General features: G+C 63.7%; 54 protein-coding genes and 1 riboswitch (2 of these 55 running past the window's edge). Of the genes, 19 read left to right on the top strand and 35 right to left on the bottom strand.

What is annotated here, in order from left to right; genetic code table 11:
- The 11 genes from murC to mraZ form a co-directional block, all read right to left on the bottom strand.
- A protein-coding gene (murC, locus tag P3G66_RS14250) for a UDP-N-acetylmuramate--L-alanine ligase (RefSeq protein ID WP_030537033.1) crosses the window boundary here: on the bottom strand, positions 1–964 show its 5' portion. 545 nt of this gene lie to the left of the window's left edge; the window shows 964 of its 1,509 coding nt (coding positions 1–964); its start codon is at positions 962–964; the stop codon falls past the left edge of the window.
- Positions 961–2,130, bottom strand: a complete 1,170-nt coding sequence (gene murG / locus P3G66_RS14245) for an undecaprenyldiphospho-muramoylpentapeptide beta-N-acetylglucosaminyltransferase (RefSeq protein WP_003941767.1) — start codon at positions 2,128–2,130, stop codon at positions 961–963. Before murG ends, murC begins: the two co-directional genes overlap by 4 nt.
- On the bottom strand, positions 2,127–3,605 hold the full coding sequence (gene ftsW / locus P3G66_RS14240; protein ID WP_007730088.1) for a putative lipid II flippase FtsW: 1,479 nt from the start codon (positions 3,603–3,605) through the stop codon (positions 2,127–2,129). Before ftsW ends, murG begins: the two co-directional genes overlap by 4 nt.
- Complete coding sequence (murD, locus tag P3G66_RS14235; RefSeq protein ID WP_276116741.1) at positions 3,602–5,125, bottom strand: UDP-N-acetylmuramoyl-L-alanine--D-glutamate ligase; 1,524 nt, start codon at positions 5,123–5,125, stop codon at positions 3,602–3,604. The genes ftsW and murD overlap by 4 nt, the downstream gene beginning before the upstream one ends.
- A 5-nt stretch (positions 5,126–5,130) precedes the next feature.
- Positions 5,131–6,213, bottom strand: a complete 1,083-nt coding sequence (gene mraY / locus P3G66_RS14230; protein ID WP_003941699.1) for a phospho-N-acetylmuramoyl-pentapeptide-transferase — start codon at positions 6,211–6,213, stop codon at positions 5,131–5,133.
- A complete protein-coding gene (gene murF / locus P3G66_RS14225) occupies positions 6,210–7,763 on the bottom strand; it encodes a UDP-N-acetylmuramoyl-tripeptide--D-alanyl-D-alanine ligase (protein WP_276116740.1) in 1,554 nt (517 codons plus the stop codon). Before murF ends, mraY begins: the two co-directional genes overlap by 4 nt.
- Positions 7,760–9,394 (bottom strand): UDP-N-acetylmuramoyl-L-alanyl-D-glutamate--2,6-diaminopimelate ligase, encoded by a 1,635-nt coding sequence (locus P3G66_RS14220; protein ID WP_042921840.1) that lies wholly within the window; start codon positions 9,392–9,394, stop codon positions 7,760–7,762. The genes murF and P3G66_RS14220 overlap by 4 nt, the downstream gene beginning before the upstream one ends.
- 183 nt (positions 9,395–9,577) lie before the next feature.
- A complete protein-coding gene (locus P3G66_RS14215) occupies positions 9,578–11,452 on the bottom strand; it encodes a penicillin-binding protein 2 (RefSeq protein WP_003941764.1) in 1,875 nt (624 codons plus the stop codon).
- The gene (locus tag P3G66_RS14210) at positions 11,449–12,093 is read right to left on the bottom strand and encodes a hypothetical protein (RefSeq protein WP_003941715.1); all 645 of its coding nucleotides are present in this window, start codon (positions 12,091–12,093) and stop codon (positions 11,449–11,451) included. Before P3G66_RS14210 ends, P3G66_RS14215 begins: the two co-directional genes overlap by 4 nt.
- Positions 12,090–13,103 carry a 16S rRNA (cytosine(1402)-N(4))-methyltransferase RsmH gene (gene rsmH / locus P3G66_RS14205; RefSeq protein ID WP_007730079.1) on the bottom strand — a complete coding sequence of 338 codons (1,014 nt, stop codon included), beginning with the start codon at positions 13,101–13,103 and terminating at the stop codon, positions 12,090–12,092. Before rsmH ends, P3G66_RS14210 begins: the two co-directional genes overlap by 4 nt.
- Before the next feature lie 190 nt (positions 13,104–13,293).
- A complete protein-coding gene (gene mraZ / locus P3G66_RS14200) occupies positions 13,294–13,725 on the bottom strand; it encodes a division/cell wall cluster transcriptional repressor MraZ (protein ID WP_003941779.1) in 432 nt (143 codons plus the stop codon).
- 403 nt (positions 13,726–14,128) lie between these two features.
- Here mraZ and P3G66_RS14195 point away from each other — a divergent pair, with 403 nt between their 5' ends.
- The gene (locus tag P3G66_RS14195; RefSeq protein WP_003941749.1) at positions 14,129–14,323 is read left to right on the top strand and encodes a hypothetical protein; all 195 of its coding nucleotides are present in this window, start codon (positions 14,129–14,131) and stop codon (positions 14,321–14,323) included.
- On the opposite strand, the gene P3G66_RS14190 is transcribed toward P3G66_RS14195, so the two are convergent.
- Positions 14,320–14,766 (bottom strand): DUF3040 domain-containing protein, encoded by a 447-nt coding sequence (locus P3G66_RS14190; protein ID WP_003941660.1) that lies wholly within the window; start codon positions 14,764–14,766, stop codon positions 14,320–14,322. The genes P3G66_RS14195 and P3G66_RS14190 overlap by 4 nt on opposite strands.
- Before the next feature lie 237 nt (positions 14,767–15,003).
- Complete coding sequence (locus P3G66_RS14185; RefSeq protein ID WP_225320059.1) at positions 15,004–15,555, bottom strand: SAV_6107 family HEPN domain-containing protein; 552 nt, start codon at positions 15,553–15,555, stop codon at positions 15,004–15,006.
- Between the two features lie 147 nt (positions 15,556–15,702).
- On the opposite strand from P3G66_RS14185, the gene P3G66_RS14180 reads away from it, so the two are divergent.
- The 3 genes from P3G66_RS14180 (at position 15,703) to P3G66_RS14170 (ending at position 18,768) form a co-directional block, all read left to right on the top strand.
- Complete coding sequence (locus P3G66_RS14180; protein WP_003941672.1) at positions 15,703–16,308, top strand: N-acetyltransferase; 606 nt, start codon at positions 15,703–15,705, stop codon at positions 16,306–16,308.
- Entirely contained in the window at positions 16,305–17,903 is a 1,599-nt protein-coding gene (locus P3G66_RS14175; RefSeq protein WP_193595222.1) for an NAD(P)/FAD-dependent oxidoreductase, read from the top strand. Before P3G66_RS14180 ends, P3G66_RS14175 begins: the two co-directional genes overlap by 4 nt.
- Before the next feature lie 70 nt (positions 17,904–17,973).
- On the top strand, positions 17,974–18,768 hold the full coding sequence (locus P3G66_RS14170) for a DUF3153 domain-containing protein (protein ID WP_075833434.1): 795 nt from the start codon (positions 17,974–17,976) through the stop codon (positions 18,766–18,768).
- A 47-nt stretch (positions 18,769–18,815) separates the two neighbouring features.
- Here P3G66_RS14170 and P3G66_RS14165 read toward each other — a convergent pair whose 3' ends face one another.
- Positions 18,816–19,805 (bottom strand): methylenetetrahydrofolate reductase, encoded by a 990-nt coding sequence (locus tag P3G66_RS14165; RefSeq protein ID WP_003941803.1) that lies wholly within the window; start codon positions 19,803–19,805, stop codon positions 18,816–18,818.
- A gap of 170 nt (positions 19,806–19,975) precedes the next feature.
- Between P3G66_RS14165 and P3G66_RS14160 the strand changes: the two genes are divergently transcribed.
- From P3G66_RS14160 to P3G66_RS14145, 4 genes are all read left to right on the top strand, one after another.
- Positions 19,976–21,115 carry a polyprenyl synthetase family protein gene (locus P3G66_RS14160; RefSeq protein ID WP_080726734.1) on the top strand — a complete coding sequence of 380 codons (1,140 nt, stop codon included), beginning with the start codon at positions 19,976–19,978 and terminating at the stop codon, positions 21,113–21,115.
- A 2-nt stretch (positions 21,116–21,117) separates the two neighbouring features.
- Complete coding sequence (gene crtI / locus P3G66_RS14155) at positions 21,118–22,710, top strand: phytoene desaturase family protein (protein WP_193595221.1); 1,593 nt, start codon at positions 21,118–21,120, stop codon at positions 22,708–22,710.
- Positions 22,711–22,808: 98 nt separating this feature from the next.
- Positions 22,809–24,386, top strand: a complete 1,578-nt coding sequence (locus P3G66_RS14150) for an alpha-(1->6)-mannopyranosyltransferase A (protein WP_003941737.1) — start codon at positions 22,809–22,811, stop codon at positions 24,384–24,386.
- A gap of 10 nt (positions 24,387–24,396) precedes the next feature.
- A complete protein-coding gene (locus tag P3G66_RS14145) occupies positions 24,397–25,392 on the top strand; it encodes a phytoene/squalene synthase family protein (RefSeq protein WP_276116739.1) in 996 nt (331 codons plus the stop codon).
- Here the strand turns inward: P3G66_RS14145 and P3G66_RS14140 are convergent.
- Positions 25,361–25,729 (bottom strand): Rv2175c family DNA-binding protein, encoded by a 369-nt coding sequence (locus tag P3G66_RS14140; protein ID WP_003941747.1) that lies wholly within the window; start codon positions 25,727–25,729, stop codon positions 25,361–25,363. The two genes, P3G66_RS14145 and P3G66_RS14140, sit on opposite strands and share 32 nt — an antisense overlap.
- Positions 25,730–26,048: 319 nt before the next feature.
- Between P3G66_RS14140 and pknB the strand changes: the two genes are divergently transcribed.
- Positions 26,049–28,112: a Stk1 family PASTA domain-containing Ser/Thr kinase gene (gene pknB, locus P3G66_RS14135; RefSeq protein ID WP_003941667.1), complete on the top strand. Its 2,064-nt coding sequence runs from the start codon at positions 26,049–26,051 to the stop codon at positions 28,110–28,112.
- 27 nt (positions 28,113–28,139) lie between these two features.
- A complete protein-coding gene (locus P3G66_RS14130; protein ID WP_003941706.1) occupies positions 28,140–28,568 on the top strand; it encodes a protein-tyrosine phosphatase family protein in 429 nt (142 codons plus the stop codon).
- Between the two features lie 83 nt (positions 28,569–28,651).
- Here the strand turns inward: P3G66_RS14130 and P3G66_RS14125 are convergent, their stop codons facing one another.
- The 8 genes from P3G66_RS14125 to P3G66_RS14090 all read right to left on the bottom strand — a co-directional run bounded on the left by P3G66_RS14125 (position 28,652) and on the right by P3G66_RS14090 (position 35,282).
- Entirely contained in the window at positions 28,652–30,037 is a 1,386-nt protein-coding gene (locus tag P3G66_RS14125; RefSeq protein ID WP_007730070.1) for a 3-deoxy-7-phosphoheptulonate synthase class II, read from the bottom strand.
- Between the two features lie 90 nt (positions 30,038–30,127).
- Positions 30,128–30,619 carry a polyadenylate-specific 3'-exoribonuclease AS gene (locus P3G66_RS14120; RefSeq protein ID WP_003941683.1) on the bottom strand — a complete coding sequence of 164 codons (492 nt, stop codon included), beginning with the start codon at positions 30,617–30,619 and terminating at the stop codon, positions 30,128–30,130.
- A gap of 66 nt (positions 30,620–30,685) precedes the next feature.
- Positions 30,686–31,492 carry a lysophospholipid acyltransferase family protein gene (locus tag P3G66_RS14115; protein WP_047270098.1) on the bottom strand — a complete coding sequence of 269 codons (807 nt, stop codon included), beginning with the start codon at positions 31,490–31,492 and terminating at the stop codon, positions 30,686–30,688.
- A 94-nt stretch (positions 31,493–31,586) separates the two neighbouring features.
- The gene (locus tag P3G66_RS14110) at positions 31,587–32,627 is read right to left on the bottom strand and encodes an ROK family protein (RefSeq protein ID WP_020969875.1); all 1,041 of its coding nucleotides are present in this window, start codon (positions 32,625–32,627) and stop codon (positions 31,587–31,589) included.
- Between the two features lie 124 nt (positions 32,628–32,751).
- A complete protein-coding gene (locus P3G66_RS14105; RefSeq protein WP_042453569.1) occupies positions 32,752–33,147 on the bottom strand; it encodes a hypothetical protein in 396 nt (131 codons plus the stop codon).
- Entirely contained in the window at positions 33,144–34,394 is a 1,251-nt protein-coding gene (locus tag P3G66_RS14100) for an ArsA-related P-loop ATPase (protein ID WP_276116738.1), read from the bottom strand. Before P3G66_RS14100 ends, P3G66_RS14105 begins: the two co-directional genes overlap by 4 nt.
- On the bottom strand, positions 34,395–34,832 hold the full coding sequence (locus P3G66_RS14095; RefSeq protein ID WP_276116737.1) for an SRPBCC family protein: 438 nt from the start codon (positions 34,830–34,832) through the stop codon (positions 34,395–34,397).
- A 63-nt stretch (positions 34,833–34,895) separates the two neighbouring features.
- Positions 34,896–35,282: a hypothetical protein gene (locus tag P3G66_RS14090; RefSeq protein WP_003941776.1), complete on the bottom strand. Its 387-nt coding sequence runs from the start codon at positions 35,280–35,282 to the stop codon at positions 34,896–34,898.
- Positions 35,283–35,441: 159 nt separating this feature from the next.
- Between P3G66_RS14090 and P3G66_RS14085 the strand changes: the two genes are divergently transcribed.
- Positions 35,442–37,253 carry a long-chain fatty acid--CoA ligase gene (locus P3G66_RS14085; RefSeq protein WP_276116736.1) on the top strand — a complete coding sequence of 604 codons (1,812 nt, stop codon included), beginning with the start codon at positions 35,442–35,444 and terminating at the stop codon, positions 37,251–37,253.
- Between the two features lie 96 nt (positions 37,254–37,349).
- On the opposite strand, the gene P3G66_RS14080 is transcribed toward P3G66_RS14085, so the two are convergent.
- The 4 genes from P3G66_RS14080 to P3G66_RS14065 all read right to left on the bottom strand — a co-directional run bounded on the left by P3G66_RS14080 (position 37,350) and on the right by P3G66_RS14065 (position 41,923).
- Complete coding sequence (locus tag P3G66_RS14080; protein WP_003941734.1) at positions 37,350–38,477, bottom strand: glycosyltransferase family 4 protein; 1,128 nt, start codon at positions 38,475–38,477, stop codon at positions 37,350–37,352.
- A gap of 78 nt (positions 38,478–38,555) precedes the next feature.
- Positions 38,556–39,914 (bottom strand): hypothetical protein, encoded by a 1,359-nt coding sequence (locus P3G66_RS14075; RefSeq protein ID WP_276116735.1) that lies wholly within the window; start codon positions 39,912–39,914, stop codon positions 38,556–38,558.
- A 74-nt stretch (positions 39,915–39,988) separates the two neighbouring features.
- Positions 39,989–41,041 (bottom strand): C40 family peptidase, encoded by a 1,053-nt coding sequence (locus tag P3G66_RS14070; RefSeq protein WP_003941704.1) that lies wholly within the window; start codon positions 41,039–41,041, stop codon positions 39,989–39,991.
- A 324-nt stretch (positions 41,042–41,365) separates the two neighbouring features.
- The gene (locus tag P3G66_RS14065; RefSeq protein WP_003941754.1) at positions 41,366–41,923 is read right to left on the bottom strand and encodes a C40 family peptidase; all 558 of its coding nucleotides are present in this window, start codon (positions 41,921–41,923) and stop codon (positions 41,366–41,368) included.
- 14 nt (positions 41,924–41,937) lie between these two features.
- Positions 41,938–42,116, bottom strand: a riboswitch (cyclic di-AMP (ydaO/yuaA leader).
- Positions 42,117–42,638: 522 nt separating this feature from the next.
- Between P3G66_RS14065 and P3G66_RS14060 the strand changes: the two genes are divergently transcribed.
- Together P3G66_RS14060 and P3G66_RS14055 are read left to right on the top strand one after the other, a co-directional pair.
- Positions 42,639–44,399, top strand: coding sequence for a DEDD exonuclease domain-containing protein (locus tag P3G66_RS14060; RefSeq protein ID WP_176741994.1), 1,761 nt, complete (start codon positions 42,639–42,641; stop codon positions 44,397–44,399).
- Positions 44,400–44,477: 78 nt separating this feature from the next.
- Positions 44,478–44,753 carry an Lrp/AsnC ligand binding domain-containing protein gene (locus P3G66_RS14055; protein ID WP_003941677.1) on the top strand — a complete coding sequence of 92 codons (276 nt, stop codon included), beginning with the start codon at positions 44,478–44,480 and terminating at the stop codon, positions 44,751–44,753.
- Positions 44,754–44,761: 8 nt separating this feature from the next.
- Here the strand turns inward: P3G66_RS14055 and trpD are convergent, their stop codons facing one another.
- Both trpD and P3G66_RS14045 read right to left on the bottom strand, forming a co-directional pair.
- Positions 44,762–45,853, bottom strand: coding sequence for an anthranilate phosphoribosyltransferase (gene trpD, locus P3G66_RS14050; protein ID WP_042921851.1), 1,092 nt, complete (start codon positions 45,851–45,853; stop codon positions 44,762–44,764).
- A gap of 126 nt (positions 45,854–45,979) precedes the next feature.
- Positions 45,980–46,468, bottom strand: coding sequence for a hypothetical protein (locus P3G66_RS14045; protein ID WP_030537046.1), 489 nt, complete (start codon positions 46,466–46,468; stop codon positions 45,980–45,982).
- 127 nt (positions 46,469–46,595) lie between these two features.
- Here P3G66_RS14045 and P3G66_RS14040 point away from each other — a divergent pair, with 127 nt between their 5' ends.
- The 4 genes from P3G66_RS14040 (at position 46,596) to P3G66_RS14025 (ending at position 50,926) form a co-directional block, all read left to right on the top strand.
- Positions 46,596–47,207 (top strand): heme-copper oxidase subunit III, encoded by a 612-nt coding sequence (locus P3G66_RS14040; protein WP_007730060.1) that lies wholly within the window; start codon positions 46,596–46,598, stop codon positions 47,205–47,207.
- A 64-nt stretch (positions 47,208–47,271) separates the two neighbouring features.
- Positions 47,272–48,123 (top strand): cytochrome c, encoded by an 852-nt coding sequence (locus P3G66_RS14035; protein WP_003941682.1) that lies wholly within the window; start codon positions 47,272–47,274, stop codon positions 48,121–48,123.
- Positions 48,120–49,262: a ubiquinol-cytochrome c reductase iron-sulfur subunit gene (locus tag P3G66_RS14030; protein ID WP_007730058.1), complete on the top strand. Its 1,143-nt coding sequence runs from the start codon at positions 48,120–48,122 to the stop codon at positions 49,260–49,262. Before P3G66_RS14035 ends, P3G66_RS14030 begins: the two co-directional genes overlap by 4 nt.
- Positions 49,263–49,321: 59 nt before the next feature.
- A complete protein-coding gene (locus tag P3G66_RS14025) occupies positions 49,322–50,926 on the top strand; it encodes a cytochrome bc complex cytochrome b subunit (RefSeq protein WP_007730057.1) in 1,605 nt (534 codons plus the stop codon).
- A gap of 149 nt (positions 50,927–51,075) precedes the next feature.
- Here P3G66_RS14025 and P3G66_RS14020 read toward each other — a convergent pair whose 3' ends face one another.
- Entirely contained in the window at positions 51,076–51,372 is a 297-nt protein-coding gene (locus P3G66_RS14020) for an antibiotic biosynthesis monooxygenase (protein WP_020908105.1), read from the bottom strand.
- 66 nt (positions 51,373–51,438) lie between these two features.
- Here P3G66_RS14020 and P3G66_RS14015 point away from each other — a divergent pair, with 66 nt between their 5' ends.
- Positions 51,439–51,828, top strand: coding sequence for a DUF3224 domain-containing protein (locus P3G66_RS14015; RefSeq protein WP_047270094.1), 390 nt, complete (start codon positions 51,439–51,441; stop codon positions 51,826–51,828).
- Positions 51,829–51,937: 109 nt separating this feature from the next.
- Here P3G66_RS14015 and P3G66_RS14010 read toward each other — a convergent pair whose 3' ends face one another.
- Positions 51,938–52,354, bottom strand: coding sequence for a cytochrome c oxidase subunit 4 (locus P3G66_RS14010; RefSeq protein WP_003941723.1), 417 nt, complete (start codon positions 52,352–52,354; stop codon positions 51,938–51,940).
- A 39-nt stretch (positions 52,355–52,393) separates the two neighbouring features.
- Complete coding sequence (locus tag P3G66_RS14005; protein ID WP_030537048.1) at positions 52,394–53,458, bottom strand: cytochrome c oxidase subunit II; 1,065 nt, start codon at positions 53,456–53,458, stop codon at positions 52,394–52,396.
- A 319-nt stretch (positions 53,459–53,777) separates the two neighbouring features.
- Between P3G66_RS14005 and asnB the strand changes: the two genes are divergently transcribed.
- Complete coding sequence (gene asnB / locus P3G66_RS14000) at positions 53,778–55,703, top strand: asparagine synthase (glutamine-hydrolyzing) (RefSeq protein WP_003941790.1); 1,926 nt, start codon at positions 53,778–53,780, stop codon at positions 55,701–55,703.
- 63 nt (positions 55,704–55,766) lie between these two features.
- Here the strand turns inward: asnB and P3G66_RS13995 are convergent, their stop codons facing one another.
- The 3 genes from P3G66_RS13995 to P3G66_RS13985 form a co-directional block, all read right to left on the bottom strand.
- Positions 55,767–56,744, bottom strand: a complete 978-nt coding sequence (locus P3G66_RS13995) for a carbohydrate kinase family protein (protein ID WP_003941700.1) — start codon at positions 56,742–56,744, stop codon at positions 55,767–55,769.
- Positions 56,745–56,940: 196 nt separating this feature from the next.
- Positions 56,941–57,291, bottom strand: coding sequence for an iron-sulfur cluster assembly accessory protein (locus P3G66_RS13990; RefSeq protein ID WP_007730053.1), 351 nt, complete (start codon positions 57,289–57,291; stop codon positions 56,941–56,943).
- Positions 57,292–57,441: 150 nt separating this feature from the next.
- Positions 57,442–57,671, bottom strand: partial view of a glycerate kinase gene (locus P3G66_RS13985; RefSeq protein WP_276116734.1) — the 3' end only. Its footprint extends 838 nt past the window's final position; 230 of the gene's 1,068 nt are visible here — the last part of the coding sequence; the start codon falls outside the window, past its right edge; it ends in the stop codon at positions 57,442–57,444.

Below are 57,671 nucleotides of genomic sequence, written 5' to 3'. Positions count from 1 at the left end.
CACGGGCAGCCAGTAGAGCCGCAAGTGCGTTGAGCGCCATGTGACGACCCGGCACTGCCATCCGCACGGTTCGCGCGGCGCTCTCGCCCGCCAGGTGGAACTGCAGGACTCCCCCGACGTCGTGCGCATGGAAGCCCAGTAGTCGGACTCCGACCTCGACACCGTCGACAGGCTCGAAGGCGGTGCCCGCCTCCACTTCCTGCGCGTCTGCCGATCCGTAACCGAGTACCCGGATGTCCGAACGGCCCGAGGCCACGATTCGCTTCGCGAGATCCGCCGATCCCGGGTCGTCGAGGCAAGCAATCAAGAGCCCACCCGGACGCAACTTGTCGACAAAATCGTCGAACACCTTCACATACGCTTCGACACTCCCGAAATAGTCGAGGTGATCGGCCTCGATGTTGGTCACGACGATCACGTTGGGGTCGTACTGCAGCAGCGACCCGTCACTCTCGTCCGCCTCCGCGACAAAGACGTCACCGCTGCCGTGATGGGCATTCGTTCCCGCTTCGTTGAGTTCGCCGCCAACGGCAAACGAAGGGTCGAAACCACAGTGCTGCAGGGCGACCACGAGCATCGACGTTGTCGACGTCTTGCCGTGTGTACCCGAAACCAGGAACGTGCGATTGCCCTGCATCAGTGATGCAAGGACAGCCGGACGAAGAATCACCGGGATTCCGCGGCGAGCGGCCTCGACGAGTTCCGGGTTGTCCTTCGGGATAGCCGCGTGCGTCGTGACGACGACGGTCGGACCACCCGGCAGCAGGTCGAGAGCATCGGCGTCGTGGCCGATCCGGACCTGTGCCCCGCGTGCACGAAGCGCCAGGACTCCTCGGCTCTCCTTGGCGTCCGAACCCGAGACGAGGCCCCCGCGGGAAAGCAGAATTCGAGCGATGCCGGACATACCGGCACCGCCGATTCCGACCATGTGTACTCGCTCGAGGTGGGCGGGCAGCGCGGTCATCGGTTTCCCCTTGCGTTTTCCTGGACGGCGTTTTCCTTTGCCGCGATGTCGAGCACGATCCGTGCGATCTCGGTTGCCGCGGTGCGGTGCCCGACGTTGGCAGCACCACTGCTCATCTTGTCGAGGCGCGCGCTGTCGCTCAGCATCGGGACGACGGTACCGGCGACGAACGTCGGCGTGAGCTCGTTGTCGGAGACGATGATCGCACCGCCCGCTGCGACAACGGGTTTCGCGTTGAGTTCCTGCTCACCATTGCCGTGCGGCAACGGAACGTAGACGGCTGGAAGCCCGACCGCCGAGACCTCGGCGACCGTCATCGCGCCCGAACGACAGATAGTCGCGTCGGCTGCGGCATACGCGAGATCCATCCGCGAAAGATAGGGAACAGCCACATACGGTGCCGTCTCCGAGTACTGCGTGACTTCGAGAGAGTTCTTGGGTCCGTGTGCGTGAAGGACCGAGATCCCGGCCTTCGCCAGTTCTTCCGCTGCTCCGGACACCGCGTCGTTGAGCGACTTCGCGCCTTGCGATCCGCCGAAGACGAGCAGAACGGGACCGTCCTGAGGTAGTCCGAAGTACTCGCGAGCTTGCGAGCGGAGTCCCGCTCGATCGAAATTGGCGATCGACGCGCGAACCGGGATGCCGACGATCTCGGCGTCCTGATCGCCGCGGTTCTTCACTCCGGAACCCGGAACAGCAGCAAGCACCCGCGTCGCCAGGCGAGCACCGATCTTGTTCGCGATGCCGGCACTGGCGTTCGCCTCGTGGATGACGATCGGAATCTTGCGGCGGCGCCGAAGAACACCGCCACGTGCGGCAAGATACGCCGGAAGCGCGACGTAACCACCGAAACCGACGATCACGTCGGCGTCGACGGAATCGAGTACCTCACGGGTCTTGCGCACCGAGGCGAGGATGCGTGTCGGCAGTTTGACGAGATCCATCGTGGGCTTACGAGGAAGCGGAACCGGGGGAATGAGCTCGAGCGTGTACCCGCGAGCCGGCACCAAGGTGGTTTCGAGACCACGCGCCGTCCCGAGCGCAGTGATTCTGGTGTCGGGCGCAGCGGCCTTGACCGCGTCCGCGACAGCAAGTGCGGGTTCGATGTGACCAGCCGTGCCTCCCCCTGCCACCACTACCGACAGAGCCGATTTGTTGCCGCTCACCTACGAATTCCTCGCTCTCGAACTTCTCGTGGATCTTGTGCCCTACGTGTCGGCGCCTGCCGACGCTGACCATTCTGCCCTCCCGCGGTGCGCTTCCGTGACCCAGCGGCCGCACCTCGGTTGGAATCCGAGGAAGGGCGAGCACCTTGATCTGCCCGCTTGCGTCGATCACCCGTCTCGATCGCGCGCCGGCCGTCGCGTCCGCGTGCCGGTTCGATCTGCCGTGCGGGCTTCGGTCGACGGATCGGCCGGCCCCCTGACGGCGGGTGGTACAGCACGGGCTTCGGCAGTCTGAGCAACTTCGAGATCTTGCCGTCCTGCCCGGAGTTCAGAGCGGCAACTGCTTCGGGCTCGTGGCGCGCTGCATTGGCGATGACACCGAACATGAACAATGTGATCGCCAAGGACGAACCGCCGGCGGAGACCAAGGGCAACTGGAGTCCGGTCACCGGCAGCAGTCCGATGACGTAACCGATGTTGATCATTGCCTGGCCGACGATCCAGGTAGTTGCAGTGGCCGACAGGAGCCGCCAGAACGGATCGATGCTGCGGGCTGCGATCCGCAATCCCGTGTAGACGAATACAGCGAACAAACCGATCACCACTGCGCAGCCGACAAATCCCAACTCTTCGCCGATGATCGCGAAGATGAAGTCGTTGTGCGCGTTGGGTAGGTAGTTCCACTTGGCGACGCTCTGACCGAGTCCGCGTCCGAAAAGGCCCCCGTCGGCGAGCGAATACAAAGCCTGCTTGGCCTGATAGTTGTTGCCCTGCAGGTCGTCGCTCTTGTTGAAGAAGGCTTGAACTCGATCGGAACGATAACCGGCCGTCATCGCCAGCACGCCCGCCACGACGACGCCCGTCACCGCGATCGAGCCGAAGAGCTTCAGTGGCAGCCCACCGAACCACAGCAGGGCCCCGACGATGATTCCCAATGCGATGGTCGTACTGAGGTTCGGTTGCGCGACGACCAGCGCGAAGACCAGCATTGCTGCGGGCACTAGCGGAATCAGGATCGACTTCACGGATCGGTCGTCCGGCCGCCGCGAAGCCAACAGATGGGCGCCCCAGATCGCCAACGCGACCTTCATGATTTCCGAGGGCTGCACCGAGAACCCGCCGACGTTGAACCAGCGACGCGCGCCCTGCGCTTCTGTGCCGATTCCCGGAATCAGGACGAGTACCAGCATGATCAGCACGACGACGAACAGCGGAAACGAATACTGCCGGAGCACTCTCGCCGGGATCCGCAGCGCGACGTAGAAGAGCACAGCTCCGAGAATCGCGAAGATCAACTGCTGGGTGAACAACGAATACGCCGAGCCACCGGACACGTACTGCTCGACGCTCGACGCCGACAGAACCATCACGAGCCCCAAGACAGTCAACATCGTGGCAATCGTCACCACCAGGTGGAACGACGCCAACGGCCGCGCCAACCAGGCACCGATTCGGGTCTTGGGACCCTTGGTCATAGCAAGTTCCCGGCTTGGCCAGGCGAATCCGTGAACGGATCGGGTAATGCGGCTACGGCGGCGGCGAAGCTGTCACCACGATGTCCGTAGCTGGCGAACATGTCCAAGGACGCGGCGGCCGGGGCGAGTACAACTGCATCACCAGGGGACGCCAACTCGGCAGCTTCGACTACCACTGCGGCCATGACGGCATCCGCGTCGGCACCCGACGGCAGCCGGATGGTGAGAGTCGAGTTGCTGCTGTTTTCGCTCACCACTGCATCGTCCCCCGACATCACGTGCACCACGGGAACATCGGGCGCGTGTCGCGCGAGCGCGTCCTCGATCACACCAGCGTCACGCCCGAGGAGGACAGCGCCGGAGAGTCGAGGGCCGACTTCGCTCACCAATTGGTCGACGCTGGCTCCCTTGAGCAGACCGCCTGCAACCCAGACGACGCGATCGTGCGCGAGTATCGACGGTCGGGCTGCGTGCGGATTGGTGGCCTTGGAATCGTCGATGTACACAACGGACCCGACACGGCCGACCAGCGCCCCTCGGTGTGGGCCGACCTTGTGTGCGGCCAGACCGCTTTCGATTACATCTGCCTCGAATCCGAGTGCCCGCGCCAAGGCGGCGGCGGCCAGCGCGTCCATGACGCCTGCCGGGCCGGCGGGATCTATCGACGCTGCTTCGGCCAAGCGGACGTGATCGCCGAATGCGTTGTCCACGAGGTGTCCCGCTTCGACACCCAGTTCTCCTTCGCCCGGTTCACCCAATCTGAACCCGGTGACAATGTCTGCAGTTGCGCGAGTTCCCAGTTCGGAAGCGATCGCGTCATCGAGGCCGACCACCGCGACCTTTCCGCTCAGCGCCCGCGACTTGGCCTCGGCGTACGCGCTCATTCCGCCGTGCCAGTCGAGGTGATCCTCGGCGACGTTGAGGACCACGCCGGCATCCGGACGCACCGAAGGCGCCCAGTGCAATTGGAAGGACGACAGTTCGACAGCGAGGTACTCCACGCGCGGCGACGTCTCGGCGAGTGCGTCGAGTATCGGCAGCCCGATGTTTCCGCAGGCTCGGCCGACAACTCCAGCGGCGTCGAGAATCGAGGCCAGCATCGACGTCGTCGTGGTCTTTCCGTTCGTCCCCGTCACGACGAGCCATTTACGGGGTGTGCCGAAGTGCCCGCTGTGGTCGACGCGCCAGGAGAACTCGACGTCTCCCCAGATGGGAATCCCGTGACCGGCGGCGGCTGCAAGGATCGGTGCATCCGGCCGAAAGCCCGGACTGGTGACGACGAGCCCGTACTCGGTGATCGAATCCGGGGCATCCTCGATCGAGGTGGTGGTCACCATGTCCGCGCCGAGCTCCGCGCAGCGCTCCGCGAAGTCCAAGGTCGAATCGGCGACCGTCACGACAGCACCGAGGGCGACGAGAGGTTCGATGGTCGCTTGACCGGACACCCTCCCTCCGGCGACCAGCACACGCGTACCGCGAAGCCAGGACAGATCATTCTCGGAAGCCGCTGAGCTGGTCATGGTTTTCAGCCTCCGAGCGCTGCGAGGTATTCGCTGTAGAAGAGTGCCAATCCGATAGCCGACGCAATAGCTGCCAACAACCAGAATCTGATGATCACCGTGGTTTCAGCCCACCCGGCAAGTTCGAAGTGGTGATGGAACGGCGCCATTCGGAACACCCGCCGTCGGCTGGACCGGAACACCGCTACCTGGATCACCACCGACGCGGCCTCCGCGACGAACAGTGCACCGATGACAACCATCAACAGTTCCGTGCTGGTGGTGATCGACAATCCGGCGAGCATGCCGCCGAGGGCAAGTGAACCGGTGTCGCCCATGAAGATCTTGGCGGGTGCGGCATTCCACCAGAGGAATCCGATGCACGCGCCGGCGCCTGCCGCGCAGAGCACCGCAAGGTCGAGCGGGTCTCGGACGTCGTAGCAACCCTTGCCGGGATTCGTCTCGCACGAGTAGCGGAACTGCCAGAACGTGATGATGACGTAGGCGCCGAGAACGAAACTCATCGCCCCGGCGGCCAATCCGTCGAGGCCGTCGGTCAGGTTGACGGCATTGGACCAGGCGCTGACCAGTAGGTAGCAGAAGGCGATGAAGACCACGGACCCGAGTGAGACGGTGGCGATGTCGCGCACGTACGACAGATGAACACTGCCCGGAGTCAGCCCGTCGTCACCGCGGAACTGAAGGGCCAGGATTCCGAAGGCAATGGCAGCGACGAACTGTCCGACCAGCTTCGCTGTCTTGTTCAGTCCCAGATTGCGCTGCTTGCGGATCTTGATGAAGTCGTCGAGGAAACCGACTCCACCGAGCGCGGTGGTCAGACCGAGTACCAGTAGGCCGGACGCCGATGGCCCCTCCGCGTTGTCCATGCCGAGACCGATGAGATGTGAGCCGAGATAGCCGGCCCAGATTCCGGTCAGGATCGCGACGCCGCCCATCGTGGGAGTGCCGCGCTTGGCCTGGTGACTGGCTGGACCTTCGGTTCGGATCTCCTGCCCGAAACCTTGTTTCGAGAACGCCTTGATCAGGATCGGCGTGAGCATGATGGAGACCGCCAGCGCGATGCCTGCGGCGAGAAGAATCTGGATCACTGCGAATCCCCACCGTTCTCGCCATCGGTGTTCTCGCTGTCGGTGTTGGGCGTTGCAGCCAGTATCGCTTCGGCGACCGTCCACAGTTCAACCGACTTGGACGCCTTCACCAGGACGAGATCGCCCGGTTCGAGTTCCGCTTCGAGAATGGCGATTGCCGCAGCTGCGTCGGGCACGACGACGGACTCGTCACCCCACGACCCCTCCATCACCGCACCTTGATGCATCGCACGCGAGGTGCGGCCCGTCCCGACGACGATCAACTTGCTGACATCGAGTCTGACGGCAAGGCGACCGATCGCGTCGTGCTCGACAACTGATTCCGGTCCGAGCTCACCCATCTCTCCGAGCACAGCCCAGCTACGGCGACCGAAGTGCCGATCCGATCGCGCCATGGACACCAACGCTTTGAGGGCGGCGCGCATGGAATCGGGATTGGCGTTGTAACTGTCGTTGACGACGGTGACGCCGTCGGCGCGCTCGGTGACTTCCATCCGCCTCGCGGACGCTGCCTTCGTGCCCTCGAGGACACGTGCGATGTCTGCAACCGCGAGGCCGTTCTCGAGTGCGACGGCCGCCGCGGCCAGGGCGTTGCTCACGTGGTGTTCGCCGTGAACGGCCAGGCGAATACGTGCAGAACCCTGTGAACAGTTCAGTGTGAAGGAAGCCCTGGCCTGGTCGTCGACAACCACGTCGGTCGCCCGAACGTCGCAGTCTTCCGACTGACCGACGAATACGATCCGGGCCTTGGTTCGACTCGCCATTGCGGCGACCATGCGGTCGTCGGCGTTGAGGACCGCAACTCCACCGTCGGCTGCCGACGGGAGTGCTTCCACCAGTTCACCTTTGGCGACCGCGATCGCTTCACGCGAACCGAACTCACCGAGATGGGCAGTGCCCACATTGAGAACTACGCCGATCTTCGGCGGCGCGATCTTCGTCAGTTCGCCGACATGACCGACCCCACGGGCCGACATCTCGAGAACGAGGAAGCGGGTCTTCTCGTCGGCGCGGAGCACTGTCCACGGCAGACCCAATTCGTTGTTGAACGACCCGGGGGGCGCAACCGCCTCGCCGCACTCGCGCAGCAGCGCTGCTATCAGATCCTTGGTCGAGGTCTTGCCGGCAGAACCAGTGACACCGACCAGCGTCAGTCCACCATCGGCCGGTGTGCCATCAGTTGCCAGTTCGTCGACGACTGCTCGGGCCAGAAGGCCGAGGGCATGCAGGACCGCGGCTCCGGACCCGTCGGTGTCGTGTTCGAGCAGCATCACTGCACTGGGACCGTCGTTCGGCACCGATGGAACGACGATTGCCGGAACTCCGACCGGCCGCGCCGCGAGCACCGCCACAGCGCCCGCTGCCACCGCCGCTTCCGCGTGATCATGACCGTCGACACGCGCTCCGGGTAGGGCGAGGAAGAGCCCACCTGGAGCTACTTTGCGCGAATCGAATTCGACGGTTCCAGTCACCTGCGTCGACGAATCGTCGACGTCGTGCAGGGTTCCTCCGACGATCTCGGCGATCCGAGAGAGCGTCATCGGGATCATTGCTTGCCTCCATGTGCTGTGTTGATCGCGAATCGGCCGATCATTTCGCCCAACACCTCGCGGTCGTCGAACGGGTGTTTGACCCCGTCGATTTCTTGACCTACTTCGTGGCCTTTGCCTGCCACCAGGACGACATCTCCTGGCTGTGCCCACCGGACTGCTTGCTCGATCGCGGCGGCCCGGTCCCCCACTTCGCGAACCTCGCCGCGTTCGGATTCGGGCACGTCCATGGCGCCTTGCATCACCGAAGCGCGAATCTTCGCCGGATCCTCGGTGCGTGGGTTGTCGTCGGTGACGATCAGCAGGTCTGCGCCTCGCGCACCCGCTTCACCCATGAGTGCCCGTTTGCCGGCGTCGCGGTCACCGCCCGCACCGACCACCACGGCCACTCGGCCGGGAACCTGGTTGCGCAGCGTGGCGATCACGGCTTCGAGCGCTGCCGGCTTGTGGGCGTAGTCGACCACGGCGAGAAAGCTCTGCCCCCGGTCGATCCGCTGAACTCGCCCCGGGACGTCCACGGTCCCGAGCGCTCGAACAGCCGCGTCCGGGTCGAGTCCCGCAGCAAAACTGACGGTCAACGCCAGCGCAGCGTTGGCCACGTTGTATCGCCCGGGGAGACGAAGTGAGACTGGCCACGACTGTCCATCCGGCCCGACCAACTCGAAGGTCTGCGAGCCGTCCTCGGCAACCTCGACTGCGCCGACCGTCCACTCGGCCTCGGCCGTCGAGGTCGAGACCGTGGTCACCGCGTCGCTCTCGTCGGTCGCGGCCAACTCGGCCATCCGTCGACCCCACACGTCGTCGACGCAGACGACGGCATGCTCGGCTCGCACCGTCGACTCAGGATCGAACAACCGAGCCTTGGCCTGGAAGTACTCCTCGAAGTCCCGATGGAAATCCAGGTGGTCCTGCGAAAGATTGGTGAACGCGCCGATGTCGAAGCGGATGCCGTCGACGCGTCCGAGAGCGAGAGCGTGACTGGAGACCTCCATGACGACGGTATCGATCCCCTGCTCTGCCATCACGGCGAACAGAGCATGCAGTTGCGGAGCTTCCGGCGTGGTCAGAGCGCTGGGCACCCGGCGGCCGTCGATTCGAGTCTCGATGGTCCCGACCAGGCCGGGCTTGCGGCCGGCTCCGGCAATCGCAGCTTCGAGCAAGTACGACGTCGTGGTCTTGCCCGATGTACCGGTAATGCCGACGACCTGCATCTTCTCCGAGGGCCGGCCGTAGATTTCCGCGGAGATCTCACCGAGCACATCCCGCGGGTTCGGATGAACGAGAACTGGGACGGACCGGTCAGGCGCCTTGTCCGCGGCCTCGATCAGTTCGAGGCCGGCCTCGTCGGTCAAGATCGCGGTCGCACCGCGCCCCAGAGCGTCGACGGCGAACTGAGCGCCATGGGTCCGTGCACCGGGCAGAGCGGCGAAGAGGTCATCGGTCACGATTCCCTGCGCACGCAGGTCGACGCCCTTGACGACGACCTCCGAGGACTGTGATCCCGGTTGCCCCACCCATTCGAGGCGAGCCCCGGACAGTTCGGAGAGCGCCGTGATCGCGGTAGCAACCGGTTGTGTCGGACGCGTCCCGGGAGCGCCGTCCGAGTTCGACGATTGCAAACGATTCGGCACTGTCACTCGACTCCTGGCAATTGTCGTTGTTCTATCGCGGTCGTTGTCTATGGCGGTCGTTGTCTATGGCGGTCGCAACGCAAGCAAAGTTCGGCGCACTGCGATGAATGAGGTTACTGCGACGTTTGAGATTACCGTGTCCGGGATTCACCCGAAGACCGTGTCGAAACCGACACACCGCAATCAGTCCGCCTGCAACACCAACTTGCGACCGGGGTCCGGCGACATCGGGACACTGTCACGCTGGAGCATCCACGACGCGATGTTGTGGAACAACGGTGCCGCCGACTGACCGCCGCCGCCGTCCACGCCGCGAACCGGTGCGTCGAGCATGATTCCGATCACGAATCGAGGATTGTCCGCAGGCGCGATTCCCGCGAAGGTGATCCAGTAGTTGGAGTTGGAGTAGCACTTGCACGCGGGATCCACCTGCTGCGCGGTCCCGGTCTTTCCACTGACCTGGTATCCCTCGACGCCCGCGGCAACACCGGTTCCTCGTTGGTTGCCGGTGTCTTCCTGAGTGACCGACCGGAACATGTCCCGAACAGTCGCCGCTGTCTGGGCGCTGACCACCTCGACGCCCTCGGGCTGCGGCGTCTCGGTCCGCGTGCCGGAAGAATCGACAGTCGACTTCACGATCCGCGGAGGAATTCGCACGCCGTCGTTGGCAATGGCCTGGTACATCCCGGTCATCTGCAGGGTTGTCATCGAGAGACCCTGCCCGATCGGCAGGTTCGCGAAGGTTCCGCCGGACCACTGGTCGCGACTCGGAACGCTGCCCGCGCTCTCGCCGGGAAGTCCGACGTCGGTGCGTTGTCCGAGGCCGAACCTGTTCAGCATGTCTGCGTAGCGATCCTCGCCCACTCGCTGAGCGAGCATCAAGGTGCCGACGTTCGAGGACTTTCCGAATACACCGGTAGAGGTGTACGGGGCCACACCGTGATCCCACGCGTCCTTGACTGTGGCACCGGACATCGTGATGCTGCCCGGGACCTGCAGAACTTCGTCCGGAGTTGTCTTACCGTCCTCGATGGCCGCTGCTGCGGTGACGATCTTGTTCACCGATCCGGGCTCGAACGGCGTACTGACCGACGGATTGCCCATTTCGGCTGTCGGCGCGTTCTTGTCGATGCCGATTGCGGGGTTGAAGGTGCTGTCGTTGGACATGGCCAACACCTGTCCCGTCTTGGAGTCCATGACCACAACCGAAGCGTTCTTTGCGCCCGACTTGTCCTTGGCGATCTGGACCTGCTGCTGAACGTAGAACTGGAGGTCCGAATCGATGGTCAGCTCGACACCCGAACCGTTGACTGCCGGTTGCTTGTCACGCCAGCTGCCGGGGATCACAGCGCCGTCGGAACCGCGGTCGTACGTTTCGGATCCATCGGTTCCGGCGAGCGTGGAGTCCATCGAATCTTCGAGACCGAGCAAACCGTGCCCGTCCCAGCCGGTCGCGCCGACGAGATTCGCGGCCAGAGAGCCACCGGGGTACTCGCGGATGTCCTGACGCTCGAGGCCGACCTCCCGGAACTTGTCCGAGATCTCGGCAGCAACCGCCGGATCCACGCTGCGCGCGAGGTACGTGAAAGTCTCGTTGCTGTTCATCTTCTGAAGCAGATCTTTTTCCGGAACGGTATCGCCGAGCTTGGCGTGGATTCCGGCGGCGATCTCGGCGAGGCGATCGCTCACTTCCGGCGCCTGCTTGTCACCCTCGGCGCCCTGCTCGATGCTCTTGGCGCGCGCTTCCTCGAGTTCCTTGCGTACCCGCACCGGCTGGAAAGTCAGCGCCTTGGCTTCCATGGTGAAGGCGAGGGGGTTTCCGTTGCGATCGGTTATCGAGCCACGTACAGCCGGATCGACCTGCGTCGTGGTTCGTTGATTGGCAGATTCCGCAGCCAGACTCGGCGCGTCGATTCCCTGAATCCACAAGAGCTGCAATGCCGCAACGGCGAGCGCACCACACATGGTGATACGACCGACTCGCTGACGAAACGGAAATGAGGCGGTGGCCGAGCGGCGCGGACGCCGACCGGGGTTGTTACGGGAGTTCTGACTCACCGACGTTCCTCAGGCGGAGCAGGCACCGCCGTCGTGGTGGCGGGTGCTGTCGTCGTGGGGATCACAGGAACCAATTGTTCACTCTGCGCGAGGTTTCGCGTGTTATTCGGAACGCTCGGCGTGGCTCCGGGAGCAACCGGCGTTGTGGTGCGCGGGGGTGTCGCAGTCGGTGCGGGCACCGATGTGGGCGCATCGAGCGGCGGCATAGCTCCGGCAGTCGCGGGAGTCGGCGTTCCGACGACCTCGACCGAACCGTCCGGATGAACTACCAGTCGTGCAGGATCCTTGGCGGGGACCATGCCGAGAGCGCTTGCCTGATTTGCCAACTCCGGAGCCGAGTTACGCGACTGGAAGTCACGTTCGAGCGCTGCTTTCTGCTCGACCAAAGACTGGTTGTATGCACGTGCATCACTGAGTTGGTACGAATCCTCGGCAGCGCGAGTGGTCAGCAGCAGAGTCACCGCGAGACCGATGGACAGAAGTCCGATGACGGAGGCCACGAACGGCACTCTCCCCTTGAGCATCGCCCGAGGAGAGATAGACGGGCCGGCAGCAGCGACAGTTCCGGTCCGGCCTGCCGCCCGTGCGGTGCGCTTGTCGTATGCACGTTGCGCTGCACCGGATTTGCCCTGACGACTCATGCCCGCCTCCTGGAAATGCGTTCTGCGGCACGCAAACGCACCGGAGCTGATCGTGGGTTCTCTTCGATTTCCTGCTCTGACGCACGTTCTGCGCCACGGGTGAGAATGCGGAACTCCGGTCCCATACCCGGCAACTCGACCGGTAGTCCTTCAGGACTGGTGGACTTCGAGCGGGGAACCAACTCCGCCTTCACAACTCGATCCTCGAGCGACTGGTAGGACATGAACACCACTCGCCCACCGACTGCCAGTGCGTCGAGCCCGGCAGGAACGGCTGCACGAAGCGAATCCAACTCGGCATTGACTTCGATCCGCAGCGCTTGGAAGGTGCGCTTGGCCGGGTGTCCCCCCGTACGCCGCGTGGCTGCCGGGATTGTTCGGTACAGCAATTCGACCAGAGCTGCACTGGTGGTGAAGGGTTCACGCTCACGCTGCCGAAGGATCTCGGACGCAATCTTTCCCGCGAACCGTTCTTCGCCGTACGTGCTCAGAATGCGAGCAAGGTCGCCGTGACTGTAGGTGTTCAGGACCTCTGCCGCGGTCAGCCCGACCGTCTGATCCATCCGCATGTCGAGAGGAGCGTCGATCGAGTACGCAAAACCTCGGTCGGCTTCGTCCAACTGCATCGACGACACACCCAGATCGAAAAGGATCGCGTGAACCGACTCCGTCGACGGTAGACCTGCCTGTTCGAGCGCGTCCTCGATCCCGTCATACGTGGTGTGCACGAACGTCGTTCGGTCCGCGAATGGCGCCAGACGCTCGGAAGCGATCCGGAGTGCGTTGGTGTCGCGATCGAGACCGATGAGGTGAAGGCCCGGGTACTTGCCCAGGAAGAATTCGGAGTGGCCACCGAGCCCCAACGTCGCATCGATCATGTATGCGCCCGCTCCACCGTCACCGACGGCGGTGATGGCAGGGCCGAGAAGATCGTCGGCGCGGTGCAGAAGTACAGGGACGTGCGCGAAGCCATCGGCATCCGAGGGTTCGTTCACCTCGTGATCCACCATGATTGCTCCGGCTCCTACTTTCATGATTTCCGATGACTTTTCGAAAAGGTGCTGACTTTCCGAGAAGGCGATGACTGTTCGAGAAGGCGAATGCTTCGAGGTCCCTGCCCGAAGGAGAACCTGGCGCTGGGGAAGTGCGTCAGGGTCTTTCCGGGCAGAGGCCTCGCGGCATTCGCCGGGGGCTCTTCGCCTAGACGATCTCGCTGAGAGATTCGCCTGTTGCCTGCGAATAGTCCTCTTCGTTGTCTCCGAGATACCTCTCCCAGGCTGCTAGATCCCAGATCTCGAGGTAATCGACGGAGCCGGTCACTACGCATTCCTTGGACAGGTTTGCGTAACGCCGATGATCAGCCGAGAGGGTGATTCGCCCCTGGGCATCGGCGTGCTGTTCATCTGTGCCGGCGGCCAGGGCACGGACATACGCCCGAGCTGCCGGATCATTGCGTGGAGCTGCCGCTGCCTTTCGAGCAAGCTTGACGAACTCGTCCCGGGGGTAGATGGCGAGGCTGTGATCCTGACTCTTGGTGATCATCAATCCTCCTGCCAGTTCGTCTCGGAACTTTGCCGGCAACGTGAGCCGACCTTTGTCGTCGAGCTTCGGCGTGAAGGTACCGAGGAACACTCGACACCTCCTGCGAGCTTGCGCTGAAACCCTCCCTATCGAGCGGATCGTGCTTCAGCTCTCCGCCCGAACCCACAGTACCCCACTTTCCCCCACAAACAAGGAGCACATGGTCCCTATTCAGCATCATTTGCTGATAAATAGCAGGTCAGCGCAGGTGGGGAGACGTGGGGGAAATTTGTAACCGTGTCCCGGCCCACACCGCCGTCAGATCGACCCTTTACGCCACGATCGGTTGCTCCCCCACACAAAATCGCAGTACAAGCGCGGTTTTCGAATAGACGTGAGCGGGACGAGGTCTGGTCGTGCGTTGCAGTTCGACCAGGGTGGAGGAAAGTGGAGGGCCGAGTGGAGCGAAGTGGAGGAAGCCCGCGGGCATGCCCTGAGGCAGCAGGAGTGGCGAGTGATTCGCTCGCACGTCACTGATTCACTCGATGGATTGCCGGCGCACACGTACAACACCCACAGCAACGGCGTGTGGCGGTCGGCAACCTTGGTTGCCGACCGCCACACGTGTGGTCGTCCGTGCCCTGAAGAGGGCGTCACGTCCGAACTGCATCACTCTCGAAGTACGCCCGAAGAAGGGCGGGAGAGCTAGTCCTGCTCGAACCTGCGTTTGAATCGATCTTCCATCCGCGACGAGAATCCGCCGCCGGACTTCCGGCCGCGTCCCCGCCCGGATCCGCCGGCACTACCCCTACCCGGCGGACCGGAGGGATGATTGCCACCTTCGGAAGCGGAGTCGGCGGCCGGCGCAGACTTACGTCCACCACCCCAGAGGAACAACACCCCTGCGCCGAACATGAACAAGAAACCGAACAGGCTGATGATCGGAAAACCGCCCGGCTTGAGCGGGAGTGCAACCCCCGCGATCAGCAGGACCAGACCCAGCACGAATAGAGCCGCTGCTTGGAACCGCCGTCTACTCGACGGCGCCCGCATACGGCCGCCCCTCACATTGGAGGCGAACTTGGGGTCTTCGGCATAGAGAGCGCTCTCGATCTGATCGAGCATGCGCTGCTCGTGCTCGGAGAGTGGCACGGTACCTCCCCCGGCACTGGAAGTTTGGCAACCACCCCACGGTGTGAGGCGGCGGGTAATCAAGTTGGACGATTACCTGTTTTCATAATACGAGCAGTTTAGGTCTCGGACCACCAACTCCGGGTACGAGTTCCGCCACAAGCGTACGTATTCGTGCCGAAGGGCCCCGATTCGGCTCCATTTGCCTGTGCGGACCAGGAAATTCCCCGGAAACAACTGCCGACACGGACCATTTGTTCACGACGCTCGCAAATGCTCGGACGCGTCCTGACCGATGAAATCTTCGACCGCCGTGAGAAAACGGCCGACCTCGGCGAAGAATGCGTCGGAATCGGAGTCCGTGATCACGATCGACACGCCGGTTTCCACGGCCGCACGCGTAGCGGACCACCCTGCGAAGAATTTCGACCACGCTCCGAACGCGGGCGCTGCGGCGTCCATCAGAACCCACGCGTTTCCACTTCGCTTGCGCTTCGAGCCGGCACCGGCAGGAGCTGCGGCCAACACTGCCCCGGCACCACGTAGGGCCGCCAGGTAGGCACACCGGAACCGGTCGGCAGGATCGCCCGCCCCAATCGCTTCCTCTAAAAGCGCATCCGCCTTCCGGAGCAGCCCCCACGCCACACCGGACTTTCCCACTCGAGCAGTGCGGTCGCTGGCGTCACTCGCGCCGAAGGACCGCCTCGCCGACATCGGCAATCGAGAAATTGCGGCATCCGACGGACTCGACAACTCGGCAGGAAGAGTTCGTTGGCACTTCACACGTTCAGGCTTCACACGCTCGGACATCGGGGCACCTCCTGCACCGTGAGGATCCAAGACCAGGTGGTCCGGAGATGCCCGCTTCCCTTCGGGCATCTCCGGATCACCCACATCGAACATCTGTTCGACCTATTCAATATAACTGCACCCACCGACACGCCGTCAAGAGAAGAGGTGAGACCGGTCGACCCGCAGATCGCCTGGACACCACATACGGTCGACCTCGATCGCGCAGAATTCGCGAGTCGACTCCACGAGGCACTGGCCGTGTACGTCACCGCGATGGACTATCCGCGAGGAACCGAGTTCCATCGCGCACCGATGTGGCAGGAGCACGCGAACCGGCCTGGCTGGAAGGCAGTCGGCGCTTTGGCGGTTCCTCAGCAACCGTCACACGAAAATCTGCCGCTGGTGGGGATCGCTTACGGGTATCGCGGGAGCCCGGACCAGTGGTGGCATCAACAGGTACTGCACGGGCTTCGGCGCTCGGGTCGTCCCCAGAGCGAGATCGACGCGATTCTGAGCGACTACTTCGAACTCACCGAACTCCACGTGCATCCGAACGGACAAGGTCACCGGTTGGGCGAATCGCTCTTGCGTCACCTCCTCGTCGATCGACCCGAACGCAGTGTTCTGTTGTCGACACCCGAGGTGTACGACGAGGACAACCGAGCCTGGCGGCTGTACCGTCGCCTCGGCTTTCGTGACGTGCTCCGCAGATTTCGTTTTGCCGGCGACAACCGGCCGTTCGCAGTCCTCGGCCGTGGACTCCCACTGTGAGCGCGCTTCTCGACGCCGTCGTCGTCGGCTCCGGACACAACGCGCTCGTATCGGCCGCCTACCTCGCACGCGAGGGTTGGTCGGTCGAGGTTCTGGAGAAGGACACGGTTCTCGGCGGCGCAGTCTCGACCGTCGAGCGATTTCCCGGATACAAGGTGGACCGGGGGTCGTCGGCACACCTCATGATCCGACACAGCGGCATCATCGAGGAACTCGGACTCGGCGCGCACGGACTGCGCTACATCGACTGTGACCCGTGGGCGTTCGCGCCGCCCGCCCCGGGCACCGACGGGCCGGGCATCGTGTTTCACCGCGACCTCGACGCAACCTGCTGGTCCATCGAACGAGCATGCGGGACAAAGGACGCCGACTCCTACCGGCGATTCGTCGCGGTCTGGTCGGAGCGCAGTCGATATGTCATGAAAGCGTTTTCCGCACCGCCCACCGGATCGAACCTGATCGGTGCGTTCGGAGGTCTCGCCACCGCACGCGGCAACAGCGAACTGTCTCGGCAGTTCCTCGCGCCTGGCGACGCACTGCTCGACGAGTATTTCGACAGTGAGGCACTCAAAGCAGCGCTTGCGTGGTTCGGCGCCCAGTCCGGGCCTGCGATGTCGGAACCGGGAACCGCTCCGATGGTCGGCTTCGCGGCCCTCATGCACGTCTTGCCGCCAGGGCGAGCAGTCGGTGGAAGCGGCGCACTGAGTGCTGCGCTGGCCTCCCGGATGGCTGTCGACGGCGCCACCGTCGCGCTCGGTGACGGCGTGACGTCGATCCGCCGAAACTCGAGTCACTGGACCGCCACAACCGAGAGCGGTCGAGAAGTTCACGCTCGCAAGGTAATCGCCGGGTGCCACATCCTGACCACGCTCGACCTCCTGGGCCGAGGGGGCTTCGACCGGACCACGCTCGATCACTGGCGGCGGAAAATCAGGGTCGGCCCCGGCATCGGCGCGGTACTTCGACTGGCGACATCTGCGCTTCCGTCGTACCGCGGCGACGCCACGACACGGGAAAGTACCTCGGGATTGCAATTACTCGTCTCCGATCGCGCACACTTGCGCACTGCACACGGCGCAGCACTGGCGGGGGAACTTCCTCCTCGCCCTGCGGTTCTCGGAATGAGTTTCAGCGGAATCGATCCCACGATCGCCCCGGCCGGTCGGCATCAGGTGACACTGTGGTCGCAGTGGCAACCGTATCGCCTCAGCGGACATCGCGATTGGGCATCGGTCGCCGAGGCGGAGGCCGACCGGATCGTCGGCGAGATGGAGGCTTTCGCACCCGGGTTCGCCGATTCCGTCCTCGACCGATTCATTCAGACTCCCCGGGACATCGAGTCGGAATTGGGGATGATCGGCGGAAATGTCATGCACGTCGAGATGTCACTCGATCAGATGATGTTGTGGCGACCGCTTCCGGAACTGTCCGGCCATCGCGTTCCGGGAGCAGACGGGTTGTATCTGACCGGAGCATCGACTCATCCCGGTGGCGGTGTGTCCGGAGCCAGCGGTCGCAGTGCGGCTCGAATCGCACTGTCGGACAGCCGCCAGGGCGCGACTCGTCGTTGGATGCGTCGTTCGAGCAGGTCGTGAAGGTCACCCGCCGAACTTCACCCGCCGACACGCCCCCGCCTCGATGACTGGCTACGCCACGGCTGGCACGATGACCACTGTGCAACAGTCCACCGATCCCGCCGCCAAGCCGACCAGTCGGAAACGTTTCCTGACGGTTGCCGCGCTCGCCCTCATGCTTGTTCCCTTGCTTGCCGGGTGCATCCGCGTGCAGGTGTCGATGGGAGTGTCCGCGAACGATCGTGTGACCGGACAGGTGGTAGCTGCCGCTATTCCGGCGAACGAGGCGGACAAGGGTCCGCAGCTGACCCCACCTTCGTCGCTCGAGGACAAGATACGGGTTCAGGAGTACAAGAAGGACGGGTACGTCGGCAGCCAGGCGTTCTTCAGCGACTTGTCCTTCGGTGACGTCGCCCAACTGGGCTCCATGTACGCCGAGGGGTCCGGGTCGTTCCAGATCACCCTCAAGCGATCCGGGGACACCGTCACGCTCGACGGCAAGGCAGACCTGAAGACGGTTCCAACTCAGGGCGCCGACGTCCAGGTCAGCATCGCCTTCCCGGCACGGGTCGGCACGACCAACGGAACACGAGACGGCGATTCCCGGGTGTCGTGGACCTTGCCCGCCGGCGAGGTGTCGACAATGCGCGCCGAGGTCAACTACGCGGACCCAAGCACCCGAAGCTTCGCCGGGTGGGCAGGAATCATGGCCGGGCTGGCGCTCGGTGTCGCGATTGTCGTCGGTGCGATGGCCTGGATGGCGCGCAATCGAGCACCGATCAAGCGCGCGCCCGCCGCGAAAGCACCGGTCATGAAGACGCCTGTCACGAAATCACCTGTCAGCAAGCAAGCTGACAACAGGAATCCGAAAAACACCGCGAAGTAGCGCCTGGCGATTGCCCCCTTGATTGGTGTCGAGCGGGGCAACCGGGATCAGACGGCTTGTGCTGTCCCGACAGAGGTGTCGGGGGTGAGACCGAGTCGCTCGAGGACCTCACTGGTGGCGCGCGCGAAGTTCAGCGTGATGAAGTGCAGGCACGGAGCGCCTTCGGCGATCAACCGCTCACCCATCTCGGTGGCCAGATCGATGCCGAGTTCGCGGACCGCTGCACGGTTCTCGTCCGGACCGCTTCCGGCCGCGGCGTCGAATCGACGCTCGAGAGCGGGGGGCAATGACGAGCCGGAGAGCTCGAGCATGCGCCGCACCGAGCGTAGCGACGTCACCGGCATGATCTCCGGGATGATCGGCTTGGCGCCCTGTTCTGCGTCGTACGCACTCACCCGGTCACGAAGACGCAGGTAGTCCTCCACGTCGAAGAACATCTGAGTGATCGAGTACTCGGCGCCGGCACGCAACTTCGACACCAGGTACTTCGTGTCGTATGCCAAGTCCGGAGCGCGGTAGTGCCCCTCGGGGAACGACGCGACGCCGACGTGGAAGTCGCCCAGGTCACGGACCATCCGCACGAGTTCCTCGGCGTACTCGACGCCTTCGGGATGCTTCTTCCACTCGCCGAGCGGATCGCCGGGCGGATCGCCGCGCAATACGAGGATGTTGCTGATCCCACGATCGGCGTAGGCACCGACCATGGCGCGAAGCTCTTCGGTGCTGTGTGAGACAGCAGTCAGGTGAGCAACCGGCAGCAGGGTCGTCTCTTCGGCAAGTTCGCCGGTGACACGCACCGTACGATCGCGCGTCGAGCCACCTGCGCCGTAGGTCATCGAGACGAACGCCGGTCCGAGCCGCTCGAAGGTACGCACCGCACGCCACAGGCGCGCTTCGGCGTCCGCGTCACGCGGCGGCGAAAACTCGACCGAGAACGGAATACGGCTACCTGTCGAGGAAGCGATCCGATCGACGATCGACGGTGTTCGGGTGGCCCACCCCTCGCTGGAGCGGCCCCTGACTGGATCGAATGTCACCGGTCAAGCATATGTTTTCCAGCTGCAAACAAGCTCATCGCCCAGGACTGCGTATCCCGAATGTCAGGATCACGCAGTTCACGGCCCGACCCGCCGTTGATTCCAACCCCCACTAAGCTGGGCTCCAAGCTCGCTTCCGTGTAACCATCCGGCGCGAGAACATACCGATCTTGGAGGCCACCCTGTCCGCAGGAACCGCGCGCGTTGGACAGAGTTCGACCAACACCGCACCGCATCCGACCTCACTCGAACTGCCAGGTCTGTTCGAAGCAGCGCTCCGCGACTTCTTCGCTTCACGCCGCGAACTCGTCTCGAACATCGGCGGTGGATACGAGGAGGCCGTCAGCACCCTCGAGGCCTTCGTCCTGCGCGGAGGAAAGCGCGTCCGACCGTCGTTCGCCTGGACGGGATGGCTCGGCGCCGGAGGCGACCCGAACGGTAAGGGCGCAGACGCGGTGATTCGTGCGTGCGCCGCCCTCGAACTGGTGCAGGCCTGCGCGCTCGTCCACGACGACATCATCGACGCATCCACGACCAGGCGCGGCTTCCCGACCGTTCACGTCGAATTCGAGGACCAGCACCGAGACGAGGAGTGGAGCGGCGATTCCGCGCACTTCGGCGAGGCCGTCGCCATTCTTCTCGGCGACCTGGCCTTGGCCTGGGCGGACGACATGATCCGAGAATCCGGGATCAGCCCCGAGGCGGCCGCACGTGTCAGCCCGGTCTGGTCGGCAATGCGCACCGAGGTGCTCGGTGGCCAATTCCTCGACATCAGCAATGAAGCCCGAGGCGACGAGACCGTCGAGGCAGCCATGCGGGTCAACCGCTACAAGACCGCCGCGTACACGATCGAACGCCCACTGCACCTCGGCGCCGCACTGTTCGGTGCGGACGCCGAGTTGGTCGATGCCTACCGGACCTTCGGCACGGACATCGGTATCGCCTTCCAACTTCGCGACGACCTGCTCGGTGTCTTCGGAGATCCGTCCGTCACGGGCAAACCGTCGGGCGACGATCTCATCGCCGGTAAGCGAACTGTCCTGTTCGCGATGGCGCTTGCCCGCGCCGACGCCGCAGATCCGGCGGCAGCAGAACTGCTCCGCAACGGAATCGGCACGCAGCTGACCGACACCGAGGTCGACACTCTGCGCCAGGTGATCACCGATCTGGGCGCCGTCACCGACGTCGAAACGCAGATCGACACCCTCGTCGAGGCAGCTGCGAACGCCCTCGACTCGAGCACGGCAACGGCAGAGTCCAAGGCTCGCCTGACCGACATGGCGATCGCGGCCACGAAGCGAAGCTACTGACCGTGGCACACGTGCACCGCACTCGAACCGTCAGCTCGCCGACCGATCGAGTCGTGATCGTCGGCGCGGGACTTGCCGGACTGTCTGCGGGGTTGTATCTGCGTGGCGCCGGCCGCGACGTCACGATTCTCGAGAGCAACAGCTCGGTCGGTGGGCGAGTCGGTGTCTACCAGGGCAATGACTACAGCATCGACAACGGCGCAACGGTGCTCACGATGCCCGAACTCGTCGAAGACGCCCTTGCGGCCGTCGGCGCCGACCCAGCCTCGACAAACCCCAAATTCGTTGTGCACAAGCTCGATCCGACGTACCACGCGCGATTCGCAGACGGCACCGCTCTCGATGTCCACGCCGACCCAGAAGACATGGCTGCCGAGGTCTCCCGTGTCTGCGGGCCGGAAGAAGCGCAGCGATACCGTGCGTTGCGGCAATGGCTGAACCGGATCTTCGACGCGGAATTCGACCGCTTCATGGACGCCGACTTCGATTCTCCCCTCGGACTGGTCAATTCGCGTGACGCAGTCAAAGATCTGAGCCGGCTCGTCGCACTGGGAGGATTCGGGAAACTGGGCGGGCAGGTGGATCGCAAGATCCGCGACCCTCGCCTCCGGCGGATCTTCACCTTCCAAGCGCTGTATGCGGGCGTTGCTCCGTCTCGGGCCCTCGCGGTGTACGGGGCGATCGCTCACATGGACACCTCACTCGGCGTCTACTTCCCCGAGGGCGGAATGCGCACGATCGCCGAGTCGATGGCCGACGCCTTCACCGAGGCCGGCGGAATTCTGCATCTCGGCCGCACTGTCGAACGCCTCGAGGTGAGCGGACGGCGCGTGCACACCGTTCACACACGCGACGGCGAGCGCTTCGACTGTGACGCCGCCGTCCTCACTCCCGACATGGCCGTCACGGACTCGCTGTTGCGCCCGCATACGCGATTGCGTCCGCGCCCGGTGCGTACATCGCCGTCCGCTGTCGTGATTCACGGCACTGTTTCCTCCGCGGTCGCCGACGAATGGCCCGCGCAGCGACACCACATGATCGACTTCGGCGAGGCGTGGAAGCGTACCTTCTCCGAGATCACGGCACGCCGCGGCCGCGGGCGGCTGATGAGTGATCCGTCACTGCTCGTCACCCGACCGGCACAGACCGATCCGAGCCTGGCCTTCTCGCGAGACGGCCGAATCCGTGAACCGCTGTCAGTCCTCGCGCCGTGCCCGAATCTGGACAGTGCGCCGCTCGACTGGGAAGTTCTCGGCCCGGCCTACGTGCGTGAAATCATCCTCACGCTGCAAGAACGTGGCTATACGGGACTGGTGGAGGGGTTCGATATCGATCACGTCGACACCCCGCAGACCTGGCTCGAAAAGGGCATGGCCGCGGGTAGCCCGTTCGCGGCGTCACACACCTTCACCCAGACGGGGCCGTTCCGACGCAAGAACCTCGCCCGCGGCTTCGACAACGTCGTTCTCGCCGGATCGGGAACCGTTCCGGGGGTGGGAGTACCGACCGTTCTGCTGTCCGGACGGCTCGCCGCCGAACGTATTACCGGTACACGCGAGCGAGCCAGCGCGGTGGGCACTCGTGCGAGCAACTAAACTGGCCCCTCGTAACCGACCATTCATCCACGATTCACCGACTCGGGCGCTGCATGCGCCGATCGACACCGATCTCCTCGGGGGAGGAACCTGCACCGATGACGTCCTCTGCCGCAGCCACTGAAAGACCGTGGCACCTAAGGGCCGCCAATTTCCTTCGGACTCCCGAAGGTCACAGTGCACTGCTCGGTTTCTTCGGCGCAGTCATGATCACTTTCGGCGGATTCGGTGCCGGCAGCGTCCGGCGCCAAGATCCGCTGCTCGAGTCGATGCATCTGTCCTGGCTCCGTTTCGGCCACGGATCGATTCTGTCGGCGGCCATCGTCTGGATCGGTGTCCTGTGCATGATCGCCGCCTGGGTTCGACTGGGCCGCTCGACTCTGCGCGGTGACGTCTCGTTGCGCGGATTGCGCTACGTCGTCCCGGTCTGGACGTTTCCGCTGCTGTTCGCGGTGCCCATGTTCAGCCGTGACGCCTACTCCTACCTGGCGCAAGGCGCGTTGTTGCGCAACGGCTTCGACCCCTATGCCGTCGGCCCCGTCGTCAATCCGGGAATCCTGCTCGACAACGTCTCAAACGTGTGGACGACGACAACTACCCCGTACGGTCCGGTTCACCTTCTCCTTGCCGACGCCATCGTTCGGCTGACCGGTGAGAACGTCATCGCCGGCACGATGCTGTTGCGGATCACGATGCTGCCCGGACTCGCCCTGATGATGTGGGCCGTTCCCCATCTCGCGACGAAGCTCGGCGGAAACACCTCGATCGCCCTGTGGCTCGCAGTACTCAATCCCCTCGTCCTGATCCACCTGATCGGCGGCGTTCACAACGAGATGCTCATGGTCGGCCTCATGGCCGCAGGCATTGCGCTCGCTCTCGAACGCAAGCACCTCTTCGGGATCGGGCTGATCGCGCTCGCCGTCGCGATCAAGGCAACCGCGGGCGTCGCACTTCCCTTCATAGTCTGGATCTGGATGATCCACGAGCGGGAGGACGCCGCAGCGGCCGGGCGAGAACCGGCGTCACCGATCCGATCGTTCGTCAAAACGGCCGGCGCAGGTTTCGCGGTGTTCGTGGCGGTACTCGGATCCACCTCACTGATCGCCGGAGTCGGCCTCGGCTGGACGACGGCACTCTCCGGTTCGGCAAAGATCATCAACTGGCTCTCGCTGCCCACGATCGTGGCGCACATCGGAACCATGGCAACCTCCTGGTTCGCCGGCGACCATTTCAACGACATCCTCGAAGTCTCCCGGACCATCTCGGCGGTTGTGTTGATCGCGATCATCGCCGTCGTGTGGTGGCGCTACCGCAAGACCGAGCGCGACGCCGTCATGGGCATCGTGATCGTGATGGTCGCCATCGTCGTTCTGTCCCCCGCAGCACTCCCCTGGTACTACTCCTGGCCGCTGGCAGTAGCTGCCGGTTTCGCAATGTCGCCGACGACTCTCGCCGTACTGACCGGGCTGTCCACCTGGCTGATGCTGGTGTTCCAGCCAGACGGATCGATCGGCCTGTACACCTTCCCGCACGTGGCTCTGGCCATCGTCGCTGCCGTGATCGCGGCGATGTCCTTGCAGACGGAAGACCCACTGCGACTTCGTGGACGCAAACACGAGAAACCGATCGAAATGACGTCAGCCGCCTCGGCGCCCTCGACGTCAGGATCTGCGTGATCCGCGTGTCATGAACGCACTGCCTGCGTCCTATGAATTCTGCGAGGGCGTGACGAGGGAACACGGCCGAACGTACTTTCTGGCCACCCGGTTGTTGCCCGTACCTCGACGCCGCGCAGTTCACGCGCTCTACGCATTTGCTCGCGTCGTCGACGACATCGTGGACGAACCCTCGGGTCCGCATGAACGAGGCACGGTGCTCGCCGACGTCGAACGTGCAGCCGTCACCGCACTCGACAACCCCACTGCGACAGGTGGCTTCCCGTCGACGGTTCCCCTCGACCTGACACGCGTACTCCCTGCCTTCGCCGATGCTGTGAAGACGTTCGACATTCCGCGTGCATACTTCGACGCCTTCTTCGAGTCCATGCGGATGGACGCCCCCGACACGGCGAAGTTTCGACCCGTTTACAACACGATGGACGAACTCAGCGAGTACATGTACGGCTCTGCCGTCGTCATCGGTTTGCAGATGCTCCCGATTCTCGGAGTGAGCGTTCCGCAGCAGGAAGCGGTAGTGCCCGCGTCGAATCTCGGTGAGGCGTTTCAGCTGACCAACTTCATCCGCGACGTCGGTGAAGACCTCGACCGGGGACGTCTGTATCTACCGGCGGGCGAGTTCGCCGCATTCGGGGTCGACATCGAGATGCTCGAGCACGGGCGCAGAACCGGAACGGTGGACGTTCGGGTCAAGCGCGCGCTGGCACACTTCATTGCCGTGACGCGGGGGCGGTATCGGACCGCCGAATCCGGCATCCCGATGCTCGACCGACGGGTCCAGCCGTCGATCCGCACGGCTTTCGTGTTGTACGGAGCAATTCTCGACCAGGTCGAGCGCGCCGACTTCCGGATACTGCATCGACGTGTGTCCGTTCCCGGGCGCACTCGACTTCGAGTCGCTGCGCCGGGTCTGGTCCGGTCGGCAACCTACGCGGCGAAAACCGCATGCGGTGAGTTGTCAGAAGGCCGGCAGCTCAGAAAGCCATGGCCTGTGCGCGGCGGATGACCTCACGCGCGAGATCACCATGCAGTGCGTCCACCGGGCGCCCCGGCAGGGAATCGTCGGCCAGGAACAACCAGCGGAGGATTTCGACATCGGTGTAGCCGCCGTCGTGCAGCACCGCCAGCAGACCGGGCAGCCACTTGACGATCTGGCCGTCCTCGCCGAAGAACACTTCGGGGACACCGAGAACGCCATGCCGCTTGACTGCGATGATCTTGTGATCGCGAAGCAACTGGTGAACCTTGCTCACCGGCAACCCGACGTTCTTCGCCACATCCACCAGCTGGAACAGGGAAACCGAAGAATCCAGGACATCATCACAATAAGGAATCGCGCTCACCGCGAGAAGTTTATCCGGTCCGGCGAGCCCGCTGTGTACCGCCCGGTGCAGTGCTCGAAACTGCCGCTCCGCTCAGGTCACAGCGCTCTGTGACGTTCTCGAGACTTCCGCGTCGGTATCGCTGGCTACGATGGACGGGATGCGGCGTATCAGTAACCGGGATTTCGCGGTGGATGTGAATCGGTGCCCTCACTGCGGGAACCGGTACGCGGTATACAACCACCCACATTGCTGACAGCTACCCCCCAGACCGCAAGCAGACAGATCACAAGCACGCAGATCGCAAGCACGGAGGAATAGTCATTACGGAGGTCGAGGGTTGATCGGCGAAATGCTCGAGCGCCGCTATCGAGTGGACGCACCGATCGCGCGCGGCGGTATGTCGACCGTGTATCGAGGCCTCGATACACGGTTGGATCGACCTGTCGCGATCAAGGTGATGGACCCGCAATTCGCCGGCGATCCAGCGTTCCTGACTCGTTTCGAGTTCGAGGCCCGGGCCGTGGCCCGACTCAAGCATCCGGCCCTTGTGGCCGTCTACGACCAAGGCAGCGATCGCAATCACGTGTTCCTCGTGATGGAACTCGTCGACGGTGGAACCTTGCGTGAACTCCTTCGTGAGCGAGGACCGATGCCGCCACACGCAGTCGCTGCAGTCGTGGCACCTGTCCTGGACGCGTTGGCGGTGGCGCATCGAGCGGGACTGGTTCACCGTGACGTCAAACCCGAGAACATCTTGATCTCGGACACCGGCGAAGTGAAGATCGCCGACTTCGGATTGGTGCGTGCAGCTGCGGCAGCAACCACCACCTCCAACAGCGTGATCCTCGGCACCGCGGCCTATCTGTCGCCGGAACAGGTGACGTCAGGAATTGCCGACACTCGAAGCGACGTCTACTCGACCGGTGTGTTGATGTTCGAACTTCTCACCGGTACAACACCGTTCACCGGCGATACGTCACTCTCCATCGCCTACCAACGCATCCACGACGATGTCCCGCGCCCAGGTTCACGTATCCCCGGTGTACCGGCGCAGTTCGATCGTCTGGTTGCCGAAGCCACTCACCGCGAGCCCGCACATCGTTTCGCCGACGCCGGTGAGATGGCAGCTGCACTTCGCAGTGTGAGCGAGCAACTGGAACTTCCGTCATACCGCGTTCCCGCTCCGCGTCGAAGCGCCCAGCACCAGAGCGCGCAAGTTGCCCCGGCCCGGCCACAACCGGCGCCTGCGCCTCCCACGGAGGTACACCCGAACTCTGCTGCGCGCCCGAACCCTGCTGCCACGACGGTATTGGCGTCCGGCGTGGCCCCGGCTGTGGCAGCCACCACGGCGCTCGGCACGGGCTCTCCTCCCCCTGGCGGTATCCAGCACACTCGCGCGGTCACCGCACAAACTGCTCGTCCGGCGACGGTCGACGGCGACTCGGATTTCGACGACGGTTCCGATTTCGGCGACGACCACCCGGGGCACGACGATCCGCATGCTCATTTTGTCGAGGCACGACGCAAATCGCGACGAGCCACCCTGATCTGGCTGCTCGTCATCGCGGTCCTCGCGCTCGCGTTGGGCTTCGGCGGATGGTGGATGGGCTCGGGCCGCTATACAGCCGTTCCCTCGATCGACGGGCTGACCAAGGACACTGCGGTCACCGCTCTGCAGGACGCCGGGCTCTCCCCCGACGTCCAGGGTCAGTACTCCGACGCCCAACCCATCGACACGGTGATCGGGACAGACCCGGCCTCCGGCTCGAGGGTTACCAAAGGCTCGACCGTCGCGCTGCTGACTTCGCTCGGGCGTCCGACTGTCCCGCCCATTCCGGCCGGCGGCGACGTCTCGGCCCTGGGCGCACAACTCGCCGACCGCACTCTCGTCGCGGTCGACGGCGGGGACACATTCAGCTCCAAGATCCCGATCGGCGGCGTGGCCGCGCTCGACCCGGCACCGGGAACCGAAGTTGCCGTGGGCTCCTCGGTCAAGGTCATCACATCCAAAGGGTCACCGCCCGTGGACATTCCCGATGTGAAGGGCATGTCCGAGAACGCTGCGCGCGCCGCCCTCGACAAGGTAGGCATCTCAGTCAGCACCACCAGAACAACGTTCGACGACGCCGTCGAGGGCGGTAGCGTGATCGGCACCGATCCCGCAGTCGGGTCCTCCGTCAACGCCGGCACCTCCGTGGTTCTGCTCATCTCCGATTCCGTCAAGGTTCCCTCGCTGATCGGCCGCTCCGTCTCTTCAGCACGCGAAGAACTCGGCCGCCTCGGCCTCGAGATCACCGTGCGTCAGCTCACCCAGAACGACAGCTCGGTCATCATCAGCCAGAGCGTCAAGAACGACCTCGTTGCCAAGGGCACCGACATCAGCGTCGTCGCAATTCCCTGACAGTCCGCTTCGGCCTAATCTGAATTCATGGCCACGTGGGAACCCGAGAGCATTGGGATACTCGACTTGCCGTCGGGGAGATCGATTCGGGGTCGAGGACTCCGCAATCCACTTCCTTCCGGACCTCTCCCCACCTTCGGCGTCTATCTGACCGGCAAAGAACCTCCCGACACCGAGTGGGAGTCGGAGTGGGTCCGCTGGCGAGATTTCTGGTTGCCGAGCGATCCCGATGCGCTGCGCAGGGCCTTGCACGAAGTGTGGGTGCGCTCGGAAACCGAAAGAGTCGAGATCGCGTGCGGTGGTGGATACGGCCGCACCGGAACAGCGTTGGCCGCTCTTGCCGTCATGGACGGAGTGCCCAGTAAGGACGCCACCGCGTACGTTCGCGCACGTTACTCACCTCGCGCCGTCGAAATGCCCTGGCAGCGCCGATTCGTCACACGATTCACGCAATAGCGAACGCCCCCACCTGCGCGAGCGGGTGAGGGCGTTTGCCGAAAATCAATGCCGGCGCGAATCAGCTTCGGCGAAGCAAGGTTTCAGCCTCGCAGCATCTCGGCCACGAGGAACGCGAGCTCCAACGACTGTTGGGTGTTCAATCGGGGGTCGCACGCCGTCTCGTAGCGACCGCCGAGATCGAGGTCGGAGATGTCCTGCGCGCCGCCGAGGCACTCGGTGACGTTCTCACCGGTCAGCTCGACGTGGATGCCACCCGGATGCGTGCCGAGACCGTTGTGGACCTCGAAGAATCCCTGAACCTCGTCGACGATGCGGTCGAAGTGGCGCGTCTTGTACCCGGTGGAGGCTTCGTGGGTGTTGCCGTGCATCGGATCGCACTGCCAGATGACCTGGTGACCGGTGGCTTGGACCTTCTCGATGATCGCCGGCAGCAGGTCGCGGACCTTGCCGTTGCCCATGCGCGAGATCAGAGTCAGACGACCTGGCTTGTTGGTGGGGTCGAGACGCTCGACGTATTCCACCGCCATTTCCGGCGTCGTGCTCGGGCCGATCTTGAGGCCGATCGGGTTGGACACCAACTCGGCGAAGGCGATGTGCGCGCCGTCGAGCTGACGAGTGCGGTCACCGATCCAGAGGAAGTGAGCCGACAGGTCGTAGAGCTTGGGGTGATCGCTGTCGTTGTCGAGACGCAGCATCGCGCGCTCGTAGTCGAGAACCAGGGCCTCGTGGCTGGCAAAGATCTGTGCCTGGTGCAGGCTCGGATCGGTGACGCCACACGCGTTCATGAACTGCAGGCCGCGGTCGATCTCGGCTGCCAGTTGCTCGTACCGTGCGCCCGCGGGAGACGCTGCGACGAATTCGCGGTTCCAATCGTGCACCTTGTGCAGGTCGGCCATGCCGGCGCCGGTGAGTGCGCGAACCAGGTTCATCGCGGCGCTGGCGTTGGCGTATGCACGCACCAGTCGCGAAGGATCGTGGGCGCGGACTGCCTCGTCGGCGACGAGCGAGTTGATCATGTCGCCGCGGTAGGACTTCAGACCCAACGAGTCGATGTCGGCCGAGCGCGGTTTGGCGTACTGGCCGGCGATGCGAGCGACCTTGACGACCGGCATCGAGGAACCGTAGGTGAGCACGACGGCCATCTGCAGCAACGTGCGGATGTTTCCCTTGATGTGCGGCTCGGTGTTGTCCGCGAAGGTCTCGGCGCAGTCACCGCCCTGGAGCAGAAATGCCTCACCACGCGCGACCTGCGCGAGACGCTCTTGCAGCGCCTCGACTTCGCTGGCCACCGTGATGGGAGGCACGCTCTCGAGCACAGTCCGCATGGCGGCCGCCTGGTCAGCGGGCCACGAGGGCTGCTGAGCAGCGGGCTTCGCGAGCGCCTCGTCGAGCTGCTTACGCAGTCCGGCAGGCAGCGGCGGGAGTTCGGGCAAGCGGTCGATCGGCACGTCGACAGTCCAGTTCACCTCTACAGGATATTCGCTCGCTCGTCGGCGCGTCACACAGGCTCTCGATCGCAGCCCAATCGGAACACTTCCCGCGCACCGAAACCTGGGTCAGCGAAGTGACCGTGCAGCCGAAATGGCGTCGAACTTCACGAGGTTGTGCCTGGCGTCGGCAAGTGCGTCGTGTGCGTCGGCGGGCGCCGACGGGAGGGCAGGACTGCCGTTGTCTTCCCAGAACTGTCGGAGTTCGCGGGTGTACCGCGGCATCGACTGCGGTAGTTCCGTCATGTCGCCCCACAACTGGCACAGCGCGACGTGGTCGTAGGCGGCGACCCACGCCCAGAGCTCCGGAACCACCATCGGCCGCGGAACGAAGAATTTCAGAAGATCGTCGCGGATCTTCTCGCGTGATTTCCACAGCGGCGACGAAGGCTGCGGCAACTTCGGCAGCACGTTCTTGCGCACCCAACTACCGGCACGGGCGGGATCGAACTCCGTCGAAACCGCGTAGTACTCTCGGCCGTCCTCACAGACAACGCCGATGGACACGAGATCGATGGTTCGACCGTCTTCGATGAATTCACAGTCGTAGAAGTAGCGCACGTCCGAAAACTATGCCGCACGCGCAGGCTCTGGAGCCAATGCGCGTGCGGCCGGTGTGGGAAATCTCTAGCTGGCTTGTGCGTCCGGGAGCGAATCCTTGTCGGTCTTCGCGGATTCCTTCGACTCGGCCGAGGCCACGAGATCGACAACCGACTCGCTGCCTTCCGCCGGAACGTCGACGGCAGCTTCGGGTTTCGTGGGCGCCTGGTTCTTGAGGCTCGCCGCGTAGATGTCCACGTACTCCTGGCCGGAGAGTTTCATCAACTTGTACATCACCTCGTCGGTCACAGCGCGCTCGACGAAGCGGTTTCCGCCCATGCCTTCGAAGCGGGAGAAATCGATGGGTTCGCCGACGATCACGGTGACCTTGGCGGGACGCCACATCCGTGAGCCGATCGGATTCATCTTGTCGGTGCCGACCATCGCTACCGGGATCACCTTGACGCCCGATTCAAGTGCGAGGCGCGCCATTCCGGTCTTGCCTTTGTAGAGGCGACCGTCAGGCGAGCGCGTCCCCTCGGGGTAGATACCCAGCAGGCTGCCCGAACCGAGGACCTTGAGACCGGCGTTGAGTGCATCCTGCGCCGCGTCTGCACCGGTTCGGTCGATGGGGACCTGACCGACCGCGGTGAAGAACCACTTCTGGAAAGCGCCCTTCAGACCGGAACCGGTGAAGTACTCACTCTTGGCAAGGAACGTGATGCGGCGGTTGACGCGAAGCGGAAGGTAGAACGAGTCCAGAACCGCCTGGTGATTGCTGGCCAGAATGGCCGCCCCGTCAGTCGGAATGTTCTCGTGACCCTTGACCGTCGGACGCCCGAGCAGCCAGAGAATCGGCCCCAGCAACACATACTTGAAGAGCCAATACCACACGGCGTCCCTCCCATTCACAGCTGAATTTCGCTGAGTACGACCTTACTGCCGACCGGTAACCCCCGCTACACACGCCCCTGCAGGATCGACCCGATCACAGTCCGGCAGACGTGGTTCCAGCGCCGTCGACCCCACCGAGATCCTGAGGCACTACCGATCGGGCCAAAGCGGCGGCGCCGACCATGCCCGCAGCTTCGCCCAGCTGAGCGGAACGGATGCGGGCCAGTGGGCGGTGCTTCGCCCCGGTCAACAATGTCGCGTATTGCTCGCGGGCGTCGTCGAGAAACAGTGGGGCAGAACTCGCGACGCCGCCGGCGATCACGACCAGATCGGGATCGTAGACGTCACCGACCATGGCCAGACCCACGGCCAGCCAACGGGTGAACTCGGCGATCGTTGCAAGCGCGAGTGGGTCACCGTCCTGCGCGGCGTTGGCGATCCGGCGACCGGTGAGCGAACCAGGATCCACCGCTACCTCACGCGCCAGGACCGTCGACGCGGCCGGGTCGGCGGCAAGCAGTTCGATTGCCGTGTCGACGAGCGCCGTTCCGCTGCAATAGCGCTCCCAACACCCACGTTTGCCACACGCGCACTGACGCCCGCCCGGAACGACCTGGATGTGGCCCAGTTCGGGGGCGACGCCGTGACTCCCCCGGTACAGCTCACCGTTGATCAGCAGCGCACCACCGATGCCGGTCCCGATTGCCACCATCACGACATTGCGGCCACCTGCGGCCGCGCCGAATCGGTGCTCCGCGAACGCCGCTGCATTGGCGTCGTGTTCGAGAACGACCGGCAAGCCGAGCCGCTTGCTCAAGTCACTTCCGACCGGCGCGTCCACCCATGGCAAGTGCGGAGCGAACCGAACCGAGCTTCGATCGGAGGTGATGAAGCCGGCGACCGCCAACCCCACGGCCGATACCTCGTGCCTGGTGACCAATTCGCGCACGACGCGATCGAGACCGTCTTCGAGTGCCCTGGCCGACTGCGGGGTCGGGGCTTGAATCATCTCGAGCACTTGTCCGTCGACGTCCACGACGGAGGCCCTGATACTCGTCCCGCCGACGTCGATGCCGACCGTCAAGATGTCGTCCATGGTGGAGTCGGAGACCGCTTTCAAGCGGCGCGCGCTCATCGCGACGATTCCCGCGCGAGCGGCGTCCGCTGGAGTGCGCACCCTGAATCGGTGCCTCGTGCGTCGGTGACCATTGTGTCGATTGTGCTCATCTCGGGCCGTTCGCTCTACCCGGGGTACTGAGTCAGTCCTTGACCGTCACGTTGATCGGGACAAATGCCGCCGTGCGAGTTCGCTCCGCACCTGGCGTCGTCGGACCGCCGTCCGGTCCACGATCGGGACCTGACGGCCCCCCGAGAAACTCGTCGAGAATCTCACGAAGCAACGCAAGGAATGCTGCTGCTTGACCCGCGAGGAATGCCAACAGTTCGTGGTGCTCACCGCGAACCAGTGCGGCGAGGGCGCACACCGGGCACCAGCTGCAGCCGGTGAACACCGGCTGCGTGTCCGTGGACGCCGAGTCACTCGCAACGTCTGCCGTCGCTGCTGCGGCCTTCTGCAGCACCGGTTCCAGGCGCGTCAGAACGGTTTCCGCCAGCGCGCGAAACTCCGCGACGAGGCGCTCGTGCTCTTCGCTCATACCGGCCACACCGCGGGATCCGGGCTGAACCGGATGATCAGGTAACTGCCGTCCAACTCCGCCCCGTTCACGACACAACGACGCAGCACCGACGCCAAACGAACTCTGCGTCGTACGCCGTCTGCTCCCACCAGCACATCGTCCTCCACCCGGCCCAACGACAACGACGACGGATCCACGAGCGGAAGGTACATCCGCATCACGTACACCGAATCGACTCCGGTCCCGGACTCCAACGACACCACGATGTTGTCCGCGGTACCGACGGTGCCCGAATCCGTGCCCGTTCCACCCTCGAACGTGGCCGCGATCTCGCCCAGAGCGGCCAACCCTACCGGTTCGGCGCAAGCGCGTTCGACCGTTGTGACGGACATTCCATCGGTTGATCCACGCAGTTCGTCCACGACGAGTGCCTGAGCCGCCCGGATCGACGCGAGCCACTGCGCCGCCGGTGAATCGTCGACACCCTTCCCGGCGGACGAGTTGAACTGCGGGACAAGGTTGTTGACCACAATCCCGTCAACTCGCAACCCGGCCAGAGCCAGCCCGGACAACGTCCGACGAGTCGCCGCGACCGACACGCCGTCGGCCGACGTCACCACACGCACGCCGGTGTTCTCCCGATCCGAGAGGTGAACCGCGATCCGATCCACCGACGCGAGCACGCGTTCGACGACGGACACGAGCAGGAGCAGCCGCATGTCCGTACCTGTCACAGCGACCATCCGCCTGTGCCGCGGCCACAATCGCTCGAGATACTCCGACACCATCGACGGCGAGCCGAGTATCCGCAGCGCTTCGGCTGCGGCCGGACAGTCCACGATCACGAGGTCGTAGTCGCCGCTGTCCGAGAAGTTGACGATCTCGGCGAGCCCGAGGATGTCTTGGATGCCCAGGGATCCCGTCAACTCTTCCGGTTCCAAGCCCTCGAACGACGAACCGTGTTCGTGATCTCCCGCTCCGAAAGTTCCTGCAGCGTCGATCAACCCCGACAATTCTCGGAACTTGTCCTCGAGGAGCGCTGACGTGTCGAGTTGCCGGACGTCGAGACGCTCGGTGAGAGATGTGGTCGTTCGCGGATTCGGCACGGCCAGGACGTCTGCAAGAGAACCTGCCTGATCGATCGACACGAGCAGCACTCTCGCCCCATCGGTCGCAGCCGACACAGCAGTCGCTGCGGCAAGCGTCGTCGTGCCTACTCCGCCTTTACCGACGAACAGTTGGACGCGCGATCGTTGCTCCGGCACTCAGCCCTCGACTCGCTTCTTCAGTTCCTTCAGAGCTGTGTCGGTGATGATCTTCTCGGCCTTGCGCTTGAACAGTCCGATCATCGGAATCGTCAGGTCGACCGTCAACTCGTAGGTGACCGACGTGGTGCCGTTCGGGCCGGGCTCGAGTGTGTACGAACCGAATTGGGACTTCTGAATCTCGCCCGAGATCAGCTCCCAACTCACCGCCATACCGTCCGGTGCCCACGAATACTGCAGTTCGTAGGTGTCCTTCACCATCCCCGCGTCGAGGACGAAACGTACTCGGTCCGCGCGGGCGCCCTGTCCCGGCGCCGTCACCTCGACGGACTTCGCCGCGGCCACCCACTCGGGGTACCGCTCGAAATCGGCGATGACGTCCATCACGGCGTCGGCAGGAGCGTCGATGCTGATCAACCCCTTGGTCTTCTCGGCCATACGACTGCGCTACCTTCCTTCGTCAAAAGTCCAGAACCTGCACAACGTGCAGTGCTTCGATTATCAGTCCGGTGCTACTCCGGCGGCACGTCCCGCTTCGAGTTCGCGTTTGAGCTGGAACGACATGACCTTGCCGTCGACCCGACGCTTGCGGTTCATCCCGGCGAGGTCGAGGGTCGCCAGATCGGACGGCGATACGCCGACCGGCTCACAGTGCAGGAAGTAGTGCGCGATCGTCCCGTCCATGACCGGTTCGAGCCACACCTCCATGGTGCCGACCAGCTGACCGGACACCCCCCAACGGAATCCTGCGGGACCGCGATCTTCCCGGACTTCGAGCTCGAGATCACTGAACCAGCGACGCCACTGCGCGCGCGAGGACAACAGTTCGGCGACCCGCTCGGGCGGGGCGGCGATGAAAGTCTGGTCTGCGACCTGAATGCTGCTCACCGAAGTAGCTTCACATATCGCGTCCGCGAAGCGTCGAGGGGTGTCGCAACACTACATACCGGACAGACTGTAAGCCTGGCCACAACTGCGTCGGACATGCGACTACAGTAGGAGACGAAAACCCTACTCGTCAGTATTTCGCAGTGTCGGAGGTATTTCGTGCCTGAGTTCAGCGCACCCCAGACGTTCACCATTCCCGAGGATGCCTCCGCGGTCGACTCGGTCTTCGCCTTCGCGAAGACGAAGCCGGCGGCGGTTGTCTACAAGCGCAAAGTCGGAAATGCATGGGTCGATGTCACTGCAGGCGATTTCGCCGCTCAGGTGACTGCCGTCGCCAAGGGCCTGATCGCGATCGGAGTCGAGCAGGGCGATCGCGTCGGCCTCATGTCGGCGACTCGCTTCGAATGGCCGCTCGTCGACTACGCCATCTGGGCGGCCGGCGGCGTGACGGTTCCGATCTACGAAACCTCCGCAGCCGAGCAGGTTCGCTGGATTCTCGAGGACTCCGAAGCAATCGACCTCATCGTCGAGAACGACGCACATGCCGCGACCGTGAAGGACGTCGCTGCAGCCGCCCCCGCGCTGCGCACGGTGTACCAGATCGATGCCGCGGCAGGCGGTAAAGGTGTTGTCGAGGAATTGACCGCACTGGGCGCCGACATCTCCGACGAGGACGTCCACGCCCGCGTCGCTGCACTGAAGGCATCCGATCCCGCGACCCTGATCTACACGTCGGGCACCACGGGCCGACCCAAGGGCTGCCAGCTGACGCACTCCAACCTGATTGCCGAGTCGAAGGGCATCCTCGACTCCAACCTCGGCACGCTGCTCAAGACTCCTGGCGTTCGCACTCTGATGTTCTTGCCGCTCGCGCACGTTCTCGCTCGCGCAGTCAGCATCGCGTCGTTCGATGCCGGTGCAGCGCTGGGGCACACGAGCGACATCCCGAACCTCGTTCCGACGTTCGGCGAGTTCAAGCCCGACTTCATCCTCTCGGTGCCGCGCGTGTTCGAGAAGGTCTACAACAGCGCACGCGCCAAGGCGCACGGCGACGGCAAGGGAAAGATCTTCGACGCGGCCGCAGACACCGCCGTCGCGTGGAGCGAGGCGCAGGACAAGGGCGGCGCCGGCATCGTTCTCAAGGGCAAGCACGCTCTCTTCGACAAGCTCGTGTACTCGAAGCTGCGCGCAGCGCTCGGCGGGCAGTGCCAGCTGGCCATTTCCGGTGGTGCACCTCTGGGCGCTCGACTCGGCCACTTCTTCCGCGGTATCGGTGTCACGATCTACGAGGGCTACGGACTGACCGAGACCACCGCAGCGTTCGCCGTCAACACCATCGGCGCACAGAAGGTCGGCTCTGTCGGAAAGCCGTTGGCCGGCAACTCCGTTCGTATCGCAGAAGACGGCGAAATCCTCCTCTCGGGACCGGTGGTCTTCACCGGCTACTGGCGCAACGAGAAGGCGACCGCCGAGTCGATCGAGAACGGCTGGTTCCACACCGGCGACCTCGGCACCGTCGACAAGGACGGCTACATCACCATCACCGGCCGCAAGAAGGAAATCATCGTCACGGCAGGCGGCAAGAACGTCTCCCCCGCTCAGCTCGAGGATTCCCTTCGCGCGCACCCGCTGATCAGCCAGGCCATCGTGGTCGGCGACCAGAAGCCTTTCATCGGCGCCCTCATCACCATCGACGCCGAAGCTCTCCCCGCCTGGAACGAGCGCAACAACAAGGCCGCAGGAACCACAGCGGCCGACCTGGTTTCGGACGGCGAACTGGTCGGCGAAATCCAGGACGCCATCGACGAGGCCAACAAGCTCGTCTCACACGCCGAGGCGATCAAGAAGTTCCGCATTCTTCCGGTCGACTTCTCCGAGGACACAGGCGAACTCACGCCCACGATGAAGCTCAAGCGCAACGTCGTGCACGAGAGCTTTGCCGCCGACATCGAAAAGATCTACGCCAAGTAGTCTTTCGCCGATCAGCCCTCTGCCGACACGAACGTGCCGACATGAACGGCCCGCACCGAATTCGGTGCGGGCCGTTCGCGTTCGAGTCCCGTTTGCTCAGCCGAGGAGATTACGCAGTTTCGAAGCGAGCGTGTCCCACTTCCAGTCTTCGGCAACCCATGCCCGGCCGGCTGCTCCCATCGCGGCCGCGCGATCACGATCGGACAGCACCTCGATCACGGATTCGGCGACGTCGCGAACAGAGGTGCCGTCGACCACGAGCCCGGTCTTGTTCTGCTGCACCGTTTCCGGAGCGCCACCACTGCGCCCGGCGATGACCGGCACACCGGTAGCCGAGGCCTCGAGGTAGACGATTCCCAGTCCTTCGACGTCCAATCCGGCGCCTCGGGTACGGCACGGCATGGCGAACACGTCGGCGATCGTGTGGTGCGCCGCCAACTCTGCGGCGGGCACCGTGCCCGTGAAGACGACGTGATCGTCCATCCCGGTCTTACGCGCCAATTGGCGGAGATGGTCCTCGTACGGCCCACCTCCGACGATCACCAGTACCGCCCCGTCAATGCTCTTGCGTACGGTCGGCAGCGCCTTGATGAGCATGTCCTGCCCCTTGCGTGGCACGAGCCGCGACAGGCACAGGATTGTGGGCCGCTCGCCCAGCCCGTATCGCTTACGCAGTTCCGCGCGGGCGACCGAGTCCGGGTGGAACACTGACGTGTCCACTCCGGAAGGAAGGTGCTCGAGCGCCGCTTGCGGGCCGAAGGCCGCCGAGAACCGCCCACGGGTGTATTTGCTGACGAACGTCACCGCATCGGTGTGGTCACCGATCACACGCAACGACTGCCGCGCACCGGGAATCATCGACCATCCGACCTCGTGGCCGTGAGTACTCGCGATCACTCGGCTCGCTCCGGCGCGTCGAACAACCGGTGCCAACAACGCCAACGGCGCTGCCGCACCGAACCAGACCGACTCGCAGTCGTGCTTCTTGACCAACTTCGCGGCTCGACGAGCGACAAAAGGCGACGGCAGCATCAGCGTCGTCGGGTGCCGAACGACCTCGAAAGGCTGTGCCGCATCGAACTTCTTGTGCGAGTCGCCCCGCCACCGCGGTGCGTACACCACCAACTTGTCCGGCGGCAGATGCCCGGCGAACGTGTGGAGATACGACTGGATACCTCCGGGGCGAGGAGGAAAATCGTTGGTCACCAAGAGGGTCCGGCGCATCCGTCCACCGTAGGGCACTCGGTGCTTCAAACGTGCGAAGGGCACCTCGCCGCTGCAATCGACCCAGCCGCGAACCGCTCAGCCCAGATGGCTGTTGGTCCAGTCGACCCATCCGGCTCGCAGTTCCTCGGTTCCGACGCCAACGACCGCTCGGATCCGCGAATCGAGGTCTTCGGCCGTCATCTTTCCGGAGGCGAGAGCGCGAAAGAGGTCGGTCAGCTTTGCTTCTCCGAATCGATCGGCGATATACGCGTTGATCGACCACGCCGATTCGTACGCCAGTGAACTCACGACCGGTACACCGCTGAACTGCGTGTCGTCCGGAAACTCGGCCGGAGTATCGCCGGAGCGTACCGCTGCCGCCAGAGTCGGCGCGATCTCACCCCAGGCCCGCGAGGATCCACGGTTTCCCGCGTATTCGGCAAACCCTTCCAATACCCACATCGGCGACCCGTCACGGGTTTTCGATCGGGCGGCTATGTGCATCAGTTCGTGGCGCAACACCGTTCGCCTGGTGATGTCGGTCAACCTCGAAGCCGCGGCAGGCGAGAAGACCACCCGCTGGCCGCTCACGTCGGAAGACCCGTCCGCCGTCGCATCCGCGACCGACACTGCAGCAATCGAAGCGCCGTCGTGATGGGAGCCGACCAGTGCGGTGAATTCCTCAGCGGACCCCGCCACCATGAGCACCGCGCGCTCGGACCACCACGGCCCCCACAACTGCGTCGTGTTCTCGATGGCTGAGTCCACATCGGCAGCCAAAGCGTCGACGAACGCCTGCTGACCCGGGTGGCCGATCACCAGCGCGTTACCCGCAGAATTCTCGGCGACGGCAAGCGGGCCGAAGTCCCAGGGTCCGTTCCAGGAATCGCCCGCCGTTCGGGCGCCGTCCAGTCCGACGATCGACCCGTCCGCAAGAACCGACCACTGATCGCCGCGTTTCGCGAGTGTCATGGACACTGCCTTGCGCGTGGGCAATGCGTCGACGCCGTCGAGGGCGTACCGCAACAGAACTTGCGCATTCCATACTTCGACGTCTCCGCCCGGCGCACCGGTTCGCGGCGCCGGAGTCAGGCCGCCGCTGGGAATCTCGTATCCCCAGTCGGAGAATTCGAGCGCTCCCGCTGCAGTGGCTCGTCGAACTTCCGCCTCGAGCACACCGGGTGCGGCGGAACTGTCGACGAACTTCGCCAGCCCCGACGGATCGTCAGACATCTGAGCCGCGGCCCATGCATCGAGAAAGCTCTGGACTTGAGCGCTGCGTTCCGCGTCCTGTTCGGCGGCGGCGTTTTCGTCGGAATCGGACCTGTTCGTCAGGAAGATCGTCAGGCCCAGAACGAGCACCACGGCTACACCGAGCGCCACGAGGGCCGGATACTCCCAACGGCGTGGTCGATCTGCGCCGACGTCGGGCGTCGTCATCGGTTCAGTCGGCACGGTGCCGAGTGTAGGAGAACTCGACTCGACGCTTCACGGCGGCTGGCCACACGCCGCTCGGGCGCAGCAAGCCGTCAGTAACGACGCGCAGTGGAGAACTCCATGCCTGCCATCGACTGGACCTTCACCGGTACGCCGAACGTCGACGCATGCAGAATGTTTCCGTCGCCGGCGTAGATGCCGACATGCGAGTTGTCGCTGTAGAACGTCACGACGTCGCCGGGCTGTAGTTGGTCCCTCGACACCGGTACACCGCCCTGCGCCTGCGCTTGGCTCGATCGCGGCAGAGTCTTTCCGATCTGCTTGTAGGCCCATACCACCAGACCTGAGCAGTCGAACTCGTTCGGGCCGGTCGCGCCCCAGACGTACGGGTCACCGATCCGCGTGAGGCCTGCCTGCAGAGCAGCAGCACCAGAGCCAGGGGTCAAGTTAGCCAGAATTTTGCTGAGATCGACGTCCGGCGGGAAAGGCGTACCGCTCAGTTGGTTACGTTCGTCGTCGGTGAGATTCTGGAAGGCTTTGGTCACGTCGGCGATCTGCGTCTGCAGTTCACTCTGCTTGCGCTGCAAATCGTCACTGAGCGCGCGGGCTTGATCGGCGGCGGTTCGCGCTTCTTCGGCCGATCGCTTCGATGCTTCCGAGGCGGCACGCGCATCGGCAGTGGCTTGGTTGAACTGAGAGACCTGTACTGCCGCGTCGTTGGAAATCACGTCGAGCGCAGACATCTGGTCGAGCAACTGCTGCGGCGAGTCACTCACCATCAACGCAAAGAGGCGATTGGTTCGCGCACCCTGGTAATTCGCTGTGGCAATACGGTTTACCGCCGGCGCGAACTCGGCGACGCGCGCAGAAGCCGCGTCGAGAAGACCCTGATCGGCTGCCGATCGCACGTCCGCATCATTCGCGACTGCCAGCTTCGCGTCGAGGTCGATCTGCGCGTTGTGCAGCGCTTCGTTGGTCTGCTCGGAAACCCGGGAGAGTTCACCGAGCTTGTCGAGCGCCTCGGTGGGGTTGGTGATGACGGGGTCGGCACCGGCCTGCATCGAAGGCCCTGCAACGAGTCCGAACGCCAGCACTCCCACTGTCAATGCGGCCCGTACTCGACTGTTGTTTTTCGATGAAACCACGGAATGCAACTCTCCGTCTCGGTGAAGCGACGCCGACCGGGACCGGTCGACGATCTGTTAGCTGGCTGTCAACTATCCACAGTACCTGTCTCGGCCGCGCAATGTCTCGATAAGGTTACGGAACGGCATACGTTTGTGTCTACTCGCCGGTAGGCGTGTCGGGGTGAAGTACCGGGCGAATTGTCGCGAAACGAAAATGTGGGCCCCGAATCGAAGATTCGAGGCCCACATTCGAAGATCCGGAGCTCCCCCGAGCTCCGCCGCATCACAGCGGCGGATCGTTCCGACTGCCTACCGGAGACAGCCGTCGAGCGTGTTCAGAAATCAGTAACGGCGAGCGCCGTCGTACGGCATCGAGGACACCGGAGCGAGCTTCACGGGCTGACCAGCGGTCGACGCGTGGATGACATTGCCGTTACCGGCGTAGATGCCCGAATGCGATCCGCCGTAGAAGGAGATCACGTCGCCGACCTGAAGATCGGACTGTGCGACGGCAACGCCGGCTGCAGCCTGGTCGTAGCTCGTGCGAGGCAGGTTGAGACCGGCCTGCTTGTATGCCCACTGAACGAGACCGGAGCAGTCGAATGCGTCCGGGCCGGCTGCGCCGTACACGTACGGGGAGCCCAGCTTGCTCTCTGCGGCGCGAACTGCCTGCTCACCAACACTGGAGATGGGAGCGGCCGGTGCGGCCGGTGCGATGTCGGTGATGCCCGGAATGACCGGCAACTGAGGAATAGAAACGCCCGGAACCTCGAACGTGCCGACGCCGGGGATGGTGATGGGGTCTGCCGAGGCAGGTGCAGCGGTTGCAGCGAATGCTCCGACTGCGAGCGCGCCGGCTACTGCCAACTGCGCTGAACGCTTGAAACTCTGTGACGCCACTTAAGGGGTGCTCCATTTCTTCCATTCATCCGCCGACCGAGTTAGCTGACGGGTTCGGGCTGGGAAGATCAGCCCTACCCGCGTGGTCTGCAGCGATCCTGCGTGCTGCACCCCAGGCGGGATTCACCCCAGTGGAAACTTGGGTTCCCGGTTCGGGTTCCTCGCGGAGATCCCGATTAGGCGGTTCCTGACGATGCCGGTCCTGTTTGGTCCGGCAAGACTTCGTTAGGTCTCAGGAAGGTTACGAAATGATCGCGACGATGTCGACCGCTTCGTGACAATCGCGCCCGATTCGCCGGAAATCGTGGTGCCGCGCCCGCGATACGCCCGGCGGGTCACGGGGAGATAACAACAGGTCGGTTCAGCGACCCACTCCAGGCCGTCAAACCCGCGCCCGCTACCCACTGCCAAGGCTCACCAAACCCGACAATCCGATCTTCCATGCAGTTCAACGATGATTACTTGAAACTAGAACTTGTTCCGGTCACGGACGCGGTTTCAGCCGTCGACAGACGCACCGAAGACCCCCTCGACTCGCCCTACTCACAAGTAGGCGCGCGTCCACATTCGCGAGTTCCCACCGCAAGTGTGATCCTCGTCTCTCCTACTTTTGTCGGGCGTTCATCGACCGATTTCGCAACGGAAGTCCGTGCGGGTCGGATTCCGTGTCTGCACGCTCGAATTCGTGTCGGGGGGTACTTCTACTGTCTGCGGTGTGAGTCCCGCCTCGGCCCGAGAATTTCCGTCTCCGCCCCCGTTCTCCGACGGGGAGAAGTTCGACGTCGGGCGGCAACTGAGCTTCGACGAACTGGACACACCGCTGAGCGAGACAACATTTGTCGTCGTCGACCTCGAGACCACAGGGGGCAGCGCCGACCAGGACTCCATCACCGAGATCGGCGCCGTCAAGATCCGCGGCGGCGAGGTACTGGGCGAAATGGCAACACTCGTCGACCCCGGCCGGTCGATTCCGCCGTACATAGTCGAACTGACCGGAATCACCACAGCCATGCTGATCGGTGCACCTCCCATCGAACGTGTCCTGCCTGCTTTTCTCGAGTTCGCCGAGGGCGCGGTGCTGGTGGCACACAACGCGCCGTTCGACATCGGCTTCCTCAAAGCAGCGGCGTCACGCAGCGCGCGCCCGTGGCCTGCGTTCCGTGTCCTGTGCACCGTCAAACTCGCCCGGCGCGTACTCACACGCGACGAAGCACCTTCGGTGAAGCTCTCCGCACTCGCCCATCTCTTCCAAGTGACCACCCAGCCGACGCACCGGGCTCTCGACGACGCGCGTGCGACCGTCGACGTCCTCCACGGACTGATCGACAGGGTCGGAAACCAGGGTGTCCACAGTTACAGCGAACTAGTCGACTACCTGCCCAACATTTCCTCGCATCAACGGGCCAAACGGTCCTTCGCCGCAAACCTGCCGCGAAGCCCCGGTGTCTACCTTTTCCGCGGTCCTTCCGACGAAGCCCTCTACATAGGAACTGCTACCGACCTTCGACGCCGCGTCCGCAACTACTTCACCGGTTCGGAGACCCGCGGCCGGATGAAGGAAATGGTCGCGCTGGCCACCCGCGTGGACCATGTCGAGTGCGCGCACGCTCTCGAGGCCGGGGTGCGTGAACTACGACTGCTGAGCGCGCATGCGCCGCCGTACAACCGTCGCTCCAAGTTTCCCAAGCGAGGTTGGTGGATCACCCTCACCGACGAGGCGTTTCCGAGACTGTCCGTGGTTCGCACGCCCACGGCCGATTCGATCGGCCCGTTCACCTCTCGCGGCGACGCAGTCGACGTCGCCGACACCGTCGCAGAGTTCAGTCGTCTGCGCACGTGTACCAAGCGTCTCGGACGCGGCGCCGTTCACGGCCCTGACTGCCCCGCTCGCGAACTGGGGGCGTGTCCAGCCTCCTGGACCCCGGAAATCAACGCAGAGGACTACGCGGCCGCCCCTGAGGCCGTGCGTGGATTCTTCCGAGGAACCAACGACGCTCCCCTCCAACAGATGCAGGCCCGGATCGACGAGCTGTCCGCACACGCGTTGTTCGAGAATGCTGCTCGTCTGCGTGACCGAACGGTCGCAGTCGCCACCGCAGTGCGGCGCACTCAGCGACTCGCCGCAGTCGCGGCGATCGAACAACTCGTTCTCGCCCGCCCCACCGGAGACGGCGGCTGGGAGCTGTCGGTGATCCGGTCCGGGCGTCTCGCGTCCGCCGGGCTCGCCAGACGTGGGACTCACCCGATGCCCGTCGTCGACGCCATCACCGCGGCGGCCGAAACCGTCCTACCGGACGACGCCCCGTTCCGCGGCGCGTCACCCGAAGAACTGGGACTGATCGCAAGGTGGCTCTCGTCGGACGGTGTCCGAATCGTGTCGGCGACATCCGGATACGTCGAACCTGTGAGCGGCGCCGGCAAGTGGGAAGCCTGGTGCCGACTCGCCCGAGCCGGAACCGAATCCGAACATCGATGACGTAACGGCGGGGCGGCACCCCTAAGCTCGATCGAAACCACCGGGTCATCACAACCCGCAGGCAAATCGAGGAGAGAAATGATCAACGCCATCGTCATGATTCACGCCGAGTCCGCTCGGATCCCGGAAACCGCGCAGGCCGTCGCCGACCTGTCCGGAGTGACCGAGGTCTACTCGTGCGCAGGTGACGTCGATTTGATCGCCATCGTGAAAGTGCGTGACCACGCCCAGATCGCCGACGTGGTCACCGGAGGAATCAACAAGGTGCCCGGCGTTCTCCGAACCGCCACACACATTGCGTTCCAGTCATTCTCCAGCGCAGACGTCGAGGCCGGTTTCTCGCTGGGTGAATAGCCCCTCGATCAGGCTTGGTCGGCCAGCTCGGCGGTGAGCGCCGCCCACTTGTGAAGCAGTTCAGCGCCCGCGCCGCTGTCGATCGCGGCAGCGGCTGCAGTCATCCCGGCAGAGATCGCACTCTCGAGATCGTCGCCGACACCGTTGAATGCCGCGATGGCCGCTCCCGCGTTCAGCAGGACCGCGTCCCGGACCGGCCCCTTCTGCCCGGAAAGCAGCGTTCTGGCGACGGTGGCGTTGATTTCGGCGTCGCCTCCACGCAACTCTTCGAGAGGAACGCGGTCGATTCCGAGGTCACGCGGATCCAGCGTGACAGTTCGCACACTTCCACCCCCGACGATGTGAACCGTCGACGTCGTCGATGTGGTCAGTTCGTCCAGTCCGTCGTCTCCCCGTACCACCAACGCCGAATTACCGCGCTGCGCAAGGACTCCCGCGACGACCGAGATCAGTTTCGGAAATGCGCACCCGATCAGCCCGGCACGCGGACGAGCCGGATTGGTCAGTGGACCGAGCACGTTGAATGCCGTCGGAATGCCGATTTCCTTGCGAGGCACCGCCGCAAAGCGCAGTGCGGGATGGAAGACCGGCGCGAAACAAAAGCCGATGCCGACCTCTTCGACGCACCTCGCAACCTGCTCCGGCCCGAGGTTGATGCGAACGCCGAGCGCCTCGAGCACGTCGGCGCCACCGCTCTTGGACGAAGCAGCGCGGTTGCCGTGCTTGACAACTCGCACACCGGACGCGGCAACCACGATCGAGGCCATCGTCGAGATGTTCACCGTGTTGGAGCGGTCACCACCCGTGCCGACGATGTCGACGACGTCGGAATCGACCGGCACGCGCCTGGAGTGTTCGAGCATCGCGGCGGCGAGCCCTTCCAACTCCGCGGGGGTTTCGCCCTTCATCTTCAGACCGACCCCGAAAGCAGCGATCTGAGCGGAGGTGGCGTTGTCCGACATGATCTCGCCCATCGCCCAGCGACTGTCGGCTTCCGACAAGTCACTGCCGTCCGTGAGCAAACCGAGAATCAACGGCCAGGACCGCACCACTGCACTCGAATCGACGTTCACGGCGTTGGATGCGTCGGTGCCGGCCATAGTGCCTTGGTCCCCTGTCGTTCAAGTGGGCTGGATTTCGAGCTGTCGTTTCGCGCTGCCATTTTGTGCTGCCGATGACCCTCTCAGCCTAGTCAGTGAGGTAACGAGGAAACCGAATAGGGCCGCTCAGGACTTTCTGCGACCGCGTTTGGGCGGCGCCTCCGCAAGTATCGGGGGCTGGAGCGCGTCCCACCCGGCGACCGAACCACCGAGTCGCTGCGCCAGACCGGCCATTCGTGACCGCTCCTGGGAGCAATGCAGGGCGTCAAGCACCTGGACACGCTCGAAGACGACGCGAACCGAATTCTCGACCACCGGAGTCACGTCCTCGGGCCGACCCACGCCTCGCACATATCCGTCCTGGGCGACGATGCTCTCGGCATCGGCTACCGAGCCCTCCGGGAGGTCGAGATGATGCCGCAGAACCACTTCGGACTCCGCCCTGAACTCCGGCTCGGTGGAGGCGGCACGTTCGAGAGCCGTCGAGCTCGCCTCGGCGTCGTCGAAGCCTTCGGCAACGACGACCAGATCCGACCGCCCTGCATCGAGCGGTGTCGGAATCTTCGTGCCGAAAATTCTCAGGAACCACGGTCTACTCTTGTGTGTAGCTGCCATCGCGCCAGCATATTCCGACCACGCCACCAGCGCGTTCGCCGCCCAATCCCGCGAACTCGAGCCGAGCGACGCGCCGATGGTGGACCCGAGTGGTCGTCTCTTACGACGAAGCGTCATACTTCTGTCTGTGACGAGCGCAGTAGGGACTTCAGGATCGGCAATCACCCAACGCGTGCACTCGCTGAACCGGCCGAATATGGTCAGCGTTGGCACCATCGTGTGGTTGTCAAGTGAGCTCATGTTCTTCGCAGGGCTCTTTGCCATGTACTTCGTGGCACGAGCTCAGGCGAACGGAAATTGGCCGCCGGAGCCAACCGAATTGAACCTGTATCTGGCCGTGCCGGTGACCTTGGTGCTTATCGCATCTTCGTTCACCTGCCAGATGGGTGTCTTCGCGGCTGAGCGTGGCGACGTCTTCGGACTTCGTCGCTGGTACACCATCACCTTGGTCATGGGGGCGTTCTTCGTCGCCGGCCAGGGTTACGAGTACTACCACCTCGTGCACGAGGGCACCACGATTTCGAGCAGCGTGTACGGCTCGGTGTTCTACATGACCACCGGCTTCCACGGTCTGCACGTCATCGGCGGTCTCATCGCCTTCGTCTTCTTGATCGCACGTACCCGGGTCAGCAAGTTCACGCCCGCCCAGGCCACCGCCGCGATCGTTGTTTCGTACTACTGGCACTTTGTCGACATCGTGTGGATCGCGCTGTTTGCCACGATTTATTTCATCCGTTAATCAGCTGTACGCCCCAGGCAGCCCCTGACGTCCAGTTCCGTCCCGACATACCAAAGGGATACAGATGAGTTCATCCCCCCCTCCCGCATCCGATAACTCAGCGAATGCCGCGAAGTCGCGTCGCCAGCGGAAAATCCGCCGGCGCGTCACTGGCGCGCTCGTATTGATGATGGGATTGATCAGCGCAGGTTTCCTCGCTTCGGCGTTGACACCAGCTCCGCAGGTTGCGACCGCCAGTGACGATTCAGCAGCCCTGATTCGTGAAGGCAAGCAGCTGTACGACACGTCATGCATCACGTGCCACGGCGCGAACTTGCAGGGCGTGCAGGACCGCGGTCCCAGCCTCATCGGCGTCGGCGAAGCAGCCGTGTACTTCCAGGTCTCCTCTGGTCGTATGCCGGCAGCTCGCAACGAGGCCCAGGCTGCACGCAAGGACCCCAAGTTCGATGCTGCGCAGACCGACGCCCTCGGCGCTTTCATCCAGGCCAACGGCGGCGGCCCGACGCTCATCCGCGACGAGAACGGCGAAATCGCCCAGTCCTCGCTGCGCGGTGGCGACGTCGGACGCGGCAGTGAGCTCTTCCGGCTCAACTGCGCGTCGTGCCACAACTTCACCGGCCGCGGTGGCGCACTGTCCTCGGGCAAGTACGCCCCGGTCCTGGATCCGGCCAGCGAGCAGCAGATCTACGCTGCCATGGTTACCGGTCCCCAGAACATGCCGAAGTTCTCGGATCGTCAGCTGACGATCGAGGAGAAGAAGGACATCATCGCCTACGTCAAGTCGTCGGGCGAGTCGAAGGACCCCGGTGGGTACGGGCTCGGTGGCCTCGGTCCGGCCTCTGAGGGTCTCGCCATGTGGGCCGTCGGAATCATCGCTGTCGTCGGTGCAGCATTGTGGATCGGAGCAAGGTCATGAGCGACGCTGGCCAGCATGGCGGCGATACGCCTAAGAAGTACACAGATGAAGAGCTCGACGCGATGTCACGCGACGACCTGGTCAAGCTGGGTACCAATCTCGATGGCGTCGATGTCGTCTACCGCCGTGATCGTTGGTCGGTAAAGGGCACCAGGGCGGAAAAGCGCGCCGAGCGCAACGTCGCCTTCTGGTTCGGCCTCGCCGGCGTTTCGGCGATCGCGTTCATCGCGATCTACCTGTTCTGGCCCTGGGAGTACGCAGGCGCCGGTGACGAGAACTACGGCAAGTACAGCCTGTACACCCCGCTGATCGGCTTGACCATGGGTCTGGCGATCCTCGGCGTCGGCATCGGTGCCGTTCAGTTCACGAAGAAGTTCATCCCCGAAGAGGTCTCGATCCAGGACCGCCACGACGGTGGTTCCACCGAGGTCGATCGTCGCACGATCGTCGCCGAGCTCGGCGACACCCTCGAGACGTCCACCCTCCCCCGCCGCAAGGCCATCAAGCGCAGCTTGATGTTCGGCGGCGGCGCACTCGGCGTCATGATGGTCATGCCCCTCGGCGGACTCATCAAGAACCCGTGGGCCAAGGGCGACGACTCACCTCTGTGGGTGTCCGGCTGGACCCCGAACTACCCGGGCGAGACCATCTACCTGCGTCGTGACACCGGCCGTCCCGAGGACATCGTCCTCGTTCGCCCGGAAGATCTCGATGCCGGTTCGATGGAAACGGTCTTCCCGTTCCGCGAGTCCGACCGTGGCGACGAGCACGCTCTGCTCGCAGCACTGCGCGGCATTCGTAACTCGGTGATGCTCATCCGCCTCCGCACGGAAGACACCGCGCGTGTCACCAAGCGTAAGGGCCAGGAAAGCTTCAACTACGGCGATTACTTCGCCTACTCGAAGATCTGCACCCACCTGGGTTGCCCCACCTCGCTCTACGAACAGCAGAGCAACCGTATTCTGTGCCCCTGCCACCAGTCGCAGTTCGACGCACTGACCTACGGCAAGCCGATCTTCGGTCCCGCTGCTCGCGCACTTCCGCAGTTGCCTATTACAGTGAACGAAGAGGGCTTCCTGGTCGCCGACGGTGACTTCATCGAAGCACTCGGCCCGGCATTTTGGGAGCGTCGACCGTGACCACAACAACAACCAAACCGTCCAAGATCAGCGCGGCAGCGGCTGGACAAGCGGAGGCTATGGACTCCCGCTACCACCTCGCCGCAGGCATGCGCCGGCAGATCAACAAGGTCTTCCCGACGCACTGGTCCTTCATGCTTGGCGAGATCGCGCTCTACAGCTTCGTGATCCTGCTGATCTCCGGTGTGTTCCTGACGCTGTTCTTCGATCCGTCGATGGCACACGTCGTCTACCAGGGCGCATACCAGCCGCTTCGTGGTGTCACGATGTCTCGCGCCTACGAGACGACCCTGAACATCTCCTTCGAGGTGCGCGGCGGTCTCTTCGTTCGCCAGATTCACCACTGGGCTGCACTGATGTTCGCGGCGTCGATCATCGTTCACCTCGCTCGCATCTTCTTCACCGGCGCCTTCCGTCGCCCGCGTGAAGCGAACTGGGTCATCGGCTGCCTGCTGCTCATCCTGGCGATGTTCGAAGGCTTCTTCGGTTACACCATCCCCGACGACCTGCTCTCGGGCACCGGCCTCCGCGCCGCCTTCGGTGGTATCACGATGAGTATCCCGATCGTCGGTACCTGGATGCACTGGCTGATCTTCGACGGCGACTTCCCCGGCGACCTCATCATCCCGCGTCTCTACGTCGCTCACGTGCTGCTGTTCCCGGGCATCATCCTGGCTCTGATCGCCGGCCACCTCGCGTTGGTCTGGTACCAGAAGCACACGCAGTTCCCCGGTCCCGGCCGTACGGAACAGAACGTCGTCGGCGTCCGCATCCTCCCGGTCTTCGCGATGAAGGGTGGCGCGTTCTTCGCCATGACCTTCGGCGTGCTCGCACTGCTCGGTGGTCTGTTCCAGATCAACCCCGTGTGGAACATCGGTCCGTACAACCCGTCACAGGTCTCGGCAGGTTCCCAGCCCGATATCTACATGATGTGGACGGACGGCCTTGCTCGACTGTGGCCGGCGTGGGAGATCTACCTGTTCAACCGGTACACGATCCCTGCAGTGTTCGCCGTCGCCCTGATCATGGGCCTCGTCTTCGCACTGTTGATCGCGTACCCGTGGATCGAGAAGCGTCTCACCGGAGACGACGCTCACCACAACATCCTGCAGCGCCCGCGCGACGTGCCGGTCCGTACCGCTATCGGTGCGATGTCCATCGCGTTCTACCTGGTGCTCACGATCTCCTGCATCAACGACATCATCGCGTACCACCTGCACATCTCGCTGAACGCAATGACGTGGATCGGCCGTATCGGCATGGTCATCCTTCCGCCCATCGCGTACTTCGTGACGTACCGGTTCTGCATCGGCCTGCAGCGCAGTGACCGTGCAGTCCTCGAACACGGCATCGAGACCGGCATCATCAAGCGGATGCCGAACGGCCAGTACATCGAGATCCACCAGCCGCTCGGCCCCGTCGACGAGCACGGACACCCGATCCCGCTCGAGTACCAGGGTGCTGCTGTCCCGAAGAAGATGAACAAGCTCGGCCTCGCCGGCAAGCCCGGTAGCGGTAGCCTGATCACCGCTGACCCAGTCGAGGAGAGCGAGGCTCTCGAAGCCGCTCATCACGAAGCTGAGCACGAGCAGCTTCAGATCCTTCTGGACTACCAGAACCGAACCAACGGCAAGTCCGATGGTTCAAGTGGAGAACTCCACTAAGAACGTCAGTTGACCAGTGAGGCCCCGAACCGGATTCCGGTTCGGGGCCTCACTCGTTCTCTGAGCGATTCAATATGGACAACCTCCAAGTGGGCACCACTCCCCCGGTTCGTCGTCTGCGCGCCGACAACAGCAGGCACTACGCTTTGCTAGACCTCGAGCACAGTCGAATAGTGCTCCACCGTCGGGAACGGCTCGTAGAAGTGATGGAGAAGTTCTCGCCACTTCTCGTATCCCGTGGACTGACGGAAGCCGATGGTGTGTGACTCCACGTCTTCCCACTCGACCAGCAGGAGATATCGCTCCGGTGATTCCAGGCAGTGCGAGAGCCGCAGCCTGATGAATCCGGGAACCTCGGAGATGATGGTTCGGGCCACGTCGAATGCGGCCTCGAAACGCGCTGACTGCGACGGATCGACCTGCAGGACGGCATGTTCGAGAATCATCTACGGAGTGTTGCACGTTCTCGGGAGTCCCCTCGAGGCGTTGTCGCCTGGTGAGATACTCGGACCATGACATCCCATGCACGCGGCACCTTCGAGATCGATCTTCGCCCCGCCGATCCTGAGCTCTCCGGACGCGTCGGACGCTTCGAGTTCGACAAGACGTTCATCGGCGGCGTCGAAGGCACGTCGTCCGGCCTGATGCTGTCTGCGGGCAATCCGACAGCCGGTGCAGCGGGCTATGTCGCTTTGGAGTTTGTCACGGGGCAGGTCGACGAAGCTGTGGGATCGTTCGCCCTGCAGCAGTTCGGTCAGATGATCGACGGAACGCAGAAGCTTCTGTACGAGATCGTGCCGGGGTCCGGAACCGGCGAGTTGAAGGGCATCGCAGGCACTCTCGAGCTGGAGGTCGTCGACGGTCTGCACCGCTACGACCTCGAATACTCGCTCCACGATTGACAGAGAGCGGTTGTTGACAGGCACCCTCCTACCACCGAAACTCACATAAACGACAACAGAGGCGCCGTACCCGGGTGGGTGCGGCGCCTCTGTTCGAGTGCGGGTGAAACTAGTGCTTCTCGGGTCCGGTGTAGTACTCGAACACCAGGCCTGCGGCTGCGGCGAGCACACAGACAACTGCGACTGCGATGAGCCACGGCTGGAAGTACGCCAGCGACACTGCCGCGAGTGCAGCAGCAGCGGCAAGCAGGATCGGCCAGAAGCTACCCGGGCTGAAGAAGCCCAGTTCTCCTGCACCATCCGAGATTTCAGCGTCGTCGTAGTCCTCGGGACGGGTGTCCAGACGACGGGCGACGAAGCGGAAGTAGGTACCCACGATGAGCGTCAGACCTGCAGACAGGACGATGGCCGTCAGTCCGGCCCACTCGATACCTGTGCGTGACAGAGCGGTGAACACTCCGTAGATGATCGCGACGAGAATGAAGAACATCGTCAGGATCTCGAAGAGCTTGGCTTCGATCTTCATATCAGCACTTGTCCTTGTTCAGTGAAGAGGCTGGCCGGCTCAGTTGCCTGCAGTGGCGACGGTTGCCTGACGGTACTCGCGGTCGGTGTTGAACGGCGTGGTCGACGTAGCCACCGGCGACTGACCGATTGCCTGCAGAGCCTCGGCGGTCGTCAGACCACCCTTGCCCTCCGCGTCACCCTTGCGCAGTTCGATGTACTTGGCGAAGTCCTCGGGCGAAACCGCACGAACCTCGAAGTTCATCATCGCGTGGAACGTGCCACACATTTCTGCACAACGCCCGACGAACGCGCCTTCCTTCTCGATCTCACTGATCTGGAAGATGTTGTCCGAGTGGTTCTCCTTGGGGTTCGGGAGAACGTCGCGCTTGAACAGGAACTCAGGCACCCAGAAAGCGTGGATGACGTCCGAGGAAGCAAGTTCGAACTGGATCCGCTTGCCGGTGGGCAGAACGAGGATCGGGATCTCCTGGCTGGAGCCGACGGTCTCGATCTTGTCGTAGTGCAGGTAGCTCAGGTCCTCGGTGCTGTTGCCGTGGATCGGGCCGGGGACTTCTTCCCCGTGTTCGTTCACGGTGGAGCCCTCGGTCTTTGCAGCCTCTTCGGCCTCGACGTCGATTCCGTTGTACTTGGCGGAGCCGTCACCGAACTCGATGGAGCGGTAGCCGAACTTCCAGTTCCACTGGAAGGCCGTGACGTCTACGACGACGTCAGGATTGTCCGTCTTGTCCAGAACATGGTTCTGAACGATGACGGTGAAGTAGAAGAGAACCGCGATGATGACGAAGGGAACTGCCGTGTAACCGAGTTCGAGCGGCACGTTGTATGCCGTCTGACGCGGGAATTCCGGCGAGTCCTTCTTCTTGCGGTGGAAGATGACGGCCCAGAAGACCAGCCCCCACACCAGCACACCCATGACGAGGGCGGCTACAACCGACCACGTCCACAGCTCACGCATGCGCGTCGCCTCCGGGGTGATGCCCGAAGGCCACCCGAAACGAAGCACTTCGTTGTCGATGGAGCAACCCGACAGCAGCAAGGCAGCAATGCCCAGAGATACTGCCAGCCCCGCTCGCCGAAGGATCCGACCTTGCGCCACGTTCACGCCTTCCTGATCGCCACAAAATTCAACTAGGGCATGCCCGGAGGGAAGGCCCAATTACTACGCAGCGTAGACCAAAGCCGGGCACTATCCATCCTCGGGTCCTCGCCCGTGTCGCGGCGGACGTCACACAGCTCTCTCAGGTGCTGCTCAGGAACGGCTCAGGTCGTTTCGGCGACGCACATCACGTCGATTCGTTCCGCCGCGATCGGCAGGGACGTCGATCTGCGGCATACTTTCGTCAAGAGTTCGTTGACCTCTCCCCGACACTCGTGTCCGGGAGCCTTCTGTACAAAAATTCTGAATCGAGGAACCGGACGCTGTGTGTGGACTGCTCGGGCTACTGACATCTGGCGGAACCAGCGAGGACGCCGTCTCGCGGGTCGACCAGGCGATGCATTGCCTTCGTCACCGCGGGCCGGACGAACACGGGACGTGGAACGACGATCACCTCGTCTTCGGGTTCAACCGCCTGGCGATCATCGACATCGCTCATTCCCACCAGCCGCTGCGTTGGGGCCCACCGGAGAACCCGGAGCGTTATGCGCTCACGTTCAACGGCGAGATCTACAACTACTTGGAGATCCGCGCCGAACTGGTCAAGGACCACGACGCCAAGTTCTTCACCGAGGGCGACTCCGAGGCCATCGTCGCTGCATTCCACTACTGGGGTGAGGACGCGGTCCGGCGCCTGCGCGGAATGTTCGCGTTCGCGATCTGGGACACCGACACACGCGAGCTGTTCATCGCGCGCGATCCGTTCGGGATCAAGCCGCTGTTCATCGCGACCGGCGCCGGCGGCACCGCGTTCGGCAGCGAGAAGAAGAGCCTGCTCGAACTCACCGATCTGATCGGCATCGGTACCGAGCTGGATCCGCGTGCCATCGAGCACTACACCGTTCTGCAGTACGTACCGGAGCCCGAAACACTGCACAAGCAGATCCGCCGCCTGGAGTCGGGCAGCTTCGCTCGGGTGCGTCCGGGCGAGGAGCCCACGTTCACGCGGTATTTCACGCCGAAGTTCCCGGCCAAGCCTTTTGCACCTGGCACCGAGAAGGCGCGCTACCAGGAAATCGCCGAGGCACTCGAGGATTCGGTCGCCAAGCACATGCGCGCCGACGTCACCGTCGGTTCGTTCTTGTCCGGTGGTATCGACTCCACGGCGATCGCGGCGCTGGCGATGCGCCACAACCCCAACCTGATCACCTTCACGACCGGTTTCGAACGTGAGGGCTATTCCGAGGTCGACGTCGCTGCAGAATCTGCCGCGGCGATCGGCGCGAAGCACGTCGTCAAGGTGGTCTCCCCCGCCGAGTTCGCCGCTGCCATTCCCGAGATCGTCTGGTACCTCGACGACCCGGTAGCCGATCCGGCATTGATTCCGCTGTGGTTCATCGCGAAGGAAGCGCGCAAGCACGTCAAGGTCGTGCTGTCCGGCGAGGGTGCCGACGAGTTGTTCGGCGGCTACACGATCTACCGTGAGCCGTTGTCGCTCAAGCCTTTCGAGTACCTCCCCAAGGGACTGCGTCGGGCCGCGGGCAAGTTGTCCGAACGCATCCCGGACGGCACTCGCGGCAAGAGCCTGCTCAATCGCGGTTCGTTGACCCTCGAGGAGCGCTACTACGGAAATGCTCGTAGCTTCAACGACGCTCAGCTCCGCGCCGTCCTGCGCGATTTCCGTCCGGAGTGGACGCACCAGGACGTCACCGCGCCGATCTACGCGCAGTCACGGGACTGGGATCCGGTTGCGCGGATGCAGCATCTCGACCTGTTCACCTGGCTGCGCGGCGACATCCTCGTCAAGGCAGACAAGATGACGATGGCCAACTCGCTGGAACTGCGTGTGCCGTTCCTCGATCCCGAGGTCTTCGACGTCGCGTCACGCGTACCGCTCGATCAGAAGATCACGAAGGACACGACCAAGTACGCACTGCGCCAGGCCCTGGAAGGCATTGTGCCGCACCATGTTCTGCACCGTGCGAAGCTCGGATTCCCGGTTCCCCTGCGCCATTGGCTGCGCGGCACCGAACTCTTCGACTGGGCACATCTGCAGATCGAGGAGTCGGGTACCGACCACATCTTCGACAAGCAGGCCGTCGTGAAGATGCTCAACGATCACCGCGAGGGCGTGTCCGACCACAGCCGACGCCTGTGGACCGTCCTGACCTTCATGGTCTGGCACGGAATCTTCGTGGAGAAGCGCATCGTGCCGCAGATCCAGGAGCCGGTGTACCCGGTCAATATCTAGGCCTTCGGCCCCGTGAGCGGTTAGGGAGTCTCCGAACTCCTCAACCACTCACGGGGCGGAGCCCTACTTCGGCAGGATCGTCGCGATCTCGTCCGCTGCCGCGCTGCCGTATGCGTCGGTAAGGCGCTTGAGTGCCTCGTCGCGATTGAACACCCACTCCTGCGTTCCCACGGTCTCGAGAATCAACACAGCGACCAAAGATCCCAACTGTGCAGCACGCTCGAAGCTCAGACCGGCGCCGTGTGCGAGCAGGAACCCGGCGCGGAAGCCGTCGCCAACGCCCGTCGGATCCACCTTGCCGGTCTCGGGAACTACGTCGACGCGCACCCAATTACCTTCGGCGTCAACAATTTCCACACCCTTGGAACCGAGGGTGGTGACACGGATGCCGACCTGCGCGCGGATCTCTTCCTCGCTCAGACCAGTCTTCTGCTGAAGCAGACCCCACTCGTACTCGTTGGTGAACAAGTACTTCGCGCCGTGAATGAGCGCCTTGGCCTCGTCACCGGACAGGCGGGCAAGCTGCTGCGACGGATCCGCTGCGAACGGAATCCCGAGCAGACGGCATTCGTCGGTATGGCGAACCATGGCCTCGGGGTCGTTGGCGCCGATCAGCACCAACTCGACTGCGCCCGCAGTCTTGGCCACTGCCGCGAGTTCGATCTCGCGAGCCTCGCTCATCGCACCGGGGTAGAACGACGCGATCTGCGCCATGTCCTCGTCGGTGGTGCACACGAAACGCGCCGTATGTGCCTTGTCCGAGATACGGACCGCGCTGCAGTCGACGCCGTTGTCCTCGAGCCACGTGCGGTACTCGGCGAAGTCGGCACCGACTGCGCCGACGAGTAGCGGGGACCCACCGAGCACGCCCATGGCGTAAGCGATGTTGCCGCCGACACCACCGCGGCGAATCACGAGATCGTCGACCAGGAAACTCAGCGAAACGTGGGCGAGCTGATCGGCGAGGAGCTGATCGGCGAAGCGGCCGGGGAAGCGCATCAAGTGGTCGGTGGCGATGGAACCGGTTACCGCAATAGTCACGGATCGTGGCCTTTCAGCGAAGTGAGTACAAGAATGAAAGAGGAGCAAAAGTTCACGTTACCGCCCGTAGCGCCGTCATCGGCGCCCGAGCTGTCGGATCGGAACGGTCTACGTACGAGTCACCACAAACAACTGACGCGAAACCGATTGTCGGTTCCGCGTCAGTTGTTCGTGAATTGAGTTGTGATCGACAGACTCAGTTGAACGAGTCACCGCAGGCGCAGGAGCCTGTTGCATTGGGGTTGTCGATCGAGAAGCCCTGCTGCTCGATGGTGTCGAGGAAGTCGATGGACGCACCTTCGACGTACGGCGCGCTCATCCGGTCGACAACCAGGTTGACGCCGTTGAAGTCGACAGTGAGGTCACCGTCGAGCGTGCGGTCGTCGAAGAACAGCTGGTACTTCAGTCCGGCACAGCCGCCGGGCTGCACTGCGATACGCAGCGCGAGGTCGTCGCGACCCTCCTGATCGAAGAGTGCCTTCGCCTTGGCGGACGCGGCCTCGGTCATCTTGACGCCGTGGGTGGCGGTCTCGTTCTGCACAGTCATGGGCTCTCCCTAATGTTCGTACCAACCCGTGAACGCTTCAACGGTACGCCGCTGCCGACTTATTCCCGCCAGTCCTTTACCGGGTGCGATTCGTCTTCATCCTATCCGGTCTTCCAGACACGGCAACGGCGCGTCGACGCTTGTGGATCCTCACCTCCGGACGCCGCGCCAGATGTTCCACTCGCGTGCCGTGTGTTCGGCGAGTCCCTCGAGACACGCCGACGCTTCCTCCATCGCACGTTCCACCGACCCGGCGAAATCCGTCACCGACTTCGCCGCGACTATCGAGGTCGACGCATAGTCCGCCTCGTCGAGCGTCACCTGGCCGGCAAAGACGAGCGTCGGAACGCCGTGCGCTGCCCCCGCCGAAGCGAGCGTTG

Origin of the sequence: Rhodococcus sp. C3V (assembly GCF_029269915.1) — a bacterium.
In the GTDB taxonomy this organism is placed as follows: Bacteria; Actinomycetota; Actinomycetes; order Mycobacteriales; family Mycobacteriaceae; genus Rhodococcus_F; species Rhodococcus_F qingshengii.
Note: the sequence above shows the minus strand (reverse complement) of the source record. Positions and strands in the feature narration are given on the sequence as shown.

Excerpts from the sequence above, each read along its gene's own strand:
- P3G66_RS14095 (WP_276116737.1), bottom strand. The coding sequence starts at position 34,832 with ATGGCCGAGAAGACCAAGGGGTTGATCAGCATCGACGCTCCTGCCGAC.
- P3G66_RS14030 (WP_007730058.1), top strand. The coding sequence starts at position 48,120 with ATGAGCGACGCTGGCCAGCATGGCGGCGATACGCCTAAGAAGTACACA.
- P3G66_RS14020 (WP_020908105.1), bottom strand. The coding sequence starts at position 51,372 with ATGATTCTCGAACATGCCGTCCTGCAGGTCGATCCGTCGCAGTCAGCG.
- P3G66_RS14045 (WP_030537046.1), bottom strand. The coding sequence starts at position 46,468 with ATGGCAGCTACACACAAGAGTAGACCGTGGTTCCTGAGAATTTTCGGC.
- P3G66_RS14015 (WP_047270094.1), top strand. The coding sequence starts at position 51,439 with ATGACATCCCATGCACGCGGCACCTTCGAGATCGATCTTCGCCCCGCC.
- P3G66_RS14035 (WP_003941682.1), top strand. The coding sequence starts at position 47,272 with ATGAGTTCATCCCCCCCTCCCGCATCCGATAACTCAGCGAATGCCGCG.
- P3G66_RS14010 (WP_003941723.1), bottom strand. The coding sequence starts at position 52,354 with ATGAAGATCGAAGCCAAGCTCTTCGAGATCCTGACGATGTTCTTCATT.
- P3G66_RS14210 (WP_003941715.1), bottom strand. The coding sequence starts at position 12,093 with ATGAGTCGTCAGGGCAAATCCGGTGCAGCGCAACGTGCATACGACAAG.
- P3G66_RS14130 (WP_003941706.1), top strand. The coding sequence starts at position 28,140 with ATGGCCACGTGGGAACCCGAGAGCATTGGGATACTCGACTTGCCGTCG.
- P3G66_RS13990 (WP_007730053.1), bottom strand. The coding sequence starts at position 57,291 with ATGACTGTGCAGAACGAGACCGCCACCCACGGCGTCAAGATGACCGAG.
- P3G66_RS14185 (WP_225320059.1), bottom strand. The coding sequence starts at position 15,555 with ATGTCCGAGCGTGTGAAGCCTGAACGTGTGAAGTGCCAACGAACTCTT.
- P3G66_RS14055 (WP_003941677.1), top strand. The coding sequence starts at position 44,478 with ATGATCAACGCCATCGTCATGATTCACGCCGAGTCCGCTCGGATCCCG.
- ftsW (WP_007730088.1), bottom strand. The coding sequence starts at position 3,605 with ATGACCAAGGGTCCCAAGACCCGAATCGGTGCCTGGTTGGCGCGGCCG.
- murF (WP_276116740.1), bottom strand. The coding sequence starts at position 7,763 with ATGATCCCGATGACGCTCTCTCGGATCGCCGAGATCGTCGGAGGAACC.
- P3G66_RS14105 (WP_042453569.1), bottom strand. The coding sequence starts at position 33,147 with ATGAGCGAAGAGCACGAGCGCCTCGTCGCGGAGTTTCGCGCGCTGGCG.
- trpD (WP_042921851.1), bottom strand. The coding sequence starts at position 45,853 with ATGGCCGGCACCGACGCATCCAACGCCGTGAACGTCGATTCGAGTGCA.
- murD (WP_276116741.1), bottom strand. The coding sequence starts at position 5,125 with ATGACCAGCTCAGCGGCTTCCGAGAATGATCTGTCCTGGCTTCGCGGT.
- P3G66_RS14170 (WP_075833434.1), top strand. The coding sequence starts at position 17,974 with ATGACCACTGTGCAACAGTCCACCGATCCCGCCGCCAAGCCGACCAGT.
- rsmH (WP_007730079.1), bottom strand. The coding sequence starts at position 13,103 with ATGGTGGATCACGAGGTGAACGAACCCTCGGATGCCGATGGCTTCGCG.
- P3G66_RS14025 (WP_007730057.1), top strand. The coding sequence starts at position 49,322 with ATGGACTCCCGCTACCACCTCGCCGCAGGCATGCGCCGGCAGATCAAC.
- P3G66_RS14145 (WP_276116739.1), top strand. The coding sequence starts at position 24,397 with ATGAACGCACTGCCTGCGTCCTATGAATTCTGCGAGGGCGTGACGAGG.
- P3G66_RS14110 (WP_020969875.1), bottom strand. The coding sequence starts at position 32,627 with ATGAGCGCGCGCCGCTTGAAAGCGGTCTCCGACTCCACCATGGACGAC.
- P3G66_RS14150 (WP_003941737.1), top strand. The coding sequence starts at position 22,809 with ATGACGTCCTCTGCCGCAGCCACTGAAAGACCGTGGCACCTAAGGGCC.
- P3G66_RS14080 (WP_003941734.1), bottom strand. The coding sequence starts at position 38,477 with ATGCGCCGGACCCTCTTGGTGACCAACGATTTTCCTCCTCGCCCCGGA.